We start from the raw sequence: 57,671 nt of genomic DNA, 5'->3' as shown, positions 1-57,671 counted from the left end.
AGCAGAATCTGCTGTCCTTCGCTGACGGCTGCTTCGCCGAAATTGGTGCGCAGAAAGTTGCGTACGTACTCCATTTCGCTGTGCATGATGCGACCGTCGGCCTTGATGATGTACGACGCCATGACAAGCATGGAGAAGAGAAAGCTGTTGCGCTGTCCCCGGTATGTGTCGTTGGCCGTCTGATATTCGTCACCGTAATAACTGCCTTGTGTGGCGGGGCGGTCGAGGTCGAACAACGACCCTACTGCAAATCCTGCCAGTGCGCCCAGCGGTCCTCCGGCCATAAAGCCGATGATGCCGCCAATCCATTTTCCTGCTCCCATAGTTCTTTCTGATGTTTTTTAAATGTTCATTTTTCCTGTTTTCCGGTTCCGTTTCCCGATTCTTGCTTGATAGGACGTATTTAGTTGGTAAACAATCTGTTAACAACCTTGTCCTAGTACTTCCCTATAGGCCTTCTGAGCCGTGCAAGTGTTGCTCGCGAGCCGTGCAAGTGTCTCTCGTGAGCCGTGCAAGTGTCTCTCACGAGCCGTGCAAGCGTCGTATATCGGCCTTTCGGGCGAGGGAATTTCGACTACGTTCCGTTGTCCTTTTTTCGGGTACGGGCGAACCGGTTTCTTGCTTTTTATTTTTGCAAATGTAGGTATTTCCTTTGTGGCATGCAACCAAATGGCGGGTGAGATTGTTGATAAAGGAAAAAACTATTTTATGAATATCTTTCAATTTATCGTAAGTATGGGAACAGCTTTTACATTGGCTTCAATGCCAGTTGATACTACAGCCGGAGTTAGAAATGGAAATCCGGAGGGAGAAAAAAGAGAAATTGTGATTTGTCGTGGGTTCGAGGCTCATACCTGTGGGCCGATGGTGGAAGTAGGTCAGGAGGCACCCGACTTCCGGGCGGTGAATGCTGCGCTGGAGGAAGTCGGCCTGTCGTCTTATCGCGGGAAACGTGTGATACTGAATATCTTCCCCAGCCTTGACACGCCGACGTGTGCCATGTCCGTCCGTCAGTTCAACGCCCGCGCTTCGGAACTGGAGAACACCGTGGTGCTCTGCCTGTCGATGGACTTGCCCTTTGCACAGTCACGCTTCTGCACCACCGAGGGGCTGGAAAACGTAGTGCCGCTCTCGTTGTTCCGCAGCCATGATTTTGTAGAAGGCTATGGCCTTCGCCTGGCCGACGGTCCGCTGGAAGGGCTGATGGCACGTGCAGTCGTAGTGATAGGCGAGGACGGCAAGGTGCGCTACACGCAGCTGGTCAAGGTGATTTCTGACGAACCTGACTACGAGGCTGCACTGAAGGCGTTGTAGCGATAGGCACTTGAGCCTTCTTTTTATCGGGGAGCCTGCCAGAAGTACTGGTCGTCGTTGACGGACAGGTTCCTCGAATTCCGTTGACTGCTGTCGCAGCCGGTGGGTTGCAGGAAGATGCAGTTGATGAGATTCTCATAGTCGCTTTCCGTATTGAACCCGTAGCGTGTCCAGCTTTCCAGATAGAACAGGTTCTTGGCCATGTATTCGTACAGATAGTCTTCTGTCGTGGTCTTCTTTTCATTGTTCCAGTTGGCTTCTTCGTTCACTTGGACGGGCAGGCCGCTTCTGAGGCGTGCGCGCACTTCCTGTATGCTCAGCAGGTTGCCCTGTTCGTCGGTCACCCAAGCGTTGTTCGTGGGGTCTATCCAGAGCCACTTGCCGAGGGTGGACGAATAAACGGCGTTGATGACATGGCAGTCGCTGATGTACGTCTTCGGCATGCAGGTGATGACGCGCGATGGGATACCCATCGACAGGTAACACTCGTTCAGCACCGTGGCCAGTCCGCGGCAGTTCAGGCCCCGGCTGCCGTCCTTGCAGGCCTCGGCAAAGTTGATGGAGTTGTTTCCACCTGTCGGATTGCCGTTCCCGCCGTCGTGGCGTATCTTGTCGTGGATATAGGTCAGGATACCTTTGATGGTGGCCAGTTCGTCGCCCGCCACGGCCACGCTGTCCAGCCGGAAATAGTTACGGACGCGCTTCAAGTCGGGTTCGTCGGCCTGCGCATAGACAATCCGGGGCAGGCTGTCGGCCGGCTGCGTGCGGGTGTATTCCGGCGCATTTTGCAGGATATAGAGGTAATCGGTGGTCTCTTTCAGTCGCTGCAGGGCGGGCTGTAGTTCAGGTGCGTCCAGAATGTCTTTCAGGTCCTCATCATTGACTACCCTGTTGTAGCTGACTTCCATCTTATTGCTGTTCAGGGATTTGAGCAGGCTGCTGACGGCTTCTTGCTTTTTCCCCCGTATTGCCTGGACGCTGGCCATGTTATAGTAATAGGAGTATTTGACGTAAGCATAGCCTTCGGCCAGTTGCGACGCATGTGCGTCGTAGAGGTCAATAACCTTTTGGCAGAGGGCTTCGGCAGCCGGATAGTCCTTCCCGGTATATGCGTTGATAAACTGTGTGTTCAGTGAGTCAACGGAAGCCATGAATTTCCGTTCAGCATAGGTTTGTGCCGACAGGCTTGTGAAGCAGGCTAAACTTAAAAGTAAAATCAACAGGTTTCCTTTCAGTTTTTTCATTGTGGGTTCTGTTAAAAAATGGTTGTAAATAGGATTGTTCAGGCTACAAAGTAATCGATAATAAATGAAATGTTCAAGTATTCAGATGGATTAAAACTTGTCGGATATGTTTCTACAAGAATTAATCCTTATTTTTGTCGGCAGAAGTCCCGCGGATGAACGAACGGGGCATGTCGTTGTTATAGAAACGTTATGATACTCTATTTTTCTGCAACAGGAAACAGCCGCTATGTGGCGGCTATGCTGGCCCGGGAGTTGGGCGGTCAGCCGGTGATGGATATGGGCCTGTACATGAGGCCGGGAGCAGAACGGCTGACGGTAACGTTGGCCGAGAGCGAGCCGCTGCTCTTCGTCTTCCCCGTGCATTCGTGGGGACTTCCCAAGTATCTGGCGGGCGTGCTGGCGTCTATGGACGTGCAGGGCTATGTGCCCGGGCGAAACTACGTCGGCCTGCTGGCAACCTGTGGTGACGATGCAGGCCGCCTGTACCGCATGTGGGGTGAAACGGTGAGTCGGGCAGGGCTACGGGCTGATGCCGGCTTCACGGTGTTCATGCCTAATACGTACGTCCTTTTTCCCGGCTTCGATGTAGACAAGGCAGAAGTGCGCGACCGTAAGCTGGCTGCCGCTCCAGCTGCCGTCCGGCAGGTAGCAGAACAAATCAAGGCGGGAGTGCGGGGCGATTTTACCTGGAGAGGTACGTTGCCGGGACTGAAAACCAACGTAAATTATCCGCTGTTCGCCCGCTTTATGACGTCGGACAAAGCGTTCCGTGCCGACGCAGACGCCTGCATTGGTTGCGGCCGTTGCGCGGAGGTCTGTCCCGTGAGCAACATTACGCTGACGACTGTGCATCCCCGTCGTGAGGGCAAACACATGCCCGTCTGGAACGGTCGGTGCCTCAACTGCCTGGCTTGTTACCATTATTGCCCCACGCATGCCATTGCCTACGGCTCGAAGACTCAGGGCAAAGGCTATTACACGTGCCCTAAATAGAGGTGTACAGTTCCTGTTCTTTATGTTTTCCTGACACAGTGTTTCGTGATCCTCATGCCGTACTTCGTTGAAGGGTGATGAGGCTTAGTCTTCTAGGCAGACACCAACACCTTTCAGCGATTTGAGTGTGACGGTGGAGTCTTGGGAAAGATACTTGCGGAGCTTGGTGATGAAGACGTCCAGGCTGCGCGAAGAGTAGAAGTCGGCTGTTTCCCATACGGTGGTCAGGATGTCGTCGCGCTGGACTACTTGTCCTTTTCGGCGGCAGAGCATTTCGAATATTTTTGCTTCTTTGGGTGTCAATGCCTGGCGCTCCGTGCCGTGGCAGAGCAGGTGTTGCGAGGGCAGGAAACGATAACTGCCGATGGCATATCCTTCTTCTGCGGGAACGTCCACGGTCTGTGGGGCAGGGGCACTCTGTTTTATCTTCAGCACAGCCCGGATATGGGCATTCAGCTCTTCGGGCAGGAAAGGCTTCTTGATGTAGAAGTCGGCGCCCGACTGATAGCCGTTGATGACGTCGCGTGCAGTCGTCAGTCCCGTGATGAAGATGACGGCCAGCCGGGGATAGCGCTGACGGATGTGCTGCACCATGGTCATGCCGTCCATGACCGGCATCTCTACGTCGGACACAATCACGTCGAACTCCTTCTGCTCCAGCAGTTCCAGCCCCTCCCGGCCGTTGGGGGCGGTGGCTACTTCGTAACCGCCTATCATCTGCTCCAGGCTGCTCTTCAGGATGAAGCACAGGTTCTTGTCGTCTTCTACCAGCAATACTCGTATCATAATTTCTTGTCTTGAACAGGCAGCGTCAGTGTGAATTCACTGAACTTGCCTTCTATACTGTTTACCGAAACGCTTCCGCCCATGGCCGTGATGACTTTGTAGACAAAGTTCAGCCCCAGGCCGAAGCCGGACACTTTCTTCTCTTTCTTGTATTCCAGTCCGCCGCGGTCGAACTTTTCAAAGATGTGCTTCTGCTGTTTCAGCGGAATGCCCCAGCCGTTATCCCACACCCGGATGAGGACGTGGCGGTTTTGCTCTTCGGCAGAGAGGCGGATGGTGACACATTCGTCGGAATACTTCAGCGAATTGTCTATCAGGTTGCTAAGGGCTTCCTTCAGGTATTCGGCATCGGCTGTTACCATGAGGGAGTCCGGGCAATGGGTTTCAAGGGTTACTTCCTTGTCGGTCTGGATCCGGTATTTCTGTGTCAGCTCGTCGAACAGGGCAGACAGGTTGACCGGCTCTTGTGCCAACTTCAGGCGCGACTGCTCCAGCTTGGCGATGGTCAGAATTTTCTCGGACAGATCGAGCAGGTGGGCACTCTCTTCGTGCAGGATGGAGAAATACTGTTTCTTCAGTTCGGGATTCCGGTCCAACAGACCGCTTTCCAACGTATGTCCGGTCATGGAGATGGTGGTGATGGGCGTCTTCATGTCGTGAATCATGGCGTAGGTGAAGTCCTGCCGCAGGCGGGCTATCCGGTCTTGGCGAATGATGATGCGTATCTGATAGACGATGCATCCGGCCACGAATACCAGCAGCAGGGCGGTAGCTACGAGCAGGACGCCCATCTGCCGGAAGGCAATCCAATAAGGGTTCAGGATGGTGGCCCGGACGGCTTGTGTATGTTCCCTGTTCAAATAGACAGGATTAGTCTGAAGCACCTTGAACGGATGTTTCCAGGCAGAAGCAATCTTTTCCTGAAGAGGCGCACCAAGAGAGTCGACCAGCTGGCATTTCACTTGGGCCTGATACCCTTCTTGCGCCAGACGGGCTGTAAAGATGGAGTCGGCCAGCGGCAAGGAGATGGATGAGTGGTAAATGGAGTCGGCATAATGGTTGGTGAGTACCGCCAGATATTCGAACAGCGTCTGGTCGATTTCTCTTTCATAGTCGAAATTCGTAGAAAAACTGAGGGTGATATCTTCATCTTGGGTATCGCTTAGCCGGTCAAGACGTGTTTTGGCCTCGTCTACAACAGCCTGCGGGAACAGACGGTTGCTGACCTGCAACAGTTCTGCTTCTATCATCCGGTAAGTGTGGGCCAGCCACGAGCCTTGGATGGCTACGATGATAATCAGGCTCAGAAAGGTGAGTATTTTGATGTATTTGCCGGGCATAAGTGTCTTGATTTGTCGGCAAAGATATAACAATCTCTTAACAATCGGGTCTTTCCTAACAATAATATAAGGAAAGCATAACGAAGCCATAACCAGCTTTCTGCCGTAAAGGCCGTTACTTTGCGGTATGAAAACAAAATAAATGAATGCTTTATGAAACAGATTGTTATTCTGACGGTAAGTTTGATTGTGGCAGCCATTCGCTTGGCTGCGCAAGAGATAAGAGGAAGTGTGGCGGATAAGGACCAATGTCCGATTGAGGGTGCAACGGTAGTGATGCAGACGCCGGATTCTGTATTTGTTGATGGCGTAACTACCGATTCGTTGGGCCGTTTCGTCTTTCATCGGGAAATGAAGCAATACCGCTTGATTTTCCAACACCTACTTTATAAGAGTGTAGTGAAAGACTATAACGTGGCTGGTGATATTGGTGTGGTGACCATGGACGAACAGGATGCCTATGCCTTGAATGAAGTGGTGGTCAGTGCCCAACGTCCTTTGGTGAAAGCCGAGAACGGTGCCTTGACCTACGATGTGGAAGCCTTGGCCGAAAAGACGACGGCTAACAATGCCTACGAAGCCTTAACTCGCCTGCCGGGCGTATTGGAGCAGGGCGGAAGCCTGAGCTTGATTGGAGCAGGAAGCGTGATGGTGATACTGAACGGGCGCCCGTCGTCCATGTCAAGCGAGCAACTGGTAAGTCTGCTGAAGAGTACGCCTGTCAGTAATGTGGAGAAGGCAGAGGTGATGTACAGCGCGCCAGCCAAATACCGGGTGCGAGGGGCGGTTATCAATCTGGTGCTGAAGGACCGGAAGTCCGAAGACACTTTCCTGCGCGGGGAAGTCGGAGCCGACTTTACACAAGCTCGCTATACGCAGGGCAACGGGCGCATGAACTTTTCCTTCGGAGGGCGAAAGGTGACGGCGGATGTACTTTATGCTGCTGACTATACCAAACGGCGGACGGGGTACGATTTTATCTCCCACCATACGCTGGACAACGTGGTGCACGATGTGGAGCAATACAACACCGGGTTGAGAAGAAAGCTGACCCACAACGTCCGCACTTCCTTGGAGTATCGGATAACCGAGAACGATCATTTGAATATGGCTTATACGGCAGCCATTACTCCCAGTCTGCGGACGGTTGAAAACTCGGAGGGCACCTTGTCGGAATCGTCCAACGTCCGGAAAGGAGACGAGCAGATGCACAACTTTACCCTCGACTATACGGCACGTTGGGGAATGAACATCGGCGTGGATTACACCTGTTATTCCTATCCAAGTGTGCAGGAGTTCAGCAATCGGATAGGTGAGGACGAACAGAACTTTTCGGCTGACAGCCGTCAGCGCATCAACCGCTGGAATGTCTATGCAGGCCAGACGCACGTCCTGCCCCAGGATTGGAGTCTGAACTACGGCATCAACTTTTCTTTTGCCAATGACGAAAGTTCCCAGTTCTATCACGCTCAGGAAGGAGGGGATATGTCATCACTGAATTCTGAGACGAAGTTGGACGAACGGACCTACAACTTCTATGCCGGGCTGGAGAAGGCCTTTGGCGAGCGTCTGTCGCTCTCTCTGTCCGCTGCCGGGGAATATTACCGTTTGGCCGATTACAAGCAGTGGGCTGTTTATCCCTCCATGCAGTTGAACTACATCCCGTCAAGTTCCCACATCTTCCAGCTTTCTTTCTCTTCAGATAAGACCTATCCCGACTATTGGAGTATGCAGGACGCCACGAGTTACCTCAACGGTTATGCTAAGGTCGTAGGAAATCCCGGCTTGCGCCCTTCGACGGACTATACTGTCGACCTGACCTACATCCTGAAAAGCAAATACATCTTCAGCCTGTATTATACCCATGTAAAAGACTTGTTTGCCCAGTTGGCCTACCAAAGCCCCGACGAACTGACGATGATTTATCAGACGGTGAATTACGATTACGAACAAAACTTCGGTCTTTCAGTGATTGTTCCGTTCACGGTCGGCAATATTTGGAACTCCCGCCTCACGCTGGACGGCTCCTACCTCAGGGATGCCTGCAAGGATTATCATGCCATCGGTTTCGATAACCGCGTTTGGCGAGGAATCGTGATGCTGAACAATACCTTCCGGCTATCCTCTAAGCCGGCCATCAGCCTGGAGTTGAACGGCCTGTATGTCAGTCCTTCCGTTCAGGGGAATTACGATTTGTCTTCTGTTTGGAAAGTCGATGCCGGACTGAAATGGACCTCTGCCGACCAGAAAGCCGAACTCCGCCTGACGGGTAACGACCTGTTCAACAGTGCGACACCTAATGCCCGTGTGAATGACAGAGGGCAACGGTTCGAGATAAACCAGCACGCGGACAGTCGCTTCCTATCCCTTTCGTTTACTTATAAATTCGGTGGCTACAAGGCGAAGGAACACAAGGATGTGGATACGTCGCGCTTCGGCTATTGAGAAGTTAAAGAGTGATTTTTCCTTGGCAGCTATGTTAGCAATATTTTCCCTTTTGTCTTCTCTGTTTCTCATAGTTAGAGAATAAACGGAAATCTATTAAGAAAGTATTTGGGCTCAGTATAAAATCTTGAGGGTGTCAAAATGTACATGAACATACATTTTGACACCCTCTTTCTTTAATTGGAATATGTCTTGTTTCTATTTCTTTGTGTAATGATATCTCATGGAGAATATATAAACCTCTATTATATCATCATGCACGGAGTAAACAATTCTATGCTCGGCATTGATTCTTCTTGACCATTTTCCAGCCAGTTCATATTTAAGTGGTTCTGGTTTTCCTATCCCGGTATAAGGGTGTTCGGCTATATCTTCCAATAGGGTTTGAATTTTATTCAAGATAACCTTGTTGCCACTTTGCGTGAAGTATAGATATTCTTTCCGTGCCTGTTCTGACAATGTTATTCTGTACATGCTGCCCGTTTTAAGAAATCTTCTATGCTTTCACCTTCATTCTGGGATATAGAATTACCGTTTTTAATATCCTCTTCACCTTTATGTATTGCTTCCATTGTATCGGGCGACGACATAAGGTATTCTGTTTCTTTTAGCGAATTATATTCATCCAAAGAAATCATCACTACCCCTTTACCATTCCCGCGATTGATAACTACGGTATCATAATCATCAATGACTGCATCAATGTAGCTTTTCAGGTTGGCTCTTAAATCTGTGAAATTGGCTGTCCTCATAAATTCTCCTTTGTAAGTACGCAAAGATATGTACTTATTTGCGTACTTACAAATATAAATAGTTAATTATTAGATATAAAGAAAGAACACCTTTTTATCAGATCTCCCTTTCCTCGATTAAACCGCCGCTTACAGCAATATGCCTAAAAACAAAAAAGCATCGACAATCGTCAGATTATCAATGCTTTTTTACCAGTCGGGGTGACTGGATTCGAACCAGCGACCACACGCCCCCCAGACGCGTACTCTAACCGGGCTGAGCTACACCCCGAATTGCGGATGCAAAGGTAGCGCTTTATTTTGAATTGGCAAGCGTTTCGGCAACTTTTTATTGAATTATTTTCTATTTCCTTTATTGATAGCGAGTTACGAAAACACTTTTTTATTGGCTTACGTGTCGGGGACACTGCGCGGGCAGAAGAGGGGATGGAAAAGACTGTTTGCGGGCCTTCTGAACCATACAAGTACGGCTCGCGAGCCGTACAAGTGTCTCTCGCGAGCCGTACAAGTGTTTCTCGTGAGCCGTACAAGTGTCTCTCACGAGCCGTGCAGGCATGCTTCTGAGAGGGTATGGAAGGGGTCAGAGCCCCATGCACTCCCGATAGAAGTCGAGGGTTTCGAAGATGGTGTCCTTGTCAGCAGTCTGGTTCAGGCAGATGTCGCCCACGTCTTTCAGCAGGGTAAAGTTGATGATGCCTGCGGTGTTCTTCTTGTCGTGCAGCATCAACTCGTAGAGGCGGTCGTACTGCTTGCAGGTGAAGGAGAAAGCACCGTAATTTTGGCGGACAAACTGAACTACCTGGCGCATGCGTTCCTTGGGGAAGTCGGTCTTGAGATGGGACAGGTAAAGTTCGCACACCAGTCCCCACGCCACGGCGTAACCGTGCAGCACGGGGCAGTTCTCGGCCAGGGCCAAGCTTTCGAAAGCGTGTCCGATGGTGTGGCCCAGGTTGAGGGCTTTGCGGATGCCATGCTCCTGCGGGTCTTGGGCTACGATGTCTTCTTTGACCTGAACGGAGCGGCCTACCATCTCCTTCAGCAGGCGGTAGTCGGGGCATTCGGTGTCGAAAGCCAACAATTCGTCAAGATGTTGCGGGGTACTGATGAGGCCGTGCTTCAGCATTTCGGCATAGCCGGAGAAGAAGTTGTGGGCGTCGAGGCTTCGTAGAAACTCTGTTTCGAGCAGCACACTGGCTGCGGGTGCGAAGGCTCCGATTTCGTTCTTCAGTCCGTTGAAGTTGATCCCCGTTTTTCCGCCTACCGAGGCATCGACCATCGCCAGCAGTGTGGTAGGAATGTTGATGTAGGCGATGCCGCGTTTGAAGGTGGCAGCAGCAAAACCGCCGAGGTCAGTCACCATGCCTCCGCCCAGATTGATGAGGAGCGAGTGGCGGGTAGCACCTTGTTGGCTCAGAGCTTGCCACACCGAGGCCAGCGTTTCCAGTGTTTTGTGCACGTCTTCGGCGCCAATTGTGATTTCGGTGGCTTCCTTCAGGGCTTTAATGTCGGCCAGCAGCGGCAGGCACAAGCGGTGGGTATGTTCATCGGTCAGGATGAAAAGTCGGTCGTGCGGACATTTTTCGATGGCGCCAGTCAGTGCGCCGTTCAGTTCTTCGCAGAGGATAACTTCTTGTTTGTTCATACGTTGATTTGTAATGGTTGATTGCTAATATCAGGTGGCAAAGATACTTTTTTGAGTGGACAAAGCATCGGTTTGCAGAGGGAAAAGCGGTTTTCCCCGACATTTTTTGAGCGGAATACGAAGAAAATGCGTAAGTTTGTCCACGGAAAACTCTATTATACTTACTTAAAAACAAAAATACGCTATGAAAGCTTTGCTGCCCGTGTTCTGTCGCCCGTTGGGCTACTTTGTGATTGCCCTTGCCTTGTTTCTGCCTTTCCTGATGCTGATGATGGGGCGCGTGACCGATGCTAACCTGCTCTTTTACAAGGAGTGTGCCAAACTGCTGATGATGATGGGCTGTCTGATGATCATCTTCGCCCTGACAAAGAACGAAACAGAAGAAACTGTTCGTGTGCGCAACCAGGCTACACGCAATGCCATGTTTCTGACTGTGCTCTTCATCTTTGGCGGCATGCTCTACCGTGTGGCCAAAGGCGACATTGCTTCGGTCGATACTTCCTCTTTTCTGATCTTTTTGATACTGAATGTGCTTTGCCTGGAATTTGGTATAAAAAAAACGGCAGTTGATAGATTATTTAAGCGGAATAGTCGATAAAATCGAAAATCAGCGTGTCACGCATTAAACCTTTTGCCTATTATTCTGTCAAATGAAGCAGTGTAAAAAAAGACATTGTTTACATTTAGAAGAAGAATAGACACATGAAAAGAATTATCATTGGTGCGGTGCTGTTGCTGACAACAGCTGTGACCGCATTTTCGCAAACAAGAAGCATTACCGTGTCGGGCCGTGTGATGGAAGACGATACCAAGCAACCGGCTATGCAGGCTACTGTGCAGTTACTTTCTCTGCCCGACAGTGCGCAGGCGGCTGGTGTCGCAAGTTCCAATCAGGGATACTTTAAACTGCCCAAGGTGAAACCGGGCAAGTACACCCTGCGTATTTCTTACATCGGCTATAAGAGTAAGTTCATTCCCATGATTCTTACAGCCGCCGTTCCCGAGAAAAACATCGGTACAGTAACGCTAGAGTCGGATGCCGTGATGTTGTCCGAAGCTGTAGTCGTGGCTGAAGCTCCCCAAGTGCAGGTAGTTGAGGATACCGTTGCATTCAACTCGTCGGCCTATCGTACGCCCGAAGGAGCCATGCTTGAAGAATTGGTTAAAAAGTTGCCAGGTGCTGAGATTGACGAAGATGGAAATGTGAAAATCAACGGAAAAGATGTGAAGAAAATTATGGTGAACGGAAAAGAGTTCTTTGGCGGTGACGTGAAAACTGGTTTGAAGAACCTTCCGGTAGACATGATCGAGAAGTTGAAGACATATGATAAGCAGTCCGACTTGGCGCGGGTAACCGGTATTGATGACGGTGAAGAAGAAACTGTGCTCGACCTTACAGTGAAGAAGGGTATGAACAAAGGTATTTTTGGAAACGTAGACCTGTCGGGTGGTACGGAAGACCGTTATATGGGACGTGCCATGATGAACTACTTTAACGATAATACGCAGGTGACCTTCATTGCCGGCGCCAATAACGTGAACGATCAGGGTTTCTCGGGCGGTGGAGGCGGTCCCCGCTGGCGTAGGAACAACGGTTTAACAGCTTCTAAAAATATCGGTCTGACTTTCGCTACTGAAACTGAGAAATTGGAATTGGGAGGTAGTGTACGTTACAACTATAGAGGTAATGCCGCTTACAGCGACGGATATACCGAGAACTTCCTTTCAAGTGGGGCAAGTTCGTCGTTCAACAATTCACGTTCGCTCAATAAGAGTAGTAATCAGAATATCAATGCAGATTTTCGTCTGGAATGGAAGCCTGACACACTAACAAACATTATTTTCCGTCCTAACCTTAGTTATGGTAAGACTTGGAGTGCTTCGAATTCTATGTCCGGAACTTTTAACAGCGATCCTTATGCGATCGTTGAACGTCCGAACGACTATCTGGATATTACTCAACTGGCAAAACTCGATTTGTCGAGTGAAACTTTTGATGGTGAAATAAATGATCCGTTGCAAGACATTCGTGTCAATACATCGAACAACCTTTCCAGCAGCGATGGTAATTCGCTGTCGGCCAATGCCACTTTGCAAATCAACCGTCGGCTCAGTTCGAACGGACGTAATATTACTTTCCGTGGAACGGCTGGTTACAATGACTCGGAAAACGACCAGTACAGTGCTTCGAACACTCGTTACTTCCAGGCCGGAGAAGACGGCACTGTCAAGCCCGAGGATATCATTCGTCGCTATATGACTACTCCTACCGATGGTTATAACTACAGCCTGGAACTGACTTACAGCGAGCCGCTTTGGAAGGCTACTTTCCTGCAGTTCCGCTATCGTTTCAGCTACAGCAACAGTAAGAGTGATAAGAAGACTTTCAATTTGGGTAACGATTGGAACATGGGCGATATGTTGCCCAGTGATTATGAAGACGGTTATGATGCTGAGCAAAGTAAGTATGCTGAATATGAAACTTATACTCATCGATTCAGTCCCAGTTTGCTCTTCAATCGTGAAAAGTATCGTCTGAGTGTTGGTGCCGATTTCGAGCCACAAAACACTTCGTTGTCCTATGAAAAAGGTTCGTATGTGACCGATACGGCGCGTAGTGTGTTCAATGTAGCTCCGAGCGTCGACTTCCGTTATCGCTTCTCGAAGGTAAGCCAGTTGCGTATCACTTACCGCGGACGTAGTTCGCAGCCCAGCATGGAGAACCTGTTGGATATAACCGATGACTCTAATCCGTTGAATATTACTAAAGGTAATCCGGGTTTGAAGCCTTCATTCAATCATAATTTCCGTATGTTCTACAATACTTATGATCCCGATCGTCAGCGGGGTATTTTTACTCATGCTAACTTCCAGATGACGCAAAACAGCATCAGCAGTATGAGAACTTACAATGAACAGACCGGTGGTTGGGTAACCAAGCCTGAAAATATTAATGGCAACTGGAGTGCAATGGGTATGTTCGGTATCAATTCGGCGTTGAAGAATAAGAAGTTCAATATCGGTTCGTTTAGTAATGTGTCTTATAATAATAATGTAGGTTATCTTTCGGTAGGTGAAGTTTCTCAGAAAAATACAACTACTAACTTGAGTTTGCAAGAGCGTCTGACCGGTACTTATCGTAACGACTGGTTTGAATTCGGCTTGAACGGCTCTTTTGCTTATTCAATCGAAAAGGACAAGTTGACTCCTACTAACAATCAGAAGCCTTACAACTTCTCGTATGGTGCTACTACGACCATGACAGCACCTTGGAATATGACCCTTTCTACCAACATAGCTAACCAAAGCCGTCGTGGCTATCTTGACAGTAGCATGAACCGTGACGAGCTTATCTGGAATGCCCAGCTTTCGCAGACTTTCCTGAAAGGTGCCGCTACTATCAGTTTCGAAATGTACGACATCTTGAAGCAGCAGAGCAATATCAGCCGTTCGCTGACAGCGAGTGGACGTTCGGTATATACCTATAATGGTGTCAACAGCTATTGCATGCTTCACTTCATTTATCGTCTGAATATCTTCGGAGGTAAGAATGCCCGTCGTGATAGAGGTCCCGGTATGGGATTTGGCCCTGGTCCTGGTCACGGTCCTGGTGGATTTGGTGGTGGTCGCCCCCGTTTCTAATGTTTTTAGAATATAACAGGTATAAGTTTTATTATGCAAGCCTGAGGCGGAATGCTTTCCGCCTTGGGCTTGTGTCTTTTATGTAATATGGTTGCCGGTAATATGCAGAAGCTGTCCTTTTTCAATACATTTTCTGCTGGAAGAAGAAGAGTATTCTGAAAAAAGCTTTATATTTGTTTGCATGATTGACTGGAACCTTATAGCAGGACAGATAGCCACGGTAGCATTCGACATTGTTTATTTTGGCGCAATTATCGGTACGATTATCGTCATAGTGCTCGACAATCGTAATCCGGTAAAGACTATTGCGTGGATACTGATTCTGATGTTTTTGCCCGTGGTGGGTCTGGTATTCTATTTCTTTTTCGGGCGCAGCCAGCGGCGTGAACGTATTATCGGGAAGAAACTGTATAGTCGCCTGATGAAGAAATCGATGGCTGAATACATGGCGCAAGGTTCATGTCGTCTTCCGTTGCACTACAGCAGGCTGATTTCGCTGTTTCGTAATGCCAATCAGGCGTTTCCTTTCGACGGCAATCGGGTGTTGGTGTACACCGAGGGGCTTTCTATGCTGCAGGCTTTATTGCGCGAGTTGCAGAAGGCTACGCAACATATTCACATGGAATTCTATATCTTCGAGGATGATGCCATCGGCCGGCTGGTGCGTGATGTGTTGATAGACAAGGCGCGTTCGGGCGTCGAAGTAAGGGTGCTTTACGACGACGTAGGTTGTTGGCATGTTCCCAACCGTTTTTTCGATCAGATGCGTGAGGCGGGCATTGAGGTACGTAGTTTCCTGAAAGTCCGTTTCCCATTGTTCACCAGTAAGGTGAACTATCGTAATCACCGCAAGATTGTTGTCATCGACGGGCGCGTAGGTCTTGTAGGTGGCATGAATCTGGCCGAGCGCTATATGCGCGGTGTTGCGTGGGGCATTTGGCGCGATACACACCTGTTGCTGGAGGGGAAGGCTGTACACGGTTTACAGACGGCTTTCCTGCTCGACTGGTATTTTGTAGACCGTACACTGATAACTTCGGCGCGTTATTTCCCTAAGATAGATTGTGCGGGATCGGCTTTAGCACAGATTGTGACGAGTGAACCTGTGGGTCCTTGGCGGGAAATCATGCAGGGGCTTTGCATGGCTTTGATGGGGGCGCGTAAGTATTTCTACATGCAGACGCCTTATTTCCTGCCTACCGAGTCGGTATTGGTGGCTATGCGTACGGCTGCACTTGCCGGGGTAGATGTACGGTTGATGATTCCGATGCGTGCCGACAGCCGCCTGACGCATCTGGCTTCGTGCTCTTATCTGGCTGATGTGTTGCAGGCGGGTGTGAAAGTCTATTTCTACAAGAAAGGTTTTCTTCACTCCAAGCTGATGGTTTCGGATGATGAACTGTCGACGGTAGGGTCTACTAATATCGATTTCCGCAGCTTTGAGCACAATTTTGAGGTAAATGCATTTGTCTACGACGTAGAGACGGCGTTGCAGATGCGTGAGATTTTCCTGCAAGACCAGCGCGACTGTGTACAGGTATTCCTGAAGAACTGGGTAAAGCGTCCGTGGCACCGGAAGGCAGCCGAAAGTGTAGTCCGTCTCTTCTCGCCGGTGCTATAACCGGAAACGTTTAACGGAAGAAGCTGAAGTTGACGCTGCCGTATACTCTTCTTTCCACAAAGTGTGGATGTGTTTCGAAGTTGTTTTTCTTGCCGTGTTCAAGCACGAACAGGCAGTCTTCTTTCAGCAGGTTGTTTTCGAAGATGAGGTCGGGGAGAGTCTCCAGGCCGGGCAGTTCGTAGGGAGGGTCGGCAAAGATGAAGTCGAACTGTTCACGGCTTCCCTGAATGTACTTGAATACGTCGCCACGAACGGGGAAACAGCGGTCGGTCTTGACTTCTTGCATGATTTTGCAGATGAAAGCGTAGTGGTCGCGGTCTTTCTCGACGCTGACTACCTGGTCGCATCCTCTGGACAGCAGTTCGATACTGATGCTTCCTGTGCCTGCAAAGAGGTCGAGGGCACGTATGCCGCCTTCTTCAAAGTCGATGTAGTTGGACAGGACGTTAAACAGGTTTTCTTTGGCAAAGTCTGTAGTAGGACGTGCCTTGAACGTGCGTGGCACGTCGAAGCGTCTTCTTTTATATATTCCGCTGATTACTCGCATAAGTTGATGGTTTGCAGGTCTAAGTTGTTGGCCGGATTCATGACGAATACCCGGCTGATGAATTTTCGCAGTTCGGCCAGTAGGTCTTTCTTTTCGTTCAGGTTACCGCTCAGGTGCAACTCGTCGCGTTCCTGGTCCAGACCAAGTTCTTTCCAGATGTAAAGAAGGTAATAGATACGGTCGGCATTGACTTTGCAGTCGAAAGAGTTGGCCAGTAGCAGGCGTCCGCGTTCGTATGCATATACGTTTAGACTGCCGGTTTGCAGGTAAACGTACATCTTCCGGTTGTTGCCCAACCGACTCTTGGCGGCATAGTACTCGATAAGCGGGCTGGACTGTGCGTGAAACTTGATGTCGGCATACTGTTCGCGCAGGAAGGTGAAACTGGTTTTGTCGACACCGTACAGCACGACGATGTTATTGTTGTGCAGGATGTCGTATTGCACCAGCTCGTTGTCTTTTTTCGTCAGATTGTGGTAGAATACGGTTTCGGCCTGTTCGTCTTCGAAGAATTCGAGTGGCACGAAGGTGAAACGTTTGTTGGCTATCAGTGCATTGACTCGCCTGTAGGGGCGGTTCAGCCATTCTACCTCGCGGAAGGTTTGTTTCAGGTTGGCGGTCAGCGAGAGCGACTCGTCTACCTGCCGGTCGTAGAAGGAGTATTCCCCTTCTCCCAGAGGGTTGAATACAGAAAAAGAAAATCCATCCGTACTAAGACGGATGGATAATGTATACTGTTCCGATTTGTTGAAATCAGTGTTTTCTATCATTTAAACTCAACGTATTATTCCCAGTTACCGGCATTGTTGTTAGCTGTTTCCAAGCTACCGATCATCAGACCGCAGTACTTGTTCAGCTTAGTCTGTACGTCTTTCAGGTTGGCAATTTCTTGCTTGTCCAGACCGTTCAGATAAATGTCGTACGGAGCCTTAACTTCGAGCAGGCAGAAAGGAGCACCAGACTTGGCTGTATCGTTCTTGATAGCCATTTCGAACTGTGCACCGTTTCCGTAAGGAATGTATCTCAGAGAATCGGCATTGAAGCCTTTCGGGAAGATAGTATCCAATACGGCTATCCACAAAGTATCACGCTTGAAGTTTTCCAAACCCCATTTCTTTACTTCAGCATAGTTACCGCTTTTCTTTGCTTTTTCGATGATGTTGATGGCTTTCTTTTCAGTCAAACCGTCTTCCAACTGCTTGTCGGTCAACTCGCCTTGCTTGTAGATGAAGGGGAGCTTCTGGTTCTTGACGAAGTCAATCAGCGTATCGAAGCTGGCCGTGTACTGCTGGTTGTTCAAGTTACGATACTCACTTTGAGCCTTGCGGATGTCAATCAGACGGGCAATGACCGCTGCATCTCTCTGTTTCTTGGCATTCTCAAAATCGATAGGCCCCATGATACTGGCGTAGCAGATGTAAACCAACGCTATAATGCACAAGCCTAAAACGATATTAAATACTGTTTTCATGATAAATATGTTTTTTAGTTGTTATATTCGCACCGCAAAAATAAAAGAAATAAATTTAAAAATGACTGTTCCTCTTACTTTTTTCTGTTACAAAAATGATAAATAACTATTTAGAAAGGCAAATTAAGGAAAATTTTCCTTATCAACCAACTTCGGAGCAGGAAAATGCAATAAAATATTTGTCGGAATTCCTTTGTTCGGCCTCGTCCGATGTGGTTTTCCTGTTGCGGGGATACGCGGGAACCGGAAAGACTTCGCTGGTGGGAGCACTGGTGCGTACCCTCGACAAGCTGCAGCAGAAGTCGGTGCTGATGGCTCCGACCGGGCGGGCGGCTAAAGTCTTTGCCGGCTATGCCGGCCACGCGGCCTTTACCATTCATAAGAAGATATACAGGCAGCAGGCTTTTTCGAACGAGATGAGCAACTTTGCGCTGAACGACAACCTGACGACGCATACTTTATATATAGTGGACGAAGCTTCGATGATAGCAAACGACGGACTGTCGGGGTCGGCTTTCGGTACGGGCCGTTTGCTCGACGACTTGGTGCAGTTTGTCTATTCGGGCATGGGATGCCGCCTGTTGCTGTTGGGCGACACGGCACAGCTTCCGCCGGTGGGCGAGGAGCAGAGTCCGGCGCTCTGTGCCGATGCGTTGCGGGGGTACGGGCTGGAGGTGATGGAGACGGACCTGACGCAGGTGGTCAGGCAGGAGCAGCAGTCGGGCATCTTGTGGAATGCTACCCGCCTGCGTCAGCTGATTGCAGAGGACGATTGCTTCAGTCTGCCCAAAATCCGTGTGAGTGCTTTTCCCGACATCCGGGTGCTGCCCGGAAGCGAACTGATAGAAGCACTGGAGACTTGCTACGGTCGAGACGGAATGGACGAGACCATCGTCGTGTGCCGCAGCAACAAGCGTGCCAACCTTTATAATAAGGGCATACGGGCACAGATTCTGTGGCGTGAGGAGGAACTGGAGTCGGGCGACTGGCTGATGGTGGCCAAGAACAACTATTATTGGACGGAGAAGAACAAGACGATGGATTTCATTGCCAACGGCGAGACGGCCGTAGTGCGGCGTGTACGTCGTACACGCGAGATGTACGGATTCCGTTTTGCAGACGTTACGCTAGCCTTTCCCGATTGCGACGATTTCGAGCTCGAAGTGAACCTGCTGCTCGACACCTTGCACAGCGATGCTCCGGCTCTGCCGAAGGCCGACAACGACCGCCTGTTCTACACCGTGCTCGAAGACTATGCCGACATCCCGCTGAAGCGCGACCGCATGAAGAAGATGAAGGCCGATCCTTACTACAATGCCTTGCAGGTGAAGTATGCCTACGCCGTCACCTGCCACAAGGCGCAGGGTGGACAGTGGAAAAACGTATTTCTGGATCAGGGTTACCTATCGGACGAGTATCTGACGCCCGATTATTTCCGCTGGCTATACACTGCCTTTACCCGTGCCACAGGCACGCTTTATCTGGTAAACTATCCCGAAGAACAAGTGGAATAAGTAGGGTTGGCCGAGGGAATCACAAGTCTTCCTTTCGTCCATAACCTGACTGCAAAGTACTGCATACTTGTTGCAGCGTTACTGCAAACAAGCGTGCAGTGCTGCTGCAAACGCCTTTGCAGTGCCGCTGCAACGGGCTTGCAGTACGTCTGCAACCAGCTTGCAGTAACACTGCAACCAGTTTGCAGCGACAGTGCAGCCTGCTTGCAGTCGTTACGACGCCTGCATCTGTCATTTGTCTCCCGATATAATTGGACGCTTTTGAGCTTTGTAGACTGCCACGATAGACGGTTGTCGGAAACTGTTCCAGCTTAGCTATACACTTTGTTAAATGCTTTTCTGACTTGCTTGTCTGTTCTCGGTGTGCCAGGTATACATGATGTTCTTGTATCAATAGATACAAAAAAACAGGAAGTACGGCCCTGTATAGCCGACTTCCTGTTTCGGGAATATTTTTTCAGAATGCTTGTAATCAGATGCCAGCCAGTTCCAGCACTTTGTCTACAGCGGCACTTACGCCGTCGGGGTTCTTACCGCCGGCAGTTGCGAAGTGAGGCTGTCCGCCGCCACCGCCCAGCATCAGTTTGGCAGCTTCTTTCACCAGTGCACCAGCTTTCAGTCCGCCGGCAACCAGATTGTCGCTCAGCATGACGGTCAGTGTAGGTCTGCCTTCGAAGACGGTTCCAGCTACGAAGAACAGGTTTTCTGTCACTTCGCCGCGCAGCTGGAAGGCGATGTTCTTCACCGTTTCGGGCGGAGTCATGGTAGCACAGAACTTGATGACTTTCACGCCGTTCACTTCCTTCATGCTTTGCAGCAGTCGTTCCTTCAGTTGGGCTTCCTTCTCCTTCATGTACTCTTCGATCTGCTTCTTCAGTCCGGCATTCTCTTCGATGTACTTGCGGATGGCGCCAGCCAGGTCGGGAGCATTGTTGAACAATGACTTCAGGTCGCGCATAGTGTCCTGGAAGCTGTCAATCATTTCTTCTACCTTGGCTCCGGTTACAGCCTCGATGCGTCGTATGCCGGCAGCAACGGAACTTTCGGACAGAATCTTCACCATACCGATGTTACCCGTAGCGGCTACGTGCGTTCCGCCGCAGAACTCGATGGACGAACCAAACTGGATGACACGTACGTGGTCGCCGTACTTTTCACCAAACAGGGCGATGGCACCCAGCTCTTTGGCCTCTTCAATAGGTATATTGCGGTATTCTTTCAACGGAATATTAGCGCGTATCTTGGCGTTGACCAGATGCTCTACCTGACGCAACTGTTCGTCGGTCACCTTCTGGAAGTGCGAGAAGTCGAAACGCAGCGAGTCGGGTGTCACAAGCGAACCCTTCTGCTCTACGTGGTCGCCCAGTACGGTACGCAAAGCCTCGTCCAGCAAGTGTGTGCACGAGTGGTTGGCAGCACAGGCTGCACGCTTGTCGGTATCTACGCAAGCCATCATCGGTGCGTCGAGGTGTTCGGGCAGCTTCTTTGTCAGATGGATGGGGAGGTTGTTCTCCTTCTTGGTGTCGATGATTTCGATAGTCTCGAATTCGTTGACCAACACACCGGTGTCGCCCACCTGACCACCGCTTTCGGCATAGAACGGAGTCTTGTCCAGCACAATTTGGTAAAGAGTCTGGTTCTTTTGTTTGATTTGGCGATAGCGCAGGATGCTTGTTTCGTATTCGGTATAGTCGTAACCTACAAACTCGGTAGTGCCTTCTTTCAGCGTAATCCAGTCGCCGGTCTCAACGGCGGCGGCGTTGCGGGCACGCTGCTTCTGCTGCTGCATTTCGGCATCGAACTCCTTCAGGTCGGCAGTCATACCGTTTTCGCGCAGAATCAGTTCGGTCAGGTCGAGCGGGAATCCGAAGGTGTCATACAGGGTGAAGGCGTCTTTTCCGCTGATTTCGGTCTTGCCTGCGGCCTTGGTTTCGGCCATGGTCTTGTCCAGCAGGCGGATACCGGTTTCGAGCGTGCGCAGGAATGCTTCTTCCTCTTCCTTGATGACTTTGACAATCAGTTCTTTTTGTGCCTTCAGTTCGGGATAGGCTTCGCCCATGTTGTCTATCAGCACGGGGATGAGCTTGTACATGAAGGCTTGCTTCTGTCCCAGAAACGTGTAACCGTAACGTACGGCACGGCGCAGGATGCGGCGGATGACGTAACCTGCCTTGGCATTGCTGGGCAGCTGGCCGTCGGTGATAGAGAAGGCAATGGTGCGGATGTGGTCGGCAACGACGCGCATGGCGATGTCCGACTTCTCATCGGTGCCGTATGCCTTTCCAGCCATGTCGCCTACGGCTTTCAGGATGGGTTGGAAGACGTCGGTGTCATAGTTGGACGTCTTGCCCTGCAAGGTACGTACCAGACGCTCGAAGCCCATACCGGTGTCGATCACCTTGGCGGGAAGCGGTTCGAGGCTGCCGTCGGCCTTGCGGTTGTATTGCATGAACACGAGGTTCCATATTTCGATAACTTGCGGATGGTCCTTATTTACCAGCTCACGTCCGGGCACTTTGGCTTTCTCCTCTTCCGAACGCGAGTCGATATGTATCTCCGAGCACGGTCCGCAGGGGCCTGTATCGCCCATCTCCCAGAAGTTGTCGTGCTTGTTTCCGTTCAGGATGTGGTCTTTCGGCAAGAACTGCTCCCAGTACGAGGCAGCTTCGTTGTCGCGTTCGAGTCCTTCCTCGGCACTTCCTTCGAAGATGGTGGCATAAAGGTTTTCAGGATTGATTTTCAGTACATCTACCAGGTATTCCCAAGCCCACGAAATGGCTTCTTTTTTGAAGTAGTCGCCAAACGACCAGTTGCCCAGCATCTCGAACATGGTGTGGTGGTACGTGTCGTGTCCCACTTCTTCCAAGTCGTTATGCTTACCGCTTACACGGAGGCACTTCTGCGAGTCCGCGACTCTTTTGTTTTTGGCCGGGTGGTTGCCCAGGATAATGTCTTTGAACTGGTTCATGCCCGCGTTGGTAAACATCAGCGTGGGGTCGTCTTTTATCACCATCGGGGCCGAAGGAACAATCAGGTGTCCTTTGCTCGCAAAGAAACTCTTGAATGAGTCTCTGATTTCGTTTGCTGTCAACATATTCTATTCGAGTTTTTAAATATCCGGATTTATAAGTTTTGAGTTTTCAGTCTGCCTTTTGTCCGGCAGTAGCACCTGCCCGACGAACCCACTACTGAGGAACATCAGCTTCGTTTGTCGGCTAAAACAAACAAAGTCAAAAGACTAAAGAACTTAAAAACTCAAAAAAACAGCGCAAAGATAGCTTGTTTTTATTACTTTTGCCCCATCGACCAGCGAAAATATTTCCAAAAGATGCGCAAAGTATACTACATATATAATCCTCGGACACAGACGTACGACCGTATTTATCCTACTGTCCGCCAGCGGATGATGAGTTATGCCCGTCGTCTGTTTATCGGCATGGGGCTTGGGGCAGGTTGCTTCATTGTTCTGTTACTGATTTTTGGTTCTCCCTCCGAGAAAGAGTTACGCCAGGAAAACAGCCGTTTGCAGGCACAGTACAATGTGCTTTCGCATCGGATAAACGAGGCGATGGGCGTGCTTCAGGACATTCAGCAGCGCGATGACAACCTGTATCGTGTTATCTTTCAGGCCGACCCCATTCCTTCAGCCATTCGTCAGGCTGGTTATGGCGGTACCAACCGCTACGAGCATCTGATGGGGATGGCCAGCTCTGAACTCGTTATCAATACCACGCAGAAGCTCGACATGCTGACCAAGCAGCTCTACATCCAGTCGCGCTCGTTCGACGATGTGGTGGAGATGTGCAAGCAGCACGATGAAATGCTGAAGTGTATTCCGGCCATTCAGCCCATATCCAATAAGAACCTGAAACAGACAGCTTCGGGTTATGGTACACGTATTGACCCTATCTATGGTACTACCCGTTTCCATGCGGGCATGGACTTTTCGGCTAATCCGGGCACCGATGTTTATGCCACGGGCGACGGTACGGTGGTAAAGATGGGCTGGGAAACGGGATACGGCAATACGATTGTCATTGACCACGGTTTCGGTTATCAGACGTGGTACGCTCACCTGAAGGAGTTTCGTACCAAGTTAGGCAAGCGCGTGGTGCGTGGCGAAGTGATTGGCGGTGTGGGTAATACGGGAAAAAGTACCGGTCCCCATCTGCATTACGAGGTTCATGTGAAGGGGCAGGTGGTGAACCCCGTCAACTACTACTTCATGGATCTCAGTGCCGAGGATTACGACCGCATGATTCAGATAGCCGAAAACCACGGAAAGATGATGGATTGACGGATGGCCCATTGCTGTGTATGATAAAAGAAGAATAGAAGTCATGCTGAATACCGATAAGAATCTGAAACTGTACTATTCCATTGGCGAGGTGGCCGAAATGTTCGGTGTCAATGAGTCGCTGCTCCGTTTTTGGGAACGTGAGTTTCCTCAACTCAATCCCAAAAAGGCAGGACGCGGCATACGTCAGTATCGCAAGGAAGACATCGAGACACTGAAACTGATTTATTATTTGGTCAAAGAAAGAGGTATGACCTTGCCTGGTGCCCGTCAGCGAATGAAAGACCGGCGCGAATCGACCTTGCGCAATTTTGAGACCGTCGAGCGGTTGAAGGCCATCCGCGAAGAGCTGATAGGCATGCGCGACGCCCTCGATGCGTTCACCGAGGGGCAGACGGATATGCAAAAGGATAATGACTAGTCCTCGATGCGCGATACCTGCTTGATGTTCTTTACTTGTTTCAGGTTGTTACAGATGGTGCGTACGTCGTCTACATCGTGTACGTAAAGTTGTATTTTTCCTTCGAAGATGCCGTCGTTGGTTTCAATATTCAGTTTGCGGATATTCACGTTCAGTTGGCGCGAGATGATTTGCGTCACTTCGTTCAGCAATCCTACGGCATCTATACCTTTTATATATATAGTTACCAGGAAAGAGAGTTCTTTGTGGGTGTCCCATTGGGTAGCAATGATGCGGTTTCCATAGCTGCTTTTCAGCTTGATGGCGATGGGGCACTGCCGTTTGTGGATGATGACCTGATTGTTTTCGTTGATATAGCCAAGCACGTCATCGCCCGGTATGGGGTGGCAGCAGGGAGCCATGAGGTATTCTTTGGAGATGGCCTCTTCGGTCAGCTTCAGAATCTTTTTGGTATCGATCTTTTCCTGCGTATTCTTTTCGGCAGATTTTTCCTCATTAGGCTCTTTTTCTTCTTTACTTCCTCCAAACGAGAAGGAGAGTAGTTTCTTCCAACTCTTTCCTTGTTTTGCTTTGAATACGTTTCTGTCGGCATCGCCCAGTATCAACTTTTTGCTTCCGATGGCAATAAACAGTTCCTCCCGATTGTGGAAATTGTGCAGATGGGTCAGCTTGTCGATGGCAGAATCGTCCATACGTACGTCTTCTGCTTTCAGGAAATCGGCCAAAATGGCTTCTCCGGCTTTTTGATTGGCTTTCGCTTCTTTACGCAGGATAGAAGCTATCTTGGAGCGTGCACGTGCAGTGGTAGCAAAGTTCATCCATTCGGCTTGTACACGCTGGGCTTTAGATGTCAGAATCTCTACCTGGTCACCGCTTTGCAGTTTGTGGCTTAACGGTACCAGTTTGTGGTTCACCTTGGCTCCGATGCAATGGCTTCCTATGTCGGTATGCAGGGAGAAGGCAAAGTCGAGTGCCGTACAGTTCTGCGGCATGGTTTTGAGTTCTCCCTTAGGGGTGAATACGAATATCTCCGAAGCAAAAAGGTTCAGTTTGATGGTGTCGAGAAAGTCGATGGCGTCCGGCTGAGGGTCGTCGAGAATTTCCTTGATGGTACGCAACCATTTTTCCAGTTCGCCTTCGTCTTCGCTACCTCCGCCTTCTTTGTACTTCCAATGGGCGGCGAAACCTTGTTCGGCAACATCGTTCATCCGTTCGCTTCGTATCTGTACTTCAATCCATTGGCCGTTGTTGCCCATTAGGGTGACGTGAAGTGCCTGATAGCCGTTGGCTTTGGGATGGCTTACCCAGTCGCGCAGGCGGTCGGGATGAGGCTTGTATATCTTCGAGATAGCTACATAGATGTCGAAGCAGTCGTTCAACTCTTCATCCATATTGCGGGGAGTGAAGATGATACGCACGGCCAGCAGATCGTAGATTTCCTCGAAAGGAACATGCTTGGTCTGCATCTTATTCCAAATGGAGTAAATGGACTTGACGCGTGCCAGAATGCGGTATTTCAGCCCCATCTTGTCCAACTGTGCGCGGATAGGGGTGGTAAATTCCTTGAATACCTTGTCGCGTTCGGCAGCTGTAGCGGCAAGCTTGTCTTCTATTTCCTTGTATTCTTCTGGATGTTCGTATTTGAAGCTCAGATTTTCGAGCTCGGTTTTGATCTTGTACAATCCCAATCGATTGGCCAATGGAGCATAGATGTAGAGGGTTTCACCTGCAATCTTGTATTGTTTGTTGGGCAGCATGGAGCCCAGTGTACGCATGTTGTGCAGTCGGTCGGCTATTTTGATGAGAATGACGCGTATGTCGTTGCTCATGGTAAGCAGCAACTTCTTGAAGTTTTCGGCTTGTGCCGAAGCCTGGTCACCGAAAATACCGCCTGATATTTTGGTCAGACCGTCTACGATCTGGGCTATTTTGGGGCCGAATATGTTTTCGATGTCTTCTACCGTGTAGTCGGTGTCTTCTACGACATCGTGCAGCAAAGCGGCACAGATGGACGTGGAGCCAAGTCCTATTTCATTACACACAATTTTGGCTACGGCTATGGGGTGCATAATGTATGGCTCTCCCGAACGCCGTTTAATGCCTTTGTGTGCTTGATTGGCAAAATTGAAAGCTTTGGTGATGATTTCGACTCGTTTGCGGTGTTTGGTTGCCAGATAGTCGTTCAGCAACTCTTGAAACGCCTGTTCAATCATTTCATCCTGTGCTTTTTCTTTCATGGTTGTATTTTCGTCCATACAGTGTTCCTCCTTGTTTCACTCTCTTTTTTGCAAAAATAAGTATTTTTCAAAAGCTTGCAAGTGTTTTGGTTGTTAAAACACGAATATTTGCAAATGACGAGTTAAAGGTAAGTGCTTTCGGTCGCTTAATTGTAGGTTAGAAAGTATTGGGGTAAAATAGTTCAAGTTTCTCATTTGAGAAACTTGAACAAGATTTATTTGTATATCTTCAGAGTCTTCCCAGCTCGTATATTGTTGTTCCTGAGTCCATTCCATTCTCTCAACCGTTTTACACTTACTCCGTACCGCTCAGCTATACCTCCCAAGGTATCACCGTTTTTGATGCGGTAGTAGGTCACGTCTCCACTGGCTGTACTGCTGCTCTTTGATGAACGGCTGGTGCTGGCTACAGATACAGTACGGCGATTTTTGAACAGTTCTGCCTGGCGGTGTGTGTAGATGGTGTCCTGACGGTCAATGAATGTACTGATGGCAGTAACAGGCAGGCGCAGGGTTTGAGGTTTGCTTTCGCCGGGGATAATGCTACGCTTGTATTGAGGATTCAGACTTTTTATTTCATCCAGCGGCACGCCACAAATATCGGCTATCTGTTCGAAGTGCAGATTGCGGCTTACTTGCACGGTGTCGGTGGCATCAGGAATGTTGGTCTCCATGGGACAGATGTTGTGCTTGCAATAGTAAGTCATCACATAATTGGCTGCAATAAAGGCGGGTACATATCCGCGTGTTTCGCGAGGCAAATAGTTGTAGATGGCCCAGTAGTCGGTTTGACCTCCCGAACGACGGATAGCTTTGTTGATAGTGCCGGGACCGCAGTTATAAGCGGCTATGACCAGATTCCAGTCTTTATAGATGTCGTACATGTCTTTCAGGTAGCGGGCGGCGGCCCAAGTTGCTTTGATGGGGTCACGGCGTTCGTCTACTAGGCTGTTACTCTCCAAACCGTAGAGTTTGCCTGTACTGATCATGAATTGCCATAGGCCTGCTGCACCTGCACGTGATACGGCCGAAGGGTTGAGGGCTGACTCGATGATGGGCAGGTAGCGCAGTTCTAACGGTAAGTTATAGGCATCGAGTGCTTCTTCGAAAATGGGCATGTAGAAATTGCAGGCACTGAGCATAAAAGCTACTTGTGAACGCAGGCGGCTGGTGTACATGTCGATGAACTTGCGTACGATTTCATTGTAAGGCATCTCCATGATGGTTGGCATCTTGGCCAAACGATCCATGTATACAGAATCGCTGAACAGCGGATTGTCTGGTGAAGTGCTGCAATCCTTTCCTAAGTCGATGTATGTTTTGGCTTTCCAGTCGTTTAGCAGGCTGTCTAGCGGATAGGTCATACTTACAGGCAAATCAATTGTTTCCTTACGCTCGGTCCCGTTCTCGTGTATCAGCACGTCTACGCTATTCTGTGCGTGGGTGGTGGTAGGCAGCAGAGTGCATAGAAGTAAGGCAGAGGTTGCTATGATTTGCTTCAGACGTATATTTTTTGTTATCATGGTTATCATTATAATGTGCTTTAATAAGATTGTCTTTTCTTAGAATCGGAAGCTGCATTGTACTCCAAGCGATTTGCTGGAGAAACTGCTGCTCTGATTGTTGTTGATGATGGCCGGTTCGACACGCATGCTCAGGTCGGGGCTGATGTCGAAGTTGGACAATTCGGCGTCGACGTATGCATCGACTACCGATAGCAGATATACTCCGATAAATGCAAAGATACTCATATCACGGTATCGGCGGAAGGTGTCTTTTCGTTTCCGGAGGGTTTCTGTCAATTGGGTTTTCGAAACGCGGTCCAAATATCCTGGTGGCAATAAGTCCAAAATGCTGTTCGAATCCCATTTTTCGTTGACGGCGTCTTTATAGGCATTCGAATAGTCTTTGTACATCTTGCTGTTCCATGTCAAGGCATAGGCACATCCGGCAAATCCTCCATAGAAGATGGGGAGTTTCCAGAATTTTCGGTTGTATATCTGTCCGCCACCTGGGATGACAAGGGCAAGCCATGTAGCTTTGGTCGGATTGGGAACCCAAACTTTTCGGTTGAGGTCTTGTTGCAGGCTGTCGGTTGGGGTGGGCTTGACCTGCGGGCTGGTAGCCGAAGTCATTTCAAGCATTTTTCTTCTGTTTTCGGCAGCGATACTGTCTGCTACGGATAATGAGTCGGGGGTATCGGCCACTTCGGTCAGTGTGGAGTCTGTCGGTACGATGCTCAGACTGTCTGCTGCTAATCCGATGGCCTGTGGACGTACTGAATTGGTGGTATCAGCTGTCAGTGAGTGCATTCTTTTGGAAGCGGCTCGCGGACGGTTTTGCCCATACACGGCAATCCCCGCCATTTGCAGGGTGCAAAAGAGCAGGGCAATAATCACGTGATATGTAGTATTTCTTCTTGTCATTTATTTTTTAGAGTATCAAGAATACCGATGATGCGTTCCAGTTCTTCTTCGTTGTTGAACGGGATGCTGATTTTCCCTTTTCCTTTCTCTGAACAGGTCAACTGCACTTTGGTATTGAAGAAGCCGGACAGTTGCTGTTTCAGCATGTTGAATTCTTCGGGCAGCTTGGCTCGTTTGGGGGCTATTTTGCGACTTCCGCTTTTGACGGTTTCGCCTTCGCTGAGCGATTTTACAATTTCTTCGACTTTGCGTACGGAGTAGCCATGTTCCAGTATTTCTTCGAATATCTTGACTTGTAACTTCGGGTCGCCCAAGGTTACCAGTGCACGGGCATGCCCCATGTCTATCAACTTGTTTTGCAATCCTATCTGTACAGGGGCAGGTAGTTTCAGAAGTCGCAGGTAATTGGCTATGGTGGTACGCTTCTTGCCGACGCGTTCGCTGAGACGCTCTTGTGTCAGCCCGTATTGTTCGAGCAGGTGCTGATAGGCCAAGGCTATTTCGACAGAATTCAGGTCCTCACGTTGGATGTTCTCAATGAGGGCCATTTCCATTACATTTTCGTCGTCGGCAGTACGGATGTAGGCGGGTATGCTGGTGAGGCCTGCCATCTGTGAAGCGCGAAAACGACGTTCGCCGGCGATGATTTGATATTCGTCGTCGGATAGCTTACGCAGGGTGATAGGCTGGATGATACCTATTTCGGCGATGGAGTCGGCCAGTTCCTGCAAGGCTACGGGGTCGAATTCGCGTCGCGGCTGGTTGGGGTTGACGACGATTTTCGACAGCTCGATCTCGTTGATGGAGGAGGAGCCTTCAGTCTTTACGTCGTCCATGGAGAGCAAGGCGTCCAGGCCGCGTCCTAATGCATTTCTTTTTTGTGCCATATTTTACAAATTCTCTTTTCCTGTTATTTTTCTCTTTCTATCAGCTCTTTGGCCAGTGCCATGTGATTTTTGGCTCCGGTCGAGTCGGCATCGTAAAGGATAGTTGGCAAGCCATAACTGGGTGCTTCGCTCAGTTTGACGTTGCGTTGTATGACGGTTTTGAATACCAGTTCTTGGAAATGGCGTTTAACTTCGTCGTATATCTGGTTGGCCTGTCGTAGACGTGAGTCGTACATGGTCAGCAAGAAACCTTCTATTTCCAAGGCCGGATTCAGTTTCGACTTGATGATTTTAATAGTGTTCAGCAGTTTACTGATTCCTTCCAGCGCGAAATATTCGGCTTGCACGGGGATGATGACCGAGTCGGCAGCGGTAAGTGCGTTCACAGTAATCAGTCCCAGCGAAGGAGAACAGTCGATTAAAATATAATCAAATTCATTCTTTAGTGGTGAAAGCACTTCCTTCAGTATCCGTTCGCGGTTCTTCAGGTTGAGCATTTCGATTTCGGCGCCTACTAAATTGATGTGAGAAGAGATAACCTTGAGCGTTTCAATCTCGGTGTCATGGATTGCTTCACGCACATTGGCACGATCGATAATGCACTCGTAGATAGTGCATTCGGCTTGTTTGATGTCTACTCCAAGTCCCGAAGAGGCGTTGGCCTGCGGGTCGGCGTCTACAACGAGCACTTTTTTCTCAAGGGTGGCCAGCGATGCCGCCAGATTGATGGTGGTAGTTGTTTTGCCTACTCCACCCTTTTGGTTTGCCATTGCAATAATTTTTCCCATATTCTCAATATTTTTATCGGCGGCGAAATAAGTGATTATTTCTGATAGCGCCTGCAAAAATCCGGAGGAGATTGCAAAAACGGTTGATAAGTCGCCCTTTTTGTTAATAACTTCGGAGGTACTTGAAATGATTTTGTCAAGCCTGCCGCTTTCGTCGAGTACTTTTCTCCATCAGGGGGCAAATATACGGAATTATATTGGAAATCTTTGAGTTTTGCCTTTGCGCTTGGTGAAGATTAAGATTTATTTGAATGCTTGCAGGGAGGATTGAGGGAATCAGAGCAGGGCTATGGTAAACTTCCAGATGAAGTATCCGCACAGGGCGCACTTCAGGGCAGTGCCGAGCAGAAAACCTATCAGAGAGCCAAGGCCTGAACGTAAGGCGTCTTTGGTTTCGCGCCCTCCCAGCAATTCGCCTACAAATGCGCCTAAAAACGGACCAAGGATAATTCCCCAAGGCATGAAAAATAGGCCGACAAGGGTACCTGCCAGACAGCCACGTGTGCCCCAACGTGTGCCTCCGCTATATTTAGCACCTAATAGGGGCACGAAATAGTCGAGTACTTGGATGAGGATGACCAGCACGAGCCACACTACTAGCTCGATGGTGCTGAACTGGGCACGATCGGTGAAATGGAGCAGAAGCATGCCGATATAAGCCAACGGAGGGCCTGGTAAGGCAGGAAGAATACAGCCGGCCAAGCCTACCAGCAGGCAGATGATGCCGAAGACGATGAGTAGAATGTCTGCTATCATTTGACTTGTATATTTTTAGATCGTTGCGAAGATAGTAAAAATCATGTTTGCAGACAAATTCGGATGTTTACATCTCCATAAGCAGACAGAAAGCCGAGGACAAAGCGCGGCTTATTCGAGACTTTGTCTTCGGTTATCTGGGGCATAGGTACTGAAGAGGGGAGATTATTCACCTTCTTCAAGTTGAAATACTTCCTCAACAGGTTTGCCAAATGTACGGGCTATTTTTAAGGCCAGTACGGTAGAGGGGACGTATTTTTTGGTTTCGATGGCATTGATGGTCTGCCGGCTTACGCCGACCGCTTCAGCCAGCTGCTGTTGGGTCATGCCTATGATGGCACGTTGCACTTTTAAGGTATTATTCATGGTTGTCCTTTCTGAAACGATAAAGTTTCCATTGGAAGATAAACAGAAAAAGCACGGGTATCGTAAACATGTTGATGAATACGAACGAGAGATACTCCGAACTGTAGAGGCTGAGTGTGCCTACTATCAGTATCAGGTAGTTGACGGCAATGGCAAGTGTCCAGGCTTGCATACGTAGGTGGGCGATGCACTCGTCTTCGTCTTTTTCGCGCGAAAAGGCTGTTAGCAACAGGCTGGCAGACAGGCCTATGATACAAATTTCGTCGAAAGCATTGTTGATGCCCATCTTGTACAGGAGTTCTCCGAAGAGGTCGTTTTGTTCGCTGAACAATACGTAGAGGCAGCCACATGCAAAGAGCAGGCTCAATACCATTCCTGGTGTTTTGTAGGATGGCGGTAACAAATAGTTTGTTTTCATAATATATATGTATTGGTTGATGATTGCAAAAGTAATGTATACTTTACATTTATGCAAGTTTATAAGATTAAAAGTAATGTATACTTTACATGATTTAACGAAAGAAACTATTTGTAGAATAAGAAATGTATTTACTTCCGTTTTTTAATTTTACTTTTCCATACGAAATCATTATTTTTGCGTCATTGTTTTAATAAGGAATAAGTATGGAAAATCAAAGACCTTTAATATTGATTTCGAATGATGACGGCATCATGTCGAAAGGAATCAGCGAGTTGATAAAGTTTCTTCGTCCGTTGGGCGAGATTGTGGTGATGGCTCCCGATGCTCCCCGTTCGGGCACGGCTTGTGCGCTGACAACAAACGAACCTATTCACTATCAAATTGTTCGCAAGGATGTCGGCCTGACTGTTTATAAATGTTCGGGTACGCCGACCGATTGTGTGAAACTGGCTTTCGAGACTGTACTCGACCGTAAGCCCGATCTGGTAGTAGGCGGCATCAATCATGGTGATAATTCGGCTACCAATGTTCATTACTCAGGCACAATGGGCGTTGTGATTGAAGGATGTCTGAAGGGAGTGCCCGCTATCGGTTTCTCCTTGTGCAGTCACGAACCCGATGCTGATTTCACTGCTGCAGGACCTTACGTGCGCGACATTGCCCGCATGGTGCTGGAGAAAGGCTTGCCGGCGCTGACCTGTCTGAATGTGAACTTCCCCGATGCGAAAGAACTGAAAGGCGTGCGCATCTGCGAACAGGCTAAGGGGCAGTGGACAAACGAGTGGGAGAATTTTGCCCATCGCGGCGATAGCCACTACTATTGGCTGACAGGCGAATTTGTTGATACTGACGCCGATAACGAAAAGAACGATCATTGGGCGCTGGCCAACGGCTATGTAGCCATAACTCCTACTACTGTCGACGTGACGGCTTATGGCCTGATTGACGAACTGAAAACCTGGTTTTAACATTTAATGCGGAGGATGAAGAGTGGATGCCATTGATGGCCTCCATTCTTTATCCTTTATTCTTCATTTATGAAGTACTATCTGATCGTTGGTGAAGCCTCGGGCGACCTTCATGCGTCGCACTTGATGGCGGCTTTGAAGCAAGAAGACGCGCAGGCTGAATTCCGTTTTTTGGGCGGTGACCTGATGTCGGCAGTGGGCGGTACGCGGGTGAAGCACTATCGCGAGTTGGCCTACATGGGTTTTATACCCGTACTGATGCACCTGCGCACTATCTTTGCCAACATGAAGCGTTGTAAGGATGACATTGTGGCTTGGCAGCCCGATGTGGTGATATTGGTCGACTATCCAGGTTTCAATCTGAACATCGCCAAGTTTGTGCGTGCGCATACGCATATTCCTGTTTATTACTACATTTCTCCCAAGATTTGGGCATGGAAGGAGTATCGCATCAAGAATATCAAGCGTGATGTAGACGAACTGTTTTCTATTCTGCCCTTCGAAGTCGATTTTTTTGAGGGGAAACACCAATATCCTATTCATTATGTTGGGAATCCTACGGTCGATGAAGTAAGTTCGTTCTGCAAGGGTTATACTGAAAGTCACGAAGCCTTTTTGCAGAAGAATGGCCTTGATGCCCGTCCCATTATAGCTTTGCTGGCAGGTAGCCGTCGTCAGGAGATAAAAGATAATCTGCCCGATATGCTTCGGGCAGCCTCTGATTTTCCTGAGTATCAGTTGGTATTGGCAGGAGCACCAGGCATTTCGCCCGACTACTATGCGCAATACATAGGCGGGGAGAAAGTGAAAGTCATTTTCAATCAGACATATCCTTTGCTTCGTCATGCGCAGGCGGCATTAGTTACTTCGGGTACAGCTACGCTCGAAACAGCATTGTTGCGTGTTCCCCAGGCTGTGTGCTATCATACACCTATCGGCAAGGTGATAGCCTTTTTGAAGCGGCATGTGCTGAAGGTACCTTACATCTCGCTGGTTAACCTGATAGCCAATCGTGAAGTCGTGAGAGAACTTGTGGCAGACCTGATGACTGTCGATCAGATTAGAGAAGAGTTGCATCGTATTTTGTACGACGAAACATATCGCAACCAGATGCTTGCAGGTTATGATTATATGGCATCACGATTGGGTGAGCCAGGGGCGCCTGCACGAGCTGCTCACCTGATGGTGAAATTATTGAAGCAGAAAGGATAATTGTCGCAGATGTTTAGAATTTGTTAAAAAGTACGGGAGCTGGTGCAGTAAATAGCCGGCTCCCGTATTTTTATGAGTGAACGTCCGTTGATAAAAAGACTTTTTAGAAACTTAATAAACTTTGATTATGAAAAAGATACATTGGTTGCTACTTTCATTGTGTATGGCCCTGATGCCCATACTCCAATCGTGCGATGATGATGATGAGGGGTATTCAGTTGGCGATTTTACTCCACCCCTGTGGGCCACTGTGCGTACTACGGGAAATGCTTTTTACTTGGATTGTGATGTGTGGGGCACGTTGTGGCCTGTCAACGTAGATTTAGGTTGGTATGAAGCGGTGGACGGGCAGCGGGTAATAACTGTTTTCAATCCCTTGTCCGACGAATATGCAGGTTATGACCATGCGGTGAAAATATTGAGTATGACAGAAGTTCTGACCAAGAGTGTGGAAGTGCTTACCCCCGAGAATGAGGAAGAATTCGGTAACGATCCTCTTCTTATATATAAAGGTGATATCGGAGTGAGCGGTGGTTATCTCAATCTTTTTTTCTACCAAATACTGCCGAAGGATGATACCAAGCATCGCATCAGTCTGGTAAGACCTCAAGATGATGCCGAGTACTACGACGAAGAAGGCTATATTCACTTACAATTGCGTTACAACGACTACGATAACCTGTCGGGCTATCGTAATCCTTATCCCAGCATTGTGTCCTTTAGTTTGCAAAGTCTGGATATACCTTCCGAAGCCAAAGGTATGAAACTGACTTTAAACTCGGAGGTGAATGGTGAAGTGGAGCTGACATGTGATTTTTCTACTCCTCAGGCGGTTACAGTACCTGATAATTTTGAGCAAAAGAGTTTAGAAGAGGTTCAGCTACGTTAATCCTTTTAATTGAGTCCCTTGTATTTATTTCCGAAGCCATCCTATTGTAACTTTGTCTGTGATAGGCAAAGAGTGTAGAATGACTCCACTTTATTTATGGAGAATTGATGAATATATACTCCAAGCAGATGGCGTAATGGAAAGCGCAGATTGTCACGGAGCTAAAATGCTTTTGTGCTAATCTGCGCTTATTTTTTGTTATTTTCTTTGGAGCAGTTTTTCTTCTTTGAGGAAGTTCTTAGGCAAAGAGGGTGGATGCTTTGTTATGTTTGCTCTTTTCTTGTCAACAGATAGTCAGTATGTAGAGGTAGACGACACTGGCCGGTATTGCCATCAGCGCACTGTCGAAACGGTCGAGCATACCACCATGTCCGGGCAAAATGTTGCCCGAATCCTTTACGCCCAGTTGGCGTTTCATCAGCGACTCTGTCAAGTCACCCCACGTGCCGAATACAACGACCACCAATGCAAGTCCGATCCATTGCCATACCGACATGAAGGAGAAATAGTGGGCAAAAACCAGCGATGAGGCTATGGAGAAAACTCCGCCGCCGATGCTGCCTTCCCAGGACTTTTTAGGCGAGATGCGCTCGAAAAGCCGATGCTTTCCTATTAGCGAACCGACACAATAAGCTCCTGTGTCGCTTAGCCAGATGAATACAAAGATAGAAAGTGGCAGGATGGGGTTATAGCTGACGCTACTTGTTGTAGGCGAATTATGATAGGCCAGCACACTAAGCAAGGCGAAAGGCAAAGCTATGTAAAGTTGGCTCAGCATGGAGCAGGCCCAATTGCCGATGGGGTTCTCCTTTTTCAGATACAACTCGGTTATCATCAGATACAGCAACAGTCCCAAGTAGGGGAGGAACACGTAGGTACCGGCCGCCTGTGTGCAAAAGCTCATCAAGGCCAGAACCAGATAGGCGGCGCCCAGCGAGGTAATGGTGCGGTTGATGCTGACTTTACCGCTTTGGTTAAGCAGGTATCCGAACTCGTGCACGCTAAGTGCGGCAATCAATGTAAACAACAAGCCAAACGTAAGAGGGCTGTAAAGGATACAGCCCACTAATACGATGACGAATAACGCGCCTGTGACAGCACGTTGGATGAAATTGCTTTTCACAACGTTTTTCGTTTAAGTGATTAGATCTTTTAGTTATTTGTCCGAAGAAGAGTTGTTTTCCGAAGCATTGTTTTCTTTCTCTTCCTTATTTTTGTTTTCTTCGGCTTCTTTCTCTACTTCTTTTTTAGCTTTCAAGGCTTTTTGTGCTTCTTCTTCCTCGGCTTTCTTCAGCTCGTCGGCACGCTTGGCGTTGATGATTTCTTCCGAGCGCGAAGCCCACGGGCGTTTTCCGAAGATGGCTTCTACGTCCTCGGCAAAGATGACTTCTTTGTCGATCAGTATTTGCGCCAGGCGGTTGTGTCCTTCCTTGTGCTCGGAGAGGATGCGTTTGGCACGTTCATACTGTTCGTTCACCATGTTCTTCACTTCTTCGTCGATCAGTTCGGCTGTCTTCTCACTATAGGGACGATTGAAGGAATATTCTTCGTTGTTGTAGTAGCACAAGTTGGGCAGTTTTTCGCTCATACCCAAGTAAGCTATCATGCCATAGGCCTGCTTGGTTACACGCTCCAAGTCGTTCATGGCGCCTGTCGAAATTCTTCCGAGGAAGAGGTCTTCGGCAGCACGGCCGCCCAGTGTGGCACACATCTCGTCGAGCATTTGCTCTTTAGTCGTGATCTGTCGTTCTTCGGGCAGATACCAGGCGGCGCCCAAGGCACGTCCGCGAGGCACGATGGTAACTTTAATCAGTGGGTTGGCATACTCCAACAGCCATGAGATACTGGCGTGTCCGGCTTCGTGGATAGCGATAGAACGACGTTCGGCTTCGGTAGTAATCTTGGTCTTTTTCTCCAATCCACCTACAATACGGTCGACAGCATCGAGGAAATCTTGCTTGCCTACAAACTTCTTACCGTGGCGGGCTGCTATCAGGGCAGCTTCGTTGCATACGTTGGCAATGTCGGCTCCAGAAAAGCCTGGTGTCTGACGAGCCAGCAGATCAACGTCAACCGTATCGTCTATCTTGATGGGGCGCAGGTGTACGCCAAATACTTCTTTGCGTTCGTTCAAGTCGGGCAGGTCGACGTGTATCTGACGGTCGAAACGTCCTGCACGCAACAAGGCTTTGTCGAGCACATCAACACGGTTGGTAGCTGCCAGAATGATGACACCACTGTTCGAACCAAATCCGTCCATTTCGGTGAGGAGCTGATTCAGGGTGTTCTCGCGTTCGTCGTTGCCTCCCATGGCGGCGGCTTTGGCGCGTGCGCGTCCTACGGCGTCAATCTCATCGATGAATACGATGCAAGGGGCTTTTTCTTTGGCCTGGCGGAAAAGGTCACGTACGCGAGATGCTCCTACGCCGACAAACATTTCGACGAAGTCGGAACCTGCCAGTGAGAAGAAAGGCACGTTAGCTTCACCAGCCACAGCCTTGGCCAGTAGGGTTTTACCTGTGCCCGGAGGGCCTACAAGAAGAGCTCCCTTGGGAATTTTTCCTCCCAGGTCGGTATATTTCTGAGGTTGTTTCAGGAATTCTACAATTTCTTCTACTTCCTGCTTGGCTTCGGCCAGTCCTGCTACATCCTTGAAGGTGACCCGTGTAGACGAACCTTTTTCGAAAAGCTGTGCTTTCGACTTGCCCACGCTGAAGATGCCTCCTCCGCCTGCACCTCCGCCACCGCTCAGACGGCGAGACATGAAAATCCAGAAGCCGATGAGGAATGCAAACGGCAATACCTGCCAGAAGAAAGCCAGCAAGAAGTTGCCTTTCTTTTCTTCGTACTTGACAGTGCCGTCGAAGTGTAGTTCGTCTTTCTCTTTTTGCAGGAAGGCGTCCATGCTTTCGAGCGAAGGCACTTTGGTGGTGATGACGGGAGTCTTGCCTACGCTATTTGAGTCTTCCTTAAAGACGTCGGCTACGTGTTGAGGCTTGATGTAGACTTCGATGGAGTTGTCGTCGTAGCCTACTACTTTGCTGACGTAGCCGTTGCGTACGTATTGCTGAAATTCGTCGTAGCTCAGGTCCTTGGTTGGGGTTGTGCTCTCGTTGGTGAGGTACAGTCCCAGCAAAGCCATGGCAATAAGCATGTACAGCCAGTTCAGGTTGAACTTGGGTACATTCATTTTTGGTTTTTTATCAGTATTATTGTTATTGTCCATACGTTTGTTTGCTTGTTAATCGAGGTCGGGGATTTGGGTTAGTTTGGCATCGGCCCACAAATGCTCCAAGTTGTAGAATTCTCGGGCTTCGGGCAAGAATACATGTACCAGTACGTCGGCATAGTCCATGGCTACCCATTCGGCGTTGCGCAGTCCGTCTACAGCAAAGGGGCGTGCGTTGGCTCCCTTGCGTGCGAATTCTCTGACAGATTCTACGATGGCTGTCACTTGGCTGGGTGAATTGCCCTGGCAGATGACGAAATAGTTGCATATTGTATCGTCTATCTGGGTGAGGTCGGCGATGACGATTTTCTTTCCTTTCTTATCTTGGATACCTTCTGTAATTTGCTGAATTAGATTTTTTGCTTCGTTCATTATACATTATTATATTAAAACTGTTGACAAATATACGGTGATTTCTTCTATCAAACACGCAAAAGGGGAAAAAGTCTTTCATTTTTGATGTTTTTTAGGTATATAATTGGGGTGAAATGGGGTTTTTACCATTTTTTCGAAAAAAAATATTCGTTTTTTGTTTGCGATTAAAAAAAAGTCCGTATCTTTGCAACCGCAAAAAGGAAATAAAGTTCCACTGGGCTATGGTGTAATGGTAACACTACAGATTCTGGTCCTGTCATTCCTGGTTCGAATCCAGGTAGCCCAACCAAAGAAAATGAGATCCTGTCAGACGATGATGTCCGGCAGGATTTTTTTATGCTTTCTTTTTTCTGTAGGGGCGGGGCTGGCTCAGACTGTTGTTATTAAGGCTGCTTCATCTCCTCATTTTTCCCTAACTAGGAAAAAATTTTTTGTTAACTGGGAAAAACTTTTTTCCTAACTGGGGAAAAATTATTCTCTAACTGGAGAAAAACAGAAGAGGTTGTATCTGGAAGTATGTTCCTGTCTGTGTAAAGACGGGAGACTTCCGGATACAACCTCTTTCAGTTTGTCTTTATCGGTCGGTTGGTGAGAGGGTTAATCGCCGTTCTTGATGCTTTCGTCGATCACTTTGATTTTTTGCTTCACCAGTTCGATGTCGTTTTTCAGTTTTTCTACCTTGCGGTTCAGTTCAGTCAGCAGGCTGTTTCCTTTCTTCGACGATGCGTTCAGGAAGCCCAAATTGTTCTCGTAGGTTTGCAGTTCGGCCTTCATGTTGTCGCAGGTGCGTACAAGTTTCTCGCGCTCGCGGTAGAGGGCTTGTGAATTGCCTTCGGAGATGCTGCTGATGCTTGTCTTGAAGTTGCTCAACTTCTTGTTGGAGGCGCTGATGTCGAAGCGGTCGAACAGCTTGTCTATCTGGGCATGATATTGCTTGTATATCTTGTCCTTATCTTTGAAGGGCACAAAGCCTATGGCGTTCCATTCCTTCATCAGGTCTTTGACGAGCTGAGAAGCTTCGTCTGTATCCATATCTTCGCCGATGGCGTCCAGTTTGGCGATGATTTCTTTCTTCTTTTCGAGGTTCTCCAGCTCGACGGTGCGTTGCGAGGAGGTTGCCTTGTTCTTTTGCTCGAAGAAGTAGTCGCATGCGCCGATGAAGCGTTTCCATACGGCATCGGAGTATTTCTTGGCCACGGGACCGATGGTTTTCCATTCTTTCTGCAGTTTGGTCAGCTCGTCGGCTGTTTTCTTCCAGTCGGTGCTATCCTTCAGGGCTTCGGCTTTTTCGCAAAGGGCACGTTTCTTTTCGAGGTTCTCGCTCATGCCTTCTTTCAGCGACTTGAAGAATTCGGCTTTTTTCTTGAAGAATTCGTCGCATGCCTTGCGGAAGCGTTCGAAGATTTTCACGTTCATCTTCTGGGGAGCGAAGCCGATGGTTTTCCACTTGCTTTGCAGGGCAAGGATTTCCTGTGTCTTGTTGTCCCATGCGGCAAAGCTGGTAAGTTCGTTGAAGTCGATGGCTTCGACGATCTCGCAGATGACGGTCTTTTGGTCAAGGTTGTTCTGCTCGGTCTCTTTCAGGGCTTCGAAGTGCTGCTGGTGACGTCGGTTGACAGCTGTCGAGGCGGTCTTGAAGCGTGTCCAGATCTCTTCGCGCAGTTCTTTGGCTACGGGGCCCGTATCGCGGAATTCCTGATGCAGTTTTTGCAATTGATGGAAGGCTGATACAACGTCTGGTTCGTCGGCCAGCTTTTCGGCAGCCTCGCACAGGTGTGTCTTGATTTCGAGGTTTTTCTTGAAATCGTATTCACGGAATTCGTTGTTCAGCTTGAGCAGGTCGTAGAATTTTTCAACGTAGAGCTGGTAGTTCTTCCAGAGTTCGTTGATTTTGCCCTGCGGCACGAGTTTCACTTCGTTCCATTGCTGTTGCAGGCGTTTGAATTCGGCGTACGATTTGTTGGCGTCGTCGGGCGAATCGATGAGGTCTTTCAGTTCTTCGATGATAGATAGTTTGACCTGCAGGTTCATTTCCTTCTGCTTTTCGAGCTCGGCGTTGGCAGCGCTTCTTTTTTCTTTGATGACGGACATGGCGTTTTTGAATTCTTCTTCCACGGTGTCGGTTTGCGGCACAAAGTCCTCTGCGGCTCCACCATTTTCGATGAATTGCTTTTTAGCGGCTTCCTGCTCGGCGTTGTGCAGCTTGTAGAATGCCTGCTTTAATCCGTCGATTTCTGTTTTGGCTACGTTTTCCACATCCGTGGCAAGTTCTTTCAGTCGGGCCAGTATTTCTTCCTTGGTCAGTAGTTTCGGGGTTGTTTCTGCCGGCTTTTCCGAAACGTTTTCTTCAGCGGGAGTTTCTGTTGTCGCCGGTTCAAAAACCTCTGCTGCTTTTTTTTCTTCTTCTAATTCCACGGTTTTTTCGGGGAGATTAGTGTCATGAGTGTCCGTCATTGTATTTACTTTTTTAGAAACGGGTTGTTCCCGTCGGTTTTACACATTAGGCTACAAATAAATGAAATAAAAAGGTTATTTCATACTTTTTTGCTGATTTTTTTTTGTTTTTATGGCATTTTTTTACCGATTGTACGGTTAGCTTGTTGCTGTTGTCAGGCCAGCAGCACGGTTATTCCCATGTAGAGCATCATGCCGATGATGTCGTTGGTGATGGAGATAAAGGGACCTGTGGCGATGGCGGGGTCTACCTTCAGCTTTTCGAGCGTCATGGGCACCAGGGTGCCGAAGATGGAGGCGAACATCACGACGGCAAACAGGCTGATGGACACCGAGTAGGTGACGGTGGCGGCGCTGCCGAAGCGGATGAAGTTGTACAGGTAGACCAGCAGCGAGATGATGGTGGCGTTGATGCTGGCCACGACGGCTTCTTTGGCTACTTGCTTCAGGGTGTCTTTGGCGTCGAGCGAGCTGTTGGCCAGGCCTTGCACGATGATGGCGGACGACTGTGTACCGACGTTTCCGCCCGTACCACCGATCAGGGGAATGTAGAGGGCCATTTCGGGGTGTGCGGCAAAGGTGGCGTCGAAGTTGCCCAATATCATGGAGTTGCCGATACCGCCCAGCATGCCGATGAGCAGCCAGGGCAGGCGGGCGCTGGTTTGGCGCACAAGGTTGTCGTCGGTTTCGACGTCTTGCGAAAGACCCGAAGCCAACTGGTAGTCGCGTTCGGACTGTTCGCGCACTTCGTCCATGACGTCGTCGACGGTGATCTGGCCGACAAGTCGTCCGATGCTGTCGATTACGGGGACGGCCACGAGGTCGTACTTCTCGATGATCTGTACCACTTCGTCGATGGGTGTGTCGACATGTACCGAGATGGGGTCTTTCTTCATCACGTGCTTCACTTTCGATACCGAAGGCGAGGTAATCATCTTCTTCAGCGGGAAGACGCCTTGCAGACGCTCGTCGTCATCGATGACGTAGACGTAGTAGATTTCGTCGAGCTGTTCGGCTTGCAGACGCATCTCCTTCAGACACTCGGGCATACTCCAGTTTTCGTTGACGGTTACCATTTCGGTACCCATCAGACCGCCGGCGGTGTCTTCGTCGTACTTCAGCAGGTCGACGATGTCGCCCGCCTGTTCGATGTCTTCGATGTGCGACAGGACTTCTTCCTGCTTGTCTTCGTCGAGGTCGCGCATCAGGTCGACGGCATCGTCGGTATCCATGTAGTCGACGAACTTCTTGGCGATGGTTTCCGAGGGGAGCAGTTCGAGGAACTCTTTACGGACGTCCTCGTCCATTTCTACGAGCACGTCGGCCGCCGTTTCGTTGTCGAGCAGGCGGTAGACGAAGCGTGCCTTTTCGGGTTCAAGGTCGTTGCACAGCTCGGCTATGTCGGCGGGGTGCAGGTCGGCCAGCAGGACTTTGACGTTGTCGGCGTCTTTCTGTTCGATCAGACTTTTGACTTTGTCGATATATTCTTCGTCTATTTCCATTGTTTTGATTGATAATTGATAATTGGTAATTGAAAATTCTTCGTTCTCGGTTAATGAACATTATTCATTCTCCATTCTCAATTCTCCATTTACTAAGTTTGTCAGCTCTACGAACTCCTGAACGGAGAGCTGTTCGGGTCGGCGGTCGAAGAGGGGATCGGCCGTCAGGGGACAGTCTTTTCCGACGAGGGGCTTGATGGAGTTACGCAGGGTCTTGCGCCGCTGGTTGAAGGTGGTTTTCACCACTTGCTTGAACAGGTGTTCGTCGCATCCCAGATCCCGGGTATCGTTGCGGGTCATGCGGATGACAGCGCTTTTCACCTTGGGCGGCGGGTTGAAGACGTGTTCGTGGACGGTGAAAAGATATTCAACGTCGTACCACGCCTGTATCAGCACACTCAGTATGCCGTAAGTCTTGCTGCCGGGACCGGCGGCGATGCGTTCGGCCACTTCTTTCTGTATCATGCCCGTACAGCAGGGGATGAGGTCTTTGTTGTCGAGCATCTTGAAGAAGATCTGGCTCGATATGTTGTAGGGATAGTTGCCGGTCAGCACGAAGGGGTTTCCGTCGAACACGCGCCGCAGGTTCATCTTCAGGAAGTCGTCTTCGATGATGTCGTCTTCCAGTTGCGGGTAGGCTTCGCGCAGGTAGGCCACGGATTCGTAGTCTACTTCGACCACCTTCACCTGCCTCTCCTTGGGCAGCAGGAATTGAGTGAGTACTCCCATGCCGGGGCCTACTTCGAGTATGGGCAGGGCGGGGCAGGCGTCGACGGTGTCGGCGATGTCCTGTGCTACTTTCAGGTCTTTCAGGAAGTGCTGTCCCAGAAACTTTTTAGGCTTTACTAATCTCATGTATCAAGTTTATTGTTACTTTTGTGCTCCACAAAGGTAGTTCTTTTTAATGAAGAATGAAGAAGGAAGAATGAAGAATTTTAGCTCTCGATTGATAAGAATCCTGTTGCCCCTGCTGTTGGGGGCTTTTATCCTATATTGGGTCTATCGCGATTTCGACTTCGAACGTGCTTTCCAGGTGCTTCGTCACGGCTTGCGCTGGGATTGGATGGCGTTGTCGCTCTTTTTCGGTGTGTGGAGCCATGTGGAGCGCGGTTTGCGCTGGCGTCAGACGCTCGACCCGCTGGGTGTGTATCCGCGTAAAAGCCATCTGGTCGATGCCATCTACCTGTCTTACGCCACCAGTCTGGTGGTGCCCCGGCTGGGCGAGGTGTCGCGTTGCGGGGTGCTGTCGCGCTACGACGGGGTGCCGTTTTCGAAGTCGTTGGGTACGGTCGTTACCGAGCGCATGGTCGACGCACTGTGCATGCTGCTCATTGCGGGTGTGACGTTGCTGCTCGAACTGCCTGTCTTTCTCACCTTTTTCCATCAGACGGGGACGAAGGTGCCTTCGCTGGTGCATCTGTTTTCCTCGCCGTGGTTCTACGTGGCGCTGTTCAGCGTGGTAGGCGTCGTGGTGGTGCTGGTGTGGATGGTGCGTGCGCTGTCCGTGTTCGAGCGGGTGCGCGGGGTAGTGCTCGACGTGTGGCAGGGCATCATGTCGCTGCGTCGGGTGCGCAATGTGCCGCTTTTCGTGCTTCACACGGTGCTGATGTGGCTTTGCTATTTTCTTCACTTCTACCTGACTTTCTTCTGTTTCCCCTTTACGGAGGGGTTGAGCATTGAGGCTGGCTTGGTGATGTTCGTGGCGGGTACGTTTGCCGTCATTGTGCCTACGCCCAACGGGGCGGGTCCGTGGCATTTCGCGGTCATTACGATGATGATGCTCTACGGGGTCGACGCGGTCGATGCCAGTACGTTTGCCCTCCTGGTGCATGGGGTGCAGACGCTGCTTGTCGTGGTGCTGGGCTTGTGGGGCTGGGGGCATCTGGCGATTGGCGGTAGGAGTGGCAGGACGGCTGCCTGACGTCGGCAGGCAGGTGCTTCTCTTCCTCCTGAGTGTGGCCTGTGCATGAATGAATCAGTATTTCAAATATCGCTTTCCCTGTTTTTCGTTTTTTTCTGCTGTCTATTTGCTGCTCGTGTTTTGCGCATCTCGCGTGCTATGTTAGCAAAGGTAGGATATCGCTTCGAGGCGGCCAAAAACGGGGTATGTTGAAATAGTGAAAATCTGTTAATGAAACACGGATTATGTGTTAATAAACCTAACTTGTTGTTGCTCAGGCGGAGATAGCGCATTTTCAGAAGTCAGTGTAGTTCCTTCTTTAGGGCGTTTATGTGGCTAGTGTCCGACGAGCCTCTATCTTGTGTCCGCAATGTTCTTTTCTTGTAGGGAGCTTGTCAAGCGTTACATTACAGTTGTGACAGTTATTTTTAAGTGAAAACCGATTCGTCGCCCTCGGAAGGGAAGAAAGTGTTAAATATTTTAATAATATATATTATATATATTTATATATATAATATATATTATTAATTTTCTTTTACAGATTTTTCCCAGGTTGATTTTCTCTTAAAATTAACTGTCACAACTGTAATGTAACGCCATAATTGCCGAAAAACGCCCTGTCCGTACGATTGTCCGGCATGTGAAAACAGCGTTTGTTGCAGAGCCGAAAAACCGTGCAAGGGGGTATTGTTTTTCAGGAAGTTTTTTATTATCTTTGCAGAAACCAATTTTTCGTTTTATACTGCTATGAGTGATATCTTACAACTTGCTCCACAGAACGTGTGGAAGCATTTCTATTCGCTGACTCAAATCCCCCGTCCTTCCGGACATATAGAAAAGGTGACCGAATTTCTGGTCAATTTCGGTAAGGGGCTGGGGCTGGAGTCCTTTGTCGATGAAATAGGCAACGTCATCATCCGCAAGCCGGCCACGCCGGGCATGGAGAACCGCAGGGGCGTCATCCTGCAAGCCCACATGGACATGGTACCCCAGAAAAACAATGATACGGTACACGATTTTACGAAAGACCCTATTGAAACCCGCGTCGACGGCGACTGGGTGAAGGCTAAAGGAACAACCCTTGGTGCCGACAACGGTTTGGGCGTGGCAGCCGCCATGGCTGTGCTCGAAGCCACCGACCTGAAGCACGGACCGCTGGAAGTGCTCATCACCAAAGACGAGGAAACGGGCATGGTAGGTGCTTTCGGGCTGAAACCCGGAATCTTGCAGGGCGACATCCTGCTGAACCTCGACTCCGAGGAAGAAGGCGAACTGTACATCGGTTGCGCCGGCGGTATCGACTTCACCGCTACGCTTGAGTATAAGGAAGAAGCACCCGCTGAAGGCTTCGTAGCACGCAAGCTGACGCTGAAAGGACTGCGCGGCGGACACTCAGGCCTCGAAATAAACGAAGGCCGCGGCAATGCCAACAAGCTGCTGGTGCGCGTCGTTCACGACCTGCTGCTTGAGTTCGATTGCCAGTTGGCTTCGTTCGAAGGCGGCAACATGCGCAACGCCATCCCGCGCGAGGCTCATGCCGTGATGCTGTTCAACCCCGAAGATATGGACGGTCTGGACGACTACATCCGCGAGTACGAAGCACAGATCGCTGCCGAATACGCACCCATCGAGCAGGGCATCAGCCTGAAGATGGAAGAAGTTGACGTGCCCGCTACCGTCGTGCCCGAAGAGATTCAGGACAGCATGGTCAACGTGCTGATGGCCTGTCAGGATGGCGTGATGCGAATGATTCCCACCGTGCCCGATACGGTCGAGACTTCGTCCAATCTGGCCATCGTCCTCATCGGAGGCGGAAAGGCCGACGTACGCATCCTGGCGCGCAGCTCGTGCGACACGATGAAAGACTTCCTGGCCGACAGCCTGACCGCTTGCTTCTCGATGGCAGGTATGAAGGTCGAACTGAGCGGCAATTATTCTGGCTGGCAGCCCAATGTCGACTCGCCCATTCTGCATGCCATGAAGCTGTCCTACAAGGAACAGTTTGGTACGGAACCGGCTGTCAAGGTGATACACGCCGGCTTGGAGTGCGGCATCATCGGAGCCATCTACAAGAATCTCGACATGATTTCCTTTGGCCCCACCTTGCGCTCGCCTCATTCGCCCGACGAACGTGCCTACATTCCTTCGGTCGGCAAGTTCTACGACTTCCTGGTGGCTACGCTTGAGAAGACGCCCGAAAAGTGAAAAAGACGGCGGTAATAGAAAAGAAAGACTAATACTTCAAGACAACGGGGACAGGCTACGGTCTGCCCCGTTTTTTTGTGTCCGTACTTCTGCCATTTTGTCCGTACGGACATTCTCGCAACACGCTTGTCAGTACAATATGGCAGTCTTTGAATGTCCGAACTTACGAAAAATTGACCCATATCAAGAAATATGTTATATAACATGTTTTTCTGCCTTCAATCGCTTGCAATCTCAAATAATGGCTCTATTTTTGTGCTGTAAAACATGAATTCAATGAGAATTCAACAGGATAACACATTATTTATAGGAGGATAACAAAATGAAAATGTTAAAGAAAATCATGGATCGACTCGGCCAGAACAATGCCGATGTTTGGGGCTACGTGATGCTGGGTGCACACAAGTTCTAAGATTCGAAAAAGCAAAGAGAGAAGAGAAACAAATTAGGTTTTCAGGTATTAGTTTTTATTTGATTTTTCAAGTTTCGCGGAGGCGGAATTTTTCGGAAGTCCGTTCTCGGACGGAACTTGAACTAAACTTTTAAAGCAATGAAACAGAAATTTGTTAGTACACTGAAGCACATTCTTGCCGAGATGGGAAGAAGCGAGATGCAGAAAAGAGGGGTTTATCTTTCTTGAAAAAGAAAGGATCACCCTCTCACCACAGAGAGAGAAAACTGAAGACGGAAACACCGCGTATACTTCCGTACGTTTTTAGGATAACGTTTTAATTTTTAAGGTTATGAAAAAGAAGATTGTTAATTCATTTAAGCGCGCCATGCTGTTGGCTGGCAAAAACTGGATGGAGGCAATGCGATATTATAGCCTTCAGATGTAAAGCACAGTAATTATTAGTTAATCATACACACCAGGGGGATATCTCTTTTCATTGAGGGATATCCCTCTTTTTTTGTCCGTGCAATATTTTTTCAGTTAAAAGATACGCCCGTTAACATTTTATTCTCTTATTTTGTTATAAAGGAAGAATCGAACCTTCGATTCGGCATAATGAAACCTACAAATAGAGAGAAGAATATGAAGACAATCCGAAGAATTTGCACCGTTATGTTGCTCGTGCTGATGGCTTTTCCAGCCCTCCACGCGCAATCGTACGACAACCTCTGGAAGCAGCTCGAAGAAGCACGCGAGAAGAGTTTGCCGCAAACCGTAATCCGGCTGGCCGACCAGATCTGGCAGAAGGCCCAAACCGAGAAAAACGCTCCGCAGATGCTGAAAGCCTACGTCTGTCGGCAGGCCTGCCAGAAACGTATTACGCCCGACAGCCTTTACACCAGTCTGGCCGCAATGGAGCGCTGGGCGCAGGAAGAGGCAGACGAGACGAATCGCGCCATTCTGCACTCGCTCTTGGCGCGTCAGTATGCCGACTTGCTCAGCACCAACCGCCGTACGCTGCTCAACTCTCCCTCGCTCCTTGTCGACGAGGCTCCTGCCGACGTGCGCGAGTGGAGCCTTAACCTCTTCATCGACCGCATCGACGCCCACCTGCAAGCCTCTTTGCAACCCGCCGAAGCCCTGCTGCGTACTACCGCTGCCGACTACGGCCCCTTCGTCATCCAGCAGGATGGCAGCCGATTCTATGCTCACGACCTCTACCATCTGCTGGCTCGCCGTGCCGTCGATACGTATCAAGGGTGGAGGGGATTCAACGTCGATTCGCTGATGGATCGCCGCATCAAAGATGTCTATCAGACGATGATTGCCACCTATCGCCAACGCCCCAATGCGGAAGATGCTGTCGTAATGGCCACCCTCGACTACGAGCAATGGCGTGCCGATATGCAGTCGCCCGACGGCTATCTGCAAACCCTCGACAGCTTGATTGCTGCTTATGGCACACGCGACGTCTGTGGTGAAGTCTACATCCGTAAGGCTCAGTGGCTGAACGACAAGCGGCGCTACGCCCAAGCCCTGCGCGTATGCGACGAAGGTTTAAAGCGCTATGCTGCCTACAAGCGCATCGGCGAACTGAAGAACATCCGTGCGCGGATCCTGCAACCGGCTCTCAACATCTATACAGCCGAAGGCTATCCGTCCGATTCGGTCAGTATGCGGGTCAACTATCGCAACCTCAGTGGCTTCACTCTCAACGTCTATGCCACCGACTACGACGAACGTCCCTGGCTGGACGATGGCCTCACCTCCGCCGTCTGCCGCCGCCACGGTCGTCTGCTGGCTTCGCACCGCTTTGCTCTCCGTCCACTGCCGGGTAAAGATAAGGCCGCCGAAGACGTGCCCTACCATTCCTGTGATACTACGTTGCACTTCCGCCTGCCCGATGACGTAGGCGTATATATTCTTCAGGCAGTGCCCGAAGGCGAAAGGACGCTTCACCAGTCATACAATTTTCTATGTGTCAGCCGCTTTAAGGTACTTTCGCTGAACGTCGACGAACAGACTACCGAATTCATCACCCTCGACGCCCTTACCGGCCATCCGATAGCAGGCGTACAGCTCAGCTTCTATTCCGACGATAGCAAAAATCGCCGTCTGCTGACTCAGCTGACCACCGACTCCGAAGGCAAAGCTCTGCTCACCGGCCAGCCCAATGCACGCTATTACGTGGCGCGCAAGGGTGACGACCGCGCCATGACGCCTCAGTATTTTCGTCAGGGCATCTCCAGAATCGTTGATTCTGATACAGCACAGAAAATGCTGACCCTGCTCATCGACCGCGCCATCTATCGCCCGGGGCAGACAGTCTATGTGAAAGGTATCGCCTACGAACAGACAATCGATACCGCTCGTGTGCTCGAAGGTGCCGACTACGAACTGCTTCTGCTCGATGCCAACCGCAAGGAGCTGGCCTCCCGCAAGGTCCGCACCAACGACTTCGGTTCCTTCTCAGCCGAGTTCGTGCTGCCTTCGGCATGTCTCAACGGTGCTTTCTCCATCACCACCCGCAAACACGAGGACTCAGCTTCGTTCCGGGTCGAAGAGTATAAGCGGCCGACGTTCGAAATCAGTTTCACCCCCGTGGCCGAAGCCTATCGCCTGGGCGACCGTGTGATGCTGCGTGGTAACGTCAAATCCTTCAACGGCATGTCCGTGCAAGACGTTCCTCTGGCTTTTACCGTGACGCGCCACGATCTGCTGAGAAGCTATTTCGTTCCTTCGACGAAACCTTTGCTGGCCGATACCGTCCGGCTCGATGCCGAGGGTAATTTCTGCATCCCTCTGACGTTAGAGGTTCCTGACGATACCTCAATGGGAGAATATCCTTATTATCATTATCAGGTCGAAGCCTCCGTAACCGATGATGCGGGCGAGACGCAGACAGCTTCTTACAGCATTCTGGCAACGACAAAGGCCTATTCTTTCATGGCCGACGTGCCGCAGGTGATTTGCAAAGAAGACAGTTTGCTCTTCACCATTAGCGTCGCCAACGGCGTACAGCAGCCTCAGACAGTGAAAGGCCGCTACCTGCTTCGCCCAGCCGATGCCGATCGCATTGTCCTCGAAGGCGATTTCGTGGCCAACCAACGTCAGGACTTCTCCTCCTTGAGGTCAATCCCCTCGGGCAAGTACCGCATGACCTTTGTCGTGACCGATAGCCTGGGGCGTGAAGAGAATAGCGATATACAGACTCATTCGATCGTGAACTTCACCCTCTTCTCGGAGCACGACACACGCCTGTCTCAATTCACCGAGCTGTTCGTACATCAACCCCTCGATGAGTTCGATGAAACGCAACCCGCCGATTTCTTCTTCGGCACCTCCTTCAAGGATGCTTATGTGCTGATGGACGTTTTCACTGGTCGCCGCCGCATCGAGACCTGTGTACTTCAGCTCAGCGATAGCCTGATGCACTTCACTTTGCCCTACCGCCCCGAGTATGGCGAAGGGGTGACGCTGACTTTCAACTTCGTGAAACAGGGTTTGCACTACTCTCACCAGCTATTCTTTAAGAAGCGCCAACCCAACCGCACCCTCGACCTGAAGTGGGAAGTCTTCCGCGACCGCTTGCGCCCGGGGCAGGAAGAAGAGTGGAAGCTCGTTATCAAGACGCCTCAGGGTTTGCCTGCTTCGGCCGAAATGCTGGCTACGATGTACGATGCCTCGCTCGATAAGCTTTTCCGCCACAATCAGTCATTGAATGTATATTTCAGCAGTCGTCTGTATAGCAGCTATCGCAATGCCAGTCGCTATGCCGATGCCTACTTCAATCTTCGCTTTCCGCTCGATAGCAAGTGGGTACCTGCGTGGGCATACGACTACTTCTATACTTATTTCTCCGCTGTTGGCGAAGTCTTGTCCATTAGCGAAAATAGCCTGGTACTGAGACAGAAAACTGCTGATGCCCCCATGGCTCGTGGAGTGGAAGAGAGTGCTGATGCGGTCGAAGTGAAATATGTACCGGCAGCTGTGTTCGAAGAAGATCGTGAAGAATCGTTCATCACAGGTGCTTTGCCGGAGGCTCAGTCCGAGCTTCGCACCAATTTTGCAGAAACAGCCTTCTTCTATCCGTACTTGCGCACTAACGAGCAGGGCGAAGTATCCATCGCCTTCACCATGCCTCAAAGTCTGACTCGCTGGCGTTTCCGTGGTTATGCCCACACCAAAGATATGCTGACTGGCCAGTTGGAAGCATCGGCCGTTACATCTAAGGAATTTATGCTGACGCCTAATCTGCCGCGTTTTGTGCGGGTGGGCGACCATACTCAGATAGCTGCTACCATCGCCAATCAGACAGACAAGGCTGTGAAAGGCACTGTTCGTTTCGTCTTGTTCGATCCCCTGACGGAGAAGGTCATCGACAGTCAGAAACAGAAGTTTACAGCCGATGCCCGTCGGACCACTTCTGTACCGTTCGCTTTCGACGTGGACGAGCGCTACAACCTGCTGGGTGTGCGTATCGTAGCCGATGGCGATTCGTTCAGCGATGGTGAGCAACACCTTGTTCCTGTGCTCAGCAACAAGCAGTACATTACCGAAACGTTGGCTATGCCTATCCGTGGTGGAGAGAGTCGCACCTTCGACCTTAGCCACCTGTTCAACGGCGATAGCTCCACGGCTACCGACCGCCGTCTGACGGTTGAGTTTACCTCTAACCCAGCTTGGTATGCTGTTCAGGCGTTGCCGGTGCTGGCTCAACCGACTACCGACAATGCTATCGACTGGGCTTCTGCTTTCTATGCCAATTCGCTGGCTAGCTTCATCGCAGGTAGTCAGCCGCGTATCAAGGCTGTGTTCGACGCCTGGATGGCAGATGGTGGTAACAAGGAAACTTTCCTCAGCCAACTGGAGAAGAATCAGGAAGTGAAGAACATTCTCTTGTCTGAGTCGCCTTGGGTACTCGAAGCCACTACCGAAAGCGAGCAACGCAGTCGTATAGCCACACTGTTCGACCTCAATCAGCTGAACAACCGCAACCTTTCTGCTTTGACCAAATTGAAAGAGCTGCAAGGCACCGACGGTTCGTGGAGCTGGTACAAAGGCATGTCGGGTAGTTCCTATATCACCAACTACGTGACCGAATTGCTTGTCCGCCTGCCACAGTTGACTGGTCAGCCCCTCGCAGCCGACGCACAGACCATGAAGCAAGCTGCTTTCGGCTATCTGAACAACCGTGCGCTGGAGGCTTACCGCTCGATGCTGAAGGCCGAGAAGAAGGGTAGCAAGGTATCTTCCTTGTCCGACGACCTTGTACACTACCTCTACCTCGTAGCTTTGTCCGGTGAAAAACTGCCCGATGCGAACCGCAAGGCGCAGGCTTACTTCCTGACGAAGATAGGCGGCAATCTGACAACTGCCTCCGTTTCGTGCAAGGCGCGTGCGGCCATCATCCTTCTGTCCGCAGGCAAGAAGACCGAAGCCGACCGCTTCATAGCCTCGTTGAAGGAGCACCTGGTGCAAGAAGACGAGATGGGTGCCCACTTTGCTTTCCTCGACGCTCCCTACAGTTGGTCGATGATGCCCGTGCCCGCCCATGTCAAGGCGATGGAAGCCTTGCGTAAGGCTGGCGGTAACGATGCTTTGGTCGAGGAGATGAAACTCTGGCTGTTGAAACAGAAGCAAACCACTTGTTGGAAATCGTCGGTCGAGACAGCCGATGCCATCTATGCCTTGTTGTGTCAGGGCAATGATTTGCTGGCTACAGCAGGCGATGTGCGTATCACTCTGGGACGTGAAGTCATCGAAACCACTTCGCCCGCTGCCGATGCTACACCTGCTTTGGGCTATGTGAAGGAAACCTTTACTGAAGATCATCAGGCGCTGAAAGCCCGTCAGGTAACCGTTGAGAAGCTTGATGCAGGCATCGCCTGGGGAGCCGTGTATGCCCAATATCTGTCGCCCATCGCCGATGTGAAGCAGCAGGGCAGCGAACTGAATGTGGAGAAACGCCTTTACGTAGAGCGCCTGTCAGCCGATGGCCGACGCTCGTTGCAGCCCCTTGGTCAGGGAGAAGCCCTGAAGGTGGGCGATAAGGTTGTATCGCGTCTCACCATCCGTTTGGATCGAGCCATGGATTTTGTTCAGCTGAAAGACCAGCGTGGCGCTTGTTTCGAGCCGCTCAGTGCCTTCTCAGGCTATCGTTGGAGCAATGGCTTCGGCTATTATGTCGAGGTGGAAGATGCCGCAACCAACTTCTTCTTCGACCACTTGGGCAAAGGCGTCTATGTGCTCGAATATAGTTACCGCGTGGCTCGTGGAGGTACCTACGAGGCCGGACTTGCTACGCTGCAATGTGCTTACGCGCCCGAGTATGCTTCGCATTCGGCAGGAAGAAAATTAATAATTAAAAATTAAAAATGAATAGTTGGAGTGGGGGTGAGGAGAGTTAGAGATAATCTTGTTTGATGCTCCCATCTTCCTCCCACACCCTCTAACTATTAATTATTAATTATTAATTTTTAATTCTAAAGAAATCGCCCTACATTTGCCCTTGTAATTTAGAATCCCAACTTTCGCAAGCTCAAGTTGCAGTTGACAAGCAACAAGTTGACGAGTTAACAAGGCGTTTGTAGCGAGCCGTTTCAAACGGCATTTTATCAAACAGGGTGTTCCAGCCTAGTAGACTTGTTAACTGAAGCCTTGTCAACTAATAAGTTGAGCACTTGCGAAACTTAAGTTAGAATTAAAATAAATGAAGCGAATCATAACCACTTTATATGTATGTATGGCGGCTTTGGGAGCTTTGGCTCAGCCGCGTTTTACGTCCAATACCGAGATGCACAGCTTGGGGCAAATCGAGTGGAAACACCCAGCTACCGTGCAATACACCATCACCAACACCGGCGATGAGCCGCTGGTGCTGACTGATGTAGAGCCCGATTGTGCCTGTACGGTAGCCCAGTGGACACAGACGCCGATAGCCCCTGGGGCGAAAGGTATGGTCAACGTCACCTTCGATGCCGAAGCGTTGGGCACCTTTCAGAAGTCGGTAGCTATCTACACCAATGCCGAACCTCATATTGTCTACTTGCGTTTCAACGGTGAAGTGGTGCAGGAAATCAAGGATTATACCAAGACTCATCCCTACTTGATCGGCCAGATACGTATCGACAAGAATACGCTCGATTTCCCCGATGTCCACTTGGGTGAGCATCCGGTGATGCATGTCGGCGTGGTAAACTTGTCCGATCGTCCCTACGAACCCGTGCTGATGCACCTGCCTCCCTATCTGGATATGGAGGTGAAGCCTAATGTACTTCAGAAAGGTGAAAAAGGTATCATTACCCTGACATTGAACCCTGAAAAGTTGACCGACCTTGGTTTGACGCAGGCTTCCGTCTATCTGTCGCGTTTTGCAGGCGATAAGGTGACCGATGAAAGCGAAATACCTGTATCGGCCATTCTCTTGCCCGACTTTTCAGACATGACCGAAGCCCAAATGCAAAACGCACCTGGTATCCAGCTTTCGGCTACCGACATCGATCTGAGCAAGGTGCTGGCCAAACGCAAGAAAGCCAAACAGGATATTGTAGTAACCAATACCGGACGTTCACCCTTGCAGATCAGTAAGTTGCAGGTATTTCATCCGGCTGTGGGCGTCAGCCTGAAGAAGACCGTGTTGCTGCCGGGCGAATCGACCCGTTTGCGTGTGACTGTCAATAAGAAGAATATCGGTACCCGCCGGCGTCATTTGCGTCTGCTCATGATCACCAACGACCCGATGAGACCCAAAGTAGAAATTAACATTAAAGCCAAATAATCATGGAACATCCCGAGAATAACGAAGCATACAAAGGATTGGTAGTCAACGCCGGAGTCGAACAACCTTCGACCGTAAGTCCTTATTTGAAGAATCGTCCGAAACGTAAGAAACGCGAACTGACGGTAGCGGAGTATGTGGACGGCATTGTGAAAGGTGACGTGACGATACTCAGTCAGGCCGTGACACTGGTCGAAAGCGTACGCCCCGAACATCAGGTCATCGCTCAGGAGGTCATCGAAAAATGTCTGCCCTATTCGGGAAGCTCCATCCGTGTGGGCATCAGTGGTGTGCCGGGGGCAGGAAAGAGTACTTCGATCGATGTCTTTGGCTTGCACGTGCTCGAACAGTATGGCGGCAAGTTGGCTGTATTGGCTATCGACCCCAGTAGTGAGCGCAGCAAGGGTAGTATATTGGGCGACAAGACACGTATGGAGAAACTGTCCGTACATCCCAAGTCGTTCATTCGTCCTAGCCCATCGGCTGGTTCGTTAGGAGGCGTGGCCCGCAAGACGCGCGAGACCATCATCTTGTGCGAAGCCGCCGGCTATGACAAGATCTTTGTCGAAACGGTCGGAGTAGGTCAGAGCGAGACGGCTGTGCATTCTATGGTCGATTTCTTCCTCCTCATTCAGTTGGCAGGTACGGGCGACGAGCTTCAGGGCATCAAGCGTGGCATCATGGAGATGGCCGACGGCATCGTTATCAACAAGGCCGATGGCGACAATCTGGAGCGTGCCAAGCTGGCAGCAGCCCAGTTCCGCAATGCCTTACACCTGTTTCCTGCGCCCGAAAGTGGCTGGACACCTCAGGTGCTGACCTATTCGGGCTTTTACAACCTGGGTGTGAAGGAAATCTGGGACATGATTTACCAATACATGGACTTTGTGAAAGCGAATGGCTATTTCGAGTACCGTCGCAACGAACAAAGCAAATACTGGATGTACGAAAGCATTAACGAACAGTTGCGCGACAGCTTCTATCACAATCCGAAGATCGAAGCCATGCTGGCCGGTCAGGAACAACAGGTGCTGCAAGGCAATCTGACTTCGTTTGTAGCGGCCAAGTCTCTGCTCGACACTTACTTCGACGATATGAAGCGTTGAGGCTGCCCGTTGCGTCAGAAGGAGGCGACAAAGTCGTCGAAGCTGACGTCGGTGATTCCTATCTTTTCTTTTAGACGCATCTTTTTGCGCGATATGCTTCCCTTGGCTATGTGGTAGATTTCTGCCAGTATGGCCAGGGGAAGTTCCATTTTCACCAGACAGCAGAAGTCTATTTCTTCATCGCTCAGCTGGGGATAGGCGGTTTTCAGCCGTCGGGTAAAGTTGTCGAAGCAGGCGTCGGTGTTGTTGCGCAACGTTTGCCAGTCCTCGGGCGAGAGGTGCAGGGCGCCTGCCTGATTGCGGCTTCGCATCAGTAGGGGGATGGTGATTTCGTTCAGTTGCTTGAAGTATTCCAGACGCTGGTTGAGTTGGGCGTTTTCAAGCTGTTCTTTGGCTTCCTGCTCGCGCAGGTAGCGTATCTCCATCTCCTGTTTCGAAAGCTGGGCTTGCATCAGGTCGCGGTTGAGTAGCGCCTGGCGACGGCGTGTGTAGATGTAGTAAGCGCCCCACAGAATGATGAGTGCGCATACTACTGCCGCGAGTCTGTACACCTGAAGCATCCGGTGGGTCAGCTGACGTTCGCTGTTTTCGATCTGTTGCTGTTGCTTGCGATATTCGCGTATGGCATGTACTTTCTCCAGCAGTTCAGCTTTCTTGTCTGCATCGAGCGAGTCGCGGTAGCGCACGTGTTCGCGCAGGAATTCAATAGCTTTATCATACTGTCCGCGGCGGTTGAGCACTTCGGCCATGTAGCGGTAAGCATCCGTCTTGCGGGCCAGGGGAAACATCTCGGCTATGCGGCGGAAGTAGGGCAGGGCCGAGTCGTTGCGGGCAATGTGATAGCGCACACCTTGGCGTAGGGCATGGTAGTATTCTTGTCGACCGGCTTGAGTGGCAATGGCACGGTCAAGGTGGAGTAGGGCAGAGTCAGGCTGTTGCAGGTAGAGGTGTACGATTGCCATTTCAGCTTGCAGTTCGGCACGCCGTTCGGGTGTTATGGCGCAGGCATAACGATAGGCCGTGTGCAGTTCGTCGAGAGCTCGGGCGAAATCCTTTTTGCTTTTCTCCCGCTGGCAGCGGAGGAGGCAGATGCGTATCAGCATCAGGCTGTCCTGCTGTTCGGTGGCCAGTTGCTGGGCATTGTCTAGCAGTTGGTTTTCTCGTTTCTCAAAATGATTGAAGCGACAAAGGTCAGCTTGCGCAATGTCCAGTTCCATGCGGAGTCGTGAGGGCGCCTGGGCAGGCAGATAGCGCTGTGCCTTTTCGTAACGTTCCTGTGCACGAAGCAGGAAATACCCTTGATGAAGTTTCTTCCCCTGAAAAAAACAGATCATGCTGACATGCAGCGAGTCATCAGCTTCGATGGCCTGCTGAAGGCCGGTTTGAAGCAAGCTGTCGGACAGGTGAACAGAGTCGTGCAAGGCGATGCTGTCCCAAAAATCATTCGGGATGTCGTCGTGGCGCTGGGTGCACGCGGTGAGCCACGAGGCAAGCAGGAGGAACAAAAGGGCGTATTTCATATGTAAATTGCAAATATAAGCAAAGGAAACCGCCGCAACAAATGAAAATCTTGTTTTCTAATGGGAGGAGGATAAAGAGGAGGGATTTTTTCCTAACTGGGAAAAAGTATTTTGTTAACTGGGGAGGAATTTTTCCTAACTAGGGAAAAATAAGGACTTTATTAAAGATTTTAGCAAAGTGTTGATAGTTAACAATGATTTTGGGATAGTGTGCATACAAAAAT

General features: G+C 49.9%; 43 protein-coding genes and 2 tRNA genes (1 of these 45 running past the window's edge). 18 read left to right on the top strand and 27 right to left on the bottom strand.

The window, feature by feature from the left end:
* Positions 1 to 323, bottom strand: partial view of a TerB family tellurite resistance protein gene (locus Q3C19_RS12880; RefSeq protein WP_071150479.1) — the start only. Its footprint begins 463 nt before the window's first position; only the first 323 of its 786 coding nucleotides appear in the window; it begins with the start codon at positions 321 to 323; its stop codon lies beyond the left edge, outside the window.
* Between the two features lie 439 nt (positions 324 to 762).
* Between Q3C19_RS12880 and tpx the strand changes: the two genes are divergently transcribed.
* Positions 763 to 1,314, top strand: coding sequence for a thiol peroxidase (gene tpx, locus Q3C19_RS12875; RefSeq protein ID WP_205410656.1), 552 nt, complete (start codon positions 763 to 765; stop codon positions 1,312 to 1,314).
* 23 nt (positions 1,315 to 1,337) lie between these two features.
* On the opposite strand, the gene Q3C19_RS12870 is transcribed toward tpx, so the two are convergent.
* Entirely contained in the window at positions 1,338 to 2,558 is a 1,221-nt protein-coding gene (locus Q3C19_RS12870; RefSeq protein ID WP_302729785.1) for a transglutaminase domain-containing protein, read from the bottom strand.
* 192 nt (positions 2,559 to 2,750) lie between these two features.
* Between Q3C19_RS12870 and Q3C19_RS12865 the strand changes: the two genes are divergently transcribed.
* A complete protein-coding gene (locus tag Q3C19_RS12865) occupies positions 2,751 to 3,554 on the top strand; it encodes an EFR1 family ferrodoxin (RefSeq protein WP_302729783.1) in 804 nt (267 codons plus the stop codon).
* A gap of 84 nt (positions 3,555 to 3,638) precedes the next feature.
* Here the strand turns inward: Q3C19_RS12865 and Q3C19_RS12860 are convergent, their stop codons facing one another.
* Positions 3,639 to 4,340: a response regulator transcription factor gene (locus Q3C19_RS12860; protein ID WP_302729781.1), complete on the bottom strand. Its 702-nt coding sequence runs from the start codon at positions 4,338 to 4,340 to the stop codon at positions 3,639 to 3,641.
* Positions 4,337 to 5,680, bottom strand: a complete 1,344-nt coding sequence (locus tag Q3C19_RS12855) for a sensor histidine kinase KdpD (protein WP_302729779.1) — start codon at positions 5,678 to 5,680, stop codon at positions 4,337 to 4,339. Before Q3C19_RS12855 ends, Q3C19_RS12860 begins: the two co-directional genes overlap by 4 nt.
* Before the next feature lie 153 nt (positions 5,681 to 5,833).
* On the opposite strand from Q3C19_RS12855, the gene Q3C19_RS12850 reads away from it, so the two are divergent.
* Positions 5,834 to 8,125, top strand: coding sequence for an outer membrane beta-barrel protein (locus Q3C19_RS12850; RefSeq protein WP_302729777.1), 2,292 nt, complete (start codon positions 5,834 to 5,836; stop codon positions 8,123 to 8,125).
* A 198-nt stretch (positions 8,126 to 8,323) separates the two neighbouring features.
* Here Q3C19_RS12850 and Q3C19_RS12845 read toward each other — a convergent pair whose 3' ends face one another.
* From Q3C19_RS12845 to aroB, 4 genes are all read right to left on the bottom strand, one after another.
* On the bottom strand, positions 8,324 to 8,599 hold the full coding sequence (locus Q3C19_RS12845) for a Txe/YoeB family addiction module toxin (protein ID WP_022161662.1): 276 nt from the start codon (positions 8,597 to 8,599) through the stop codon (positions 8,324 to 8,326).
* On the bottom strand, positions 8,587 to 8,877 hold the full coding sequence (locus tag Q3C19_RS12840) for a type II toxin-antitoxin system Phd/YefM family antitoxin (protein WP_071150472.1): 291 nt from the start codon (positions 8,875 to 8,877) through the stop codon (positions 8,587 to 8,589). Before Q3C19_RS12840 ends, Q3C19_RS12845 begins: the two co-directional genes overlap by 13 nt.
* 196 nt (positions 8,878 to 9,073) lie before the next feature.
* Positions 9,074 to 9,148, bottom strand: a tRNA-Pro gene (locus tag Q3C19_RS12835).
* Between the two features lie 309 nt (positions 9,149 to 9,457).
* Positions 9,458 to 10,519 carry a 3-dehydroquinate synthase gene (aroB, locus tag Q3C19_RS12830; RefSeq protein WP_277121234.1) on the bottom strand — a complete coding sequence of 354 codons (1,062 nt, stop codon included), beginning with the start codon at positions 10,517 to 10,519 and terminating at the stop codon, positions 9,458 to 9,460.
* 184 nt (positions 10,520 to 10,703) lie between these two features.
* On the opposite strand from aroB, the gene Q3C19_RS12825 reads away from it, so the two are divergent.
* The 3 genes from Q3C19_RS12825 (at position 10,704) to cls (ending at position 15,782) form a co-directional block, all read left to right on the top strand.
* Positions 10,704 to 11,117 (top strand): hypothetical protein, encoded by a 414-nt coding sequence (locus Q3C19_RS12825; RefSeq protein WP_022162076.1) that lies wholly within the window; start codon positions 10,704 to 10,706, stop codon positions 11,115 to 11,117.
* Positions 11,118 to 11,221: 104 nt separating this feature from the next.
* Positions 11,222 to 14,161 carry a TonB-dependent receptor gene (locus Q3C19_RS12820; protein ID WP_277121233.1) on the top strand — a complete coding sequence of 980 codons (2,940 nt, stop codon included), beginning with the start codon at positions 11,222 to 11,224 and terminating at the stop codon, positions 14,159 to 14,161.
* 181 nt (positions 14,162 to 14,342) lie between these two features.
* Positions 14,343 to 15,782 carry a cardiolipin synthase gene (gene cls / locus Q3C19_RS12815; RefSeq protein ID WP_277121232.1) on the top strand — a complete coding sequence of 480 codons (1,440 nt, stop codon included), beginning with the start codon at positions 14,343 to 14,345 and terminating at the stop codon, positions 15,780 to 15,782.
* Positions 15,783 to 15,792: 10 nt separating this feature from the next.
* Here the strand turns inward: cls and rsmD are convergent, their stop codons facing one another.
* Genes rsmD through Q3C19_RS12800 form a run of 3 tightly spaced genes read right to left on the bottom strand, consistent with a single transcriptional unit; the run spans position 15,793 to position 17,800 of the window.
* The gene (gene rsmD, locus Q3C19_RS12810) at positions 15,793 to 16,329 is read right to left on the bottom strand and encodes a 16S rRNA (guanine(966)-N(2))-methyltransferase RsmD (RefSeq protein ID WP_022162073.1); all 537 of its coding nucleotides are present in this window, start codon (positions 16,327 to 16,329) and stop codon (positions 15,793 to 15,795) included.
* Positions 16,320 to 17,099 (bottom strand): DUF3822 family protein, encoded by a 780-nt coding sequence (locus Q3C19_RS12805; protein ID WP_071150458.1) that lies wholly within the window; start codon positions 17,097 to 17,099, stop codon positions 16,320 to 16,322. Before Q3C19_RS12805 ends, rsmD begins: the two co-directional genes overlap by 10 nt.
* A gap of 14 nt (positions 17,100 to 17,113) precedes the next feature.
* A complete protein-coding gene (locus tag Q3C19_RS12800; RefSeq protein ID WP_071150457.1) occupies positions 17,114 to 17,800 on the bottom strand; it encodes a hypothetical protein in 687 nt (228 codons plus the stop codon).
* A gap of 95 nt (positions 17,801 to 17,895) precedes the next feature.
* Between Q3C19_RS12800 and Q3C19_RS12795 the strand changes: the two genes are divergently transcribed.
* Positions 17,896 to 19,314, top strand: a complete 1,419-nt coding sequence (locus tag Q3C19_RS12795) for an ATP-dependent RecD-like DNA helicase (protein ID WP_302729769.1) — start codon at positions 17,896 to 17,898, stop codon at positions 19,312 to 19,314.
* A 472-nt stretch (positions 19,315 to 19,786) separates the two neighbouring features.
* Here the strand turns inward: Q3C19_RS12795 and alaS are convergent, their stop codons facing one another.
* The gene (gene alaS / locus Q3C19_RS12790) at positions 19,787 to 22,408 is read right to left on the bottom strand and encodes an alanine--tRNA ligase (RefSeq protein ID WP_302729767.1); all 2,622 of its coding nucleotides are present in this window, start codon (positions 22,406 to 22,408) and stop codon (positions 19,787 to 19,789) included.
* Positions 22,409 to 22,642: 234 nt separating this feature from the next.
* On the opposite strand from alaS, the gene Q3C19_RS12785 reads away from it, so the two are divergent.
* Both Q3C19_RS12785 and Q3C19_RS12780 read left to right on the top strand, forming a co-directional pair.
* Positions 22,643 to 23,611, top strand: coding sequence for a M23 family metallopeptidase (locus Q3C19_RS12785; protein ID WP_071150454.1), 969 nt, complete (start codon positions 22,643 to 22,645; stop codon positions 23,609 to 23,611).
* A 43-nt stretch (positions 23,612 to 23,654) separates the two neighbouring features.
* Positions 23,655 to 24,032: a MerR family transcriptional regulator gene (locus tag Q3C19_RS12780; protein ID WP_022162067.1), complete on the top strand. Its 378-nt coding sequence runs from the start codon at positions 23,655 to 23,657 to the stop codon at positions 24,030 to 24,032.
* Here Q3C19_RS12780 and Q3C19_RS12775 read toward each other — a convergent pair.
* The 8 genes from Q3C19_RS12775 to Q3C19_RS12740 all read right to left on the bottom strand — a co-directional run bounded on the left by Q3C19_RS12775 (position 24,029) and on the right by Q3C19_RS12740 (position 31,910).
* Complete coding sequence (locus Q3C19_RS12775) at positions 24,029 to 26,287, bottom strand: bifunctional (p)ppGpp synthetase/guanosine-3',5'-bis(diphosphate) 3'-pyrophosphohydrolase (RefSeq protein ID WP_071150453.1); 2,259 nt, start codon at positions 26,285 to 26,287, stop codon at positions 24,029 to 24,031. The genes Q3C19_RS12780 and Q3C19_RS12775 overlap by 4 nt on opposite strands.
* Positions 26,288 to 26,484: 197 nt before the next feature.
* On the bottom strand, positions 26,485 to 27,792 hold the full coding sequence (locus tag Q3C19_RS12770; protein ID WP_288179836.1) for a lytic transglycosylase domain-containing protein: 1,308 nt from the start codon (positions 27,790 to 27,792) through the stop codon (positions 26,485 to 26,487).
* A 39-nt stretch (positions 27,793 to 27,831) separates the two neighbouring features.
* Positions 27,832 to 28,695, bottom strand: a complete 864-nt coding sequence (locus Q3C19_RS12765) for a DUF5683 domain-containing protein (protein ID WP_022162064.1) — start codon at positions 28,693 to 28,695, stop codon at positions 27,832 to 27,834.
* Complete coding sequence (locus tag Q3C19_RS12760; RefSeq protein WP_022162063.1) at positions 28,692 to 29,582, bottom strand: ParB/RepB/Spo0J family partition protein; 891 nt, start codon at positions 29,580 to 29,582, stop codon at positions 28,692 to 28,694. The genes Q3C19_RS12765 and Q3C19_RS12760 overlap by 4 nt, the downstream gene beginning before the upstream one ends.
* 23 nt (positions 29,583 to 29,605) lie before the next feature.
* Positions 29,606 to 30,370 (bottom strand): ParA family protein, encoded by a 765-nt coding sequence (locus Q3C19_RS12755; RefSeq protein WP_022162062.1) that lies wholly within the window; start codon positions 30,368 to 30,370, stop codon positions 29,606 to 29,608.
* Positions 30,371 to 30,646: 276 nt separating this feature from the next.
* A complete protein-coding gene (locus Q3C19_RS12750; protein ID WP_113740932.1) occupies positions 30,647 to 31,123 on the bottom strand; it encodes a DUF456 domain-containing protein in 477 nt (158 codons plus the stop codon).
* A 168-nt stretch (positions 31,124 to 31,291) separates the two neighbouring features.
* A complete protein-coding gene (locus Q3C19_RS12745) occupies positions 31,292 to 31,492 on the bottom strand; it encodes a helix-turn-helix transcriptional regulator (RefSeq protein WP_071150450.1) in 201 nt (66 codons plus the stop codon).
* Complete coding sequence (locus Q3C19_RS12740) at positions 31,485 to 31,910, bottom strand: hypothetical protein (RefSeq protein WP_071150829.1); 426 nt, start codon at positions 31,908 to 31,910, stop codon at positions 31,485 to 31,487. Before Q3C19_RS12740 ends, Q3C19_RS12745 begins: the two co-directional genes overlap by 8 nt.
* Positions 31,911 to 32,116: 206 nt before the next feature.
* Here Q3C19_RS12740 and surE point away from each other — a divergent pair, with 206 nt between their 5' ends.
* The 3 genes from surE (at position 32,117) to Q3C19_RS12725 (ending at position 34,982) form a co-directional block, all read left to right on the top strand.
* Positions 32,117 to 32,881, top strand: coding sequence for a 5'/3'-nucleotidase SurE (gene surE / locus Q3C19_RS12735; RefSeq protein ID WP_022162058.1), 765 nt, complete (start codon positions 32,117 to 32,119; stop codon positions 32,879 to 32,881).
* Between the two features lie 69 nt (positions 32,882 to 32,950).
* Complete coding sequence (gene lpxB, locus Q3C19_RS12730) at positions 32,951 to 34,093, top strand: lipid-A-disaccharide synthase (protein ID WP_302729758.1); 1,143 nt, start codon at positions 32,951 to 32,953, stop codon at positions 34,091 to 34,093.
* 127 nt (positions 34,094 to 34,220) lie between these two features.
* Positions 34,221 to 34,982, top strand: a complete 762-nt coding sequence (locus tag Q3C19_RS12725; protein WP_022162056.1) for a NigD-like protein — start codon at positions 34,221 to 34,223, stop codon at positions 34,980 to 34,982.
* Between the two features lie 283 nt (positions 34,983 to 35,265).
* Here the strand turns inward: Q3C19_RS12725 and Q3C19_RS12720 are convergent, their stop codons facing one another.
* Genes Q3C19_RS12720 through rsfS form a run of 3 tightly spaced genes read right to left on the bottom strand, consistent with a single transcriptional unit; the run spans position 35,266 to position 38,583 of the window.
* The gene (locus Q3C19_RS12720; RefSeq protein ID WP_071150446.1) at positions 35,266 to 36,105 is read right to left on the bottom strand and encodes a phosphatidate cytidylyltransferase; all 840 of its coding nucleotides are present in this window, start codon (positions 36,103 to 36,105) and stop codon (positions 35,266 to 35,268) included.
* Positions 36,106 to 36,138: 33 nt separating this feature from the next.
* A complete protein-coding gene (ftsH, locus tag Q3C19_RS12715; protein WP_302729755.1) occupies positions 36,139 to 38,208 on the bottom strand; it encodes an ATP-dependent zinc metalloprotease FtsH in 2,070 nt (689 codons plus the stop codon).
* Between the two features lie 15 nt (positions 38,209 to 38,223).
* Positions 38,224 to 38,583, bottom strand: coding sequence for a ribosome silencing factor (rsfS, locus tag Q3C19_RS12710; RefSeq protein ID WP_022162053.1), 360 nt, complete (start codon positions 38,581 to 38,583; stop codon positions 38,224 to 38,226).
* Positions 38,584 to 38,801: 218 nt separating this feature from the next.
* Here rsfS and Q3C19_RS12705 point away from each other — a divergent pair.
* Positions 38,802 to 38,875, top strand: a tRNA-Gln gene (locus Q3C19_RS12705).
* Between the two features lie 308 nt (positions 38,876 to 39,183).
* Here Q3C19_RS12705 and Q3C19_RS12700 read toward each other — a convergent pair.
* From Q3C19_RS12700 to rsmA, 3 genes are all read right to left on the bottom strand, one after another.
* Positions 39,184 to 41,040, bottom strand: a complete 1,857-nt coding sequence (locus Q3C19_RS12700) for a DUF349 domain-containing protein (RefSeq protein WP_302729753.1) — start codon at positions 41,038 to 41,040, stop codon at positions 39,184 to 39,186.
* A gap of 155 nt (positions 41,041 to 41,195) precedes the next feature.
* Positions 41,196 to 42,536: a magnesium transporter gene (gene mgtE, locus Q3C19_RS12695; RefSeq protein ID WP_277121243.1), complete on the bottom strand. Its 1,341-nt coding sequence runs from the start codon at positions 42,534 to 42,536 to the stop codon at positions 41,196 to 41,198.
* Between the two features lie 66 nt (positions 42,537 to 42,602).
* Positions 42,603 to 43,397: a 16S rRNA (adenine(1518)-N(6)/adenine(1519)-N(6))-dimethyltransferase RsmA gene (gene rsmA / locus Q3C19_RS12690; protein WP_277121223.1), complete on the bottom strand. Its 795-nt coding sequence runs from the start codon at positions 43,395 to 43,397 to the stop codon at positions 42,603 to 42,605.
* A gap of 49 nt (positions 43,398 to 43,446) precedes the next feature.
* On the opposite strand from rsmA, the gene Q3C19_RS12685 reads away from it, so the two are divergent.
* From Q3C19_RS12685 to meaB, 5 genes are all read left to right on the top strand, one after another.
* Positions 43,447 to 44,463: a lysylphosphatidylglycerol synthase transmembrane domain-containing protein gene (locus Q3C19_RS12685; RefSeq protein ID WP_113740906.1), complete on the top strand. Its 1,017-nt coding sequence runs from the start codon at positions 43,447 to 43,449 to the stop codon at positions 44,461 to 44,463.
* Between the two features lie 726 nt (positions 44,464 to 45,189).
* Complete coding sequence (locus tag Q3C19_RS12680) at positions 45,190 to 46,647, top strand: aminoacyl-histidine dipeptidase (RefSeq protein WP_302729749.1); 1,458 nt, start codon at positions 45,190 to 45,192, stop codon at positions 46,645 to 46,647.
* Positions 46,648 to 47,683: 1,036 nt separating this feature from the next.
* Positions 47,684 to 53,416 (top strand): alpha-2-macroglobulin family protein, encoded by a 5,733-nt coding sequence (locus tag Q3C19_RS12675; protein WP_302729747.1) that lies wholly within the window; start codon positions 47,684 to 47,686, stop codon positions 53,414 to 53,416.
* A gap of 337 nt (positions 53,417 to 53,753) precedes the next feature.
* Positions 53,754 to 54,821, top strand: a complete 1,068-nt coding sequence (locus Q3C19_RS12670) for a DUF1573 domain-containing protein (RefSeq protein ID WP_022162042.1) — start codon at positions 53,754 to 53,756, stop codon at positions 54,819 to 54,821.
* Positions 54,822 to 54,823: 2 nt separating this feature from the next.
* Positions 54,824 to 55,927: a methylmalonyl Co-A mutase-associated GTPase MeaB gene (gene meaB / locus Q3C19_RS12665; RefSeq protein ID WP_022162041.1), complete on the top strand. Its 1,104-nt coding sequence runs from the start codon at positions 54,824 to 54,826 to the stop codon at positions 55,925 to 55,927.
* Between the two features lie 14 nt (positions 55,928 to 55,941).
* Here meaB and Q3C19_RS12660 read toward each other — a convergent pair whose 3' ends face one another.
* Positions 55,942 to 57,447 carry a hypothetical protein gene (locus Q3C19_RS12660; protein ID WP_302729743.1) on the bottom strand — a complete coding sequence of 502 codons (1,506 nt, stop codon included), beginning with the start codon at positions 57,445 to 57,447 and terminating at the stop codon, positions 55,942 to 55,944.
* Positions 57,448 to 57,671 lie beyond the last annotated feature (224 nt).

This window comes from Bacteroides sp. ET489 (genome assembly GCF_030518095.1).
Lineage (GTDB): Bacteria > Bacteroidota > Bacteroidia > Bacteroidales > Bacteroidaceae > Bacteroides > Bacteroides ndongoniae.
This window is presented reverse-complemented; position numbering and strand designations above follow the sequence as displayed.

Excerpts from the sequence above, each read along its gene's own strand:
- tpx (WP_205410656.1), top strand. The coding sequence starts at position 763 with ATGCCAGTTGATACTACAGCCGGAGTTAGAAATGGAAATCCGGAGGGA.
- Q3C19_RS12870 (WP_302729785.1), bottom strand. The coding sequence starts at position 2,558 with ATGAAAAAACTGAAAGGAAACCTGTTGATTTTACTTTTAAGTTTAGCC.
- Q3C19_RS12865 (WP_302729783.1), top strand. The coding sequence starts at position 2,751 with ATGATACTCTATTTTTCTGCAACAGGAAACAGCCGCTATGTGGCGGCT.
- Q3C19_RS12860 (WP_302729781.1), bottom strand. The coding sequence starts at position 4,340 with ATGATACGAGTATTGCTGGTAGAAGACGACAAGAACCTGTGCTTCATC.
- Q3C19_RS12855 (WP_302729779.1), bottom strand. The coding sequence starts at position 5,680 with ATGCCCGGCAAATACATCAAAATACTCACCTTTCTGAGCCTGATTATC.
- Q3C19_RS12850 (WP_302729777.1), top strand. The coding sequence starts at position 5,834 with ATGAAACAGATTGTTATTCTGACGGTAAGTTTGATTGTGGCAGCCATT.
- Q3C19_RS12845 (WP_022161662.1), bottom strand. The coding sequence starts at position 8,599 with ATGTACAGAATAACATTGTCAGAACAGGCACGGAAAGAATATCTATAC.
- Q3C19_RS12840 (WP_071150472.1), bottom strand. The coding sequence starts at position 8,877 with ATGAGGACAGCCAATTTCACAGATTTAAGAGCCAACCTGAAAAGCTAC.
- aroB (WP_277121234.1), bottom strand. The coding sequence starts at position 10,519 with ATGAACAAACAAGAAGTTATCCTCTGCGAAGAACTGAACGGCGCACTG.
- Q3C19_RS12825 (WP_022162076.1), top strand. The coding sequence starts at position 10,704 with ATGAAAGCTTTGCTGCCCGTGTTCTGTCGCCCGTTGGGCTACTTTGTG.
- Q3C19_RS12820 (WP_277121233.1), top strand. The coding sequence starts at position 11,222 with ATGAAAAGAATTATCATTGGTGCGGTGCTGTTGCTGACAACAGCTGTG.
- cls (WP_277121232.1), top strand. The coding sequence starts at position 14,343 with ATGATTGACTGGAACCTTATAGCAGGACAGATAGCCACGGTAGCATTC.
- rsmD (WP_022162073.1), bottom strand. The coding sequence starts at position 16,329 with ATGCGAGTAATCAGCGGAATATATAAAAGAAGACGCTTCGACGTGCCA.
- Q3C19_RS12805 (WP_071150458.1), bottom strand. The coding sequence starts at position 17,099 with ATGATAGAAAACACTGATTTCAACAAATCGGAACAGTATACATTATCC.
- Q3C19_RS12800 (WP_071150457.1), bottom strand. The coding sequence starts at position 17,800 with ATGAAAACAGTATTTAATATCGTTTTAGGCTTGTGCATTATAGCGTTG.
- Q3C19_RS12795 (WP_302729769.1), top strand. The coding sequence starts at position 17,896 with ATGATAAATAACTATTTAGAAAGGCAAATTAAGGAAAATTTTCCTTAT.
- alaS (WP_302729767.1), bottom strand. The coding sequence starts at position 22,408 with ATGTTGACAGCAAACGAAATCAGAGACTCATTCAAGAGTTTCTTTGCG.
- Q3C19_RS12785 (WP_071150454.1), top strand. The coding sequence starts at position 22,643 with ATGCGCAAAGTATACTACATATATAATCCTCGGACACAGACGTACGAC.
- Q3C19_RS12780 (WP_022162067.1), top strand. The coding sequence starts at position 23,655 with ATGCTGAATACCGATAAGAATCTGAAACTGTACTATTCCATTGGCGAG.
- Q3C19_RS12775 (WP_071150453.1), bottom strand. The coding sequence starts at position 26,287 with ATGGACGAAAATACAACCATGAAAGAAAAAGCACAGGATGAAATGATT.
- Q3C19_RS12770 (WP_288179836.1), bottom strand. The coding sequence starts at position 27,792 with ATGATAACAAAAAATATACGTCTGAAGCAAATCATAGCAACCTCTGCC.
- Q3C19_RS12765 (WP_022162064.1), bottom strand. The coding sequence starts at position 28,695 with ATGACAAGAAGAAATACTACATATCACGTGATTATTGCCCTGCTCTTT.
- Q3C19_RS12760 (WP_022162063.1), bottom strand. The coding sequence starts at position 29,582 with ATGGCACAAAAAAGAAATGCATTAGGACGCGGCCTGGACGCCTTGCTC.
- Q3C19_RS12755 (WP_022162062.1), bottom strand. The coding sequence starts at position 30,370 with ATGGGAAAAATTATTGCAATGGCAAACCAAAAGGGTGGAGTAGGCAAA.
- Q3C19_RS12745 (WP_071150450.1), bottom strand. The coding sequence starts at position 31,492 with ATGAATAATACCTTAAAAGTGCAACGTGCCATCATAGGCATGACCCAA.
- Q3C19_RS12740 (WP_071150829.1), bottom strand. The coding sequence starts at position 31,910 with ATGAAAACAAACTATTTGTTACCGCCATCCTACAAAACACCAGGAATG.
- surE (WP_022162058.1), top strand. The coding sequence starts at position 32,117 with ATGGAAAATCAAAGACCTTTAATATTGATTTCGAATGATGACGGCATC.
- lpxB (WP_302729758.1), top strand. The coding sequence starts at position 32,951 with ATGAAGTACTATCTGATCGTTGGTGAAGCCTCGGGCGACCTTCATGCG.
- Q3C19_RS12725 (WP_022162056.1), top strand. The coding sequence starts at position 34,221 with ATGAAAAAGATACATTGGTTGCTACTTTCATTGTGTATGGCCCTGATG.
- ftsH (WP_302729755.1), bottom strand. The coding sequence starts at position 38,208 with ATGGACAATAACAATAATACTGATAAAAAACCAAAAATGAATGTACCC.
- rsfS (WP_022162053.1), bottom strand. The coding sequence starts at position 38,583 with ATGAACGAAGCAAAAAATCTAATTCAGCAAATTACAGAAGGTATCCAA.
- Q3C19_RS12700 (WP_302729753.1), bottom strand. The coding sequence starts at position 41,040 with ATGACGGACACTCATGACACTAATCTCCCCGAAAAAACCGTGGAATTA.
- rsmA (WP_277121223.1), bottom strand. The coding sequence starts at position 43,397 with ATGAGATTAGTAAAGCCTAAAAAGTTTCTGGGACAGCACTTCCTGAAA.
- Q3C19_RS12685 (WP_113740906.1), top strand. The coding sequence starts at position 43,447 with ATGAAGAATGAAGAAGGAAGAATGAAGAATTTTAGCTCTCGATTGATA.
- Q3C19_RS12680 (WP_302729749.1), top strand. The coding sequence starts at position 45,190 with ATGAGTGATATCTTACAACTTGCTCCACAGAACGTGTGGAAGCATTTC.
- Q3C19_RS12675 (WP_302729747.1), top strand. The coding sequence starts at position 47,684 with ATGAAGACAATCCGAAGAATTTGCACCGTTATGTTGCTCGTGCTGATG.
- Q3C19_RS12670 (WP_022162042.1), top strand. The coding sequence starts at position 53,754 with ATGAAGCGAATCATAACCACTTTATATGTATGTATGGCGGCTTTGGGA.
- meaB (WP_022162041.1), top strand. The coding sequence starts at position 54,824 with ATGGAACATCCCGAGAATAACGAAGCATACAAAGGATTGGTAGTCAAC.
- Q3C19_RS12660 (WP_302729743.1), bottom strand. The coding sequence starts at position 57,447 with ATGAAATACGCCCTTTTGTTCCTCCTGCTTGCCTCGTGGCTCACCGCG.